The organism is Phenylobacterium sp. (assembly GCF_044358365.1).
In the GTDB taxonomy this organism is placed as follows: Bacteria; Pseudomonadota; Alphaproteobacteria; order Caulobacterales; family Caulobacteraceae; genus Phenylobacterium.
Window position 1 is genome coordinate 1 of sequence record NZ_JBIKNZ010000010.1, and the last position, 56645, is coordinate 56645.

Genomic DNA, 56645 nt, shown 5'->3' on the forward strand with positions numbered 1-56645 from the left:
TCGCCAGGCGGCTGAAGACCTTACGCGGCCTCACACCCTACGAAGCCATCTGTACAGCTTGGGCCAACGAACCCCACCGCTTCCGGCTCGATCCGGTCCACTTGACCTCGGGACTGAACACCTAGCCGCCGCCGGTCAGCTGGCGGCGTCTTTTCGCGTTCAGCTGTGTAGTGCGGCGCGGATGGCGTCGGAAAGGACATCGCCGAGCAGCGGCTTCTCAAGGATGGGTAGACCGGCCAGGCGCGCCGCCGTCCGCAAGTGGAAGTCGGGATGGCTGGTCATAAGCAAGGCTGGAAGCCTCACCTCGCGCAGGCGCAGCCGCCGCAACGCCTCAAACCCCGACATGCCGGGCAACCGCTCATCCACCACCAGGCAGGTTCCGACCTCGGGCAAGTCGCATAGCAAAAGTGCTTCGCCCGATCCGAGACCTTCGACGTCAAAGCCCTCGAGCTCCAGCGTGAATGTCAACGCCTCGCGGACGGCGGCATCATCATCGACGATGATGACCAGCGATCTTGCGGAAGGCGTCGGACGAGGCATGCCGCATAGTGCGTCGGCCAAGCGGTGGCCACCTTGAGCGAGCGCAAACCCGCTGGAGCCGCACCCGCGCGCATTTCATCTCCGCTCATCCTCGCTCGCCGGGATGAGCGGCAGGTCAAGGTGTAGTCACCCCTCAAGTGCGACAATCGCCGCCAAGGCGGTTAACGGGGCAGAAAGCTCAGTCATGGTTCGCTTTTCGACGAACGTTTTGAGCGTGCGGTCTGCCCCTTCTTCGATCCGGTCATCTTGGTGACCAACAGGAAAGCCGATGCCTCACAGAGAGCCACCCGGTCAAAGAGTGCTTCGATGGCGACACGAGGGCTTGTTGACGCGTGTGGCTCAGGGCGCGCTGATCGGCTTGCTTGTCTGGCTTGAGACACGACATCCGGCTGCGATCATCTGGCTGGCCGGGGCTACGTTCACGGCGCTGTGGGATGGGCACGTCTCAAAGGCGCTCATCAACAAGCCGGAGAGCCGGAGACTGGCCGCTATGGCGCCGCTGACGCGCCTGATGTCCAGCGCAACATTTGGCGCAGTCATCTTTGTTTGCCTGCTGGACAGGAGTATTGTCGGCGTTGCCGCTGCGATCTTCGTTGGATGTGCGATTACCCTGAACAACGCGATCATGACGCGCGGATCCAGGCCGGACGCGGCGCTCCTCGTTGGCCCACCGTCCTTGATGCTCGTGGCTTTGCCATTCGTTGCAGCATGGCTCGGGTATCCCGTAACCGTGCTCAGCGGCCTGCTTCTGGCGATCGGAGGGCTCGCGTTCGTGACCTTCATCGCCCTTCTCGCTCAGACCCTTCATCTGGAGAGCCAGCGCCTTCGCGATGCATCACGGGAGCTGGCTGTAGAGCGTGATCGCGCAGAGCAACTGGGTCAGGAAGCCGCGTCGGAACGGAGCCGGTGGCGCACGTTATTCCACCAGAGCCCGTTGCCCCAGGTCAGCCTCGATGCATCCATGCTTTACAATCGCTTGCAGGATCCCCGGCTTGCCGAAGGCTCGATGGGTGACAAAATGCTACAGGTATTCAAGGACTCGCCAAGCGTTATAAATGACATAGCCCTTACGGAGGCCAACGATGCCGCCCGCAGACTGATCTTTGAACGTCATCCCGATGGATCATTCTCCCGAGGTCGGTTTGATGATGGCTTCATGCGACAACTCTGCAATGGCTTGGAAGGCCTCGGGAAGGATGGGGCCATGCCGCCGTTCTCAACCCGGATCACCATGCCGAATGGCCGGATTTCTGAGCTGGATGTTCACTACCGGCTCTTGCCCGAAGCTGACCCGCCGTGGTCCGTCATCCTGGTCTCATTTGTCGACCAAACCGCCTTCAAGGCAGCGGTGAACGCGGCGAATGCCGCGTCCCTGGCCAAGAGCGAGTTCCTCGCCGTGATGAGCCACGAGATCAGAACGCCTTTGAACGGTGTGTTGGGCATGGCCCATGTGATGGATCGTGGCGCCCTGTCTCCGGTTCAGAGGGATCACCTCGCCGTCATTCGGCAATCCGGCGAAGCCCTGTTGGCCATTCTCAATGACGTGCTGGATCTCTCGAAGATTGAGGCTGGCAAGCTGGTGCTTGAGTCAAAACCCTTCGACCTTGAGGAGGTGGCTCTTGGCGCCCATGCCGCATTCACAGGCGTCGCCCATAGCAAGGGCCTGTCCTTCAATCTCACGGTCCAGCCCGCTGCCCGCGGCGCCTATCTCGGCGATTCAGCACGCATGCGGCAAATTCTCTACAACCTGATCTCCAACGCGGTGAAGTTCACAGCCGAGGGTGAAGTCCGGGTCTCGATTGACCGGCGCGGCGAAAACATCTTCATCCGCGTGTCGGACAGCGGCGTCGGGATCGCTTCTGACCAGATCGCGGGCATTTTTGATCGCTTTGTGCAGGCCGACTCCTCGACTACCCGAAAGCACGGCGGCTCCGGCCTGGGGCTGGCCATCACCCGCGATCTTTGCACGGCCATGGGTGGGGCGATCAACGCGACCAGCGAGCTCGGGGCAGGAACGGTCTTCGAGGTTGTCCTGCCCCTGCAAGGGGTGGCGACCGTTTCTGTGGATTCTGCATCCCAGCCGGCGGATGACGGGTTCCCGGAACCCATTCGTGCCTTCAATATTCTGGCCGCAGAAGACAACCCCATCAATCAACTGGTCCTGAAGACCCTGCTGGCTCAATTCGATCTATCCGTAACAATCGTCGAAAACGGCGTGGAGGCCGTCGCCAGTTGGCGGACAGGCGATTGGGGCTTGATCCTCATGGATGTGCAGATGCCCGTCCTGGATGGACCGTCAGCGGCGCGTCAGATTCGGGACCTTGAGGTCCAGACGGGGCGAGCGCCCGTACCCATCGTGGCCCTGACCGCCAATGCTATGGTGCATCAGATCGAAACCTACTACGCCGCCGGAATGAATGACGTCATCGCCAAGCCTATCGACGTTCGGGACCTCCTGAGGGTGATTCAGGCCGTCGCCAACGCCGAGAGTTACGTTGCAGCGACGGAGTCGTTGAAGGAGTCTCGTGCGGCTTGAACGTCCGCTACGAGGGATGGCCCGGAGCCTTGGGCGATCCGTGGCCAGTATCCGTGGGCCGCGGCAATGAACTAAGCGCTGGTGCTGGCGGCAATATCGACACCTTGCAGTGATGAGAATGGGGAGCTTTCAATGAAGATCGACAACACAATCGCAGCCGTCGTCACGGGCGGAGCCTCGGGACTTGGCCGTGCGAGCGCTGAAGCGCTCGCCGCCGCCGGGGTCAAGGTCGCCATCTTTGATGTGAATGAGGCCGGCGGCCAGGAGGTGGCCAAGGCCATCGGCGGCGTCTTCTGCAAGGTCGACATCACCTCCGAGGATAGTGTCGTCGAAGGGTACGCCAGGGCGCGCGCGGCGCATGGACAGGAACGCATCGTGGTGCACTGCGCCGTCGTATCGGGCGGAGGCAAGACCATCTCCTTCGACAAGGAAACCGGCAGCTACAAGCGCAACCCGACCGAGATGATCGCCCGCGCCGCCGACGGGATTTTCACGGCCAGCTACCGGATTGCGTCACACGGAGCGCTCGGCATGGCCAATTCCAACCCGCTCAACGACGATGGGGAACGCGGTTGCATCATCCTGACATCCTCGGCAGCCTCGCAGGACGGCCAGATCGGTCAGGTCGCCTATGGCGGCGGCAAGGGAGCCGTCAATTCCATGGTCCTGCCGATGGCGCGCGACCTGATGGATCTGGGCATCCGGGTGAATGCCATCCTCCCTGGAATCTTCGCCACACCGCCGATGCTGGCTGTGAAGGACAGGGCGCCGTCGATCTTCGCGGGTCTTGCGGCCTCCGTGCCGTTTCCCAAGCGACTGGGCAATCCGCCTGAGTTTGGAAGCCTGGTCCTGGAACTTGCGCGCAACGGGTACTTCAATGGGCAGTGCATTCGCCTCGATGGCGCAATCCGGATGCCCCCGCGGTAGACCGGCCGTCCCACTGATCGCGCCATCCAGAGCGTCCGCTTTCGGACAAGGAGCCAAATGCCACTTTCGACCGAGGCAGACCTCAGAGGCTGTCCCTTTTCGGATGGAAGCATCTGAACCGGATAAACAGGCTCGTTTTCATACATTTAGGGCGAGACAGGCGTTTGAACCGGTATCCACAGTCAAACTGTCGCGCCCTGGCCTGCCGTCACGGCCATCTACAACACCACCACCAATCTGGCGCGATGATGCTGTCGGGCGCGTCCACCCCATCATTCGACCTCCAGGAACATCTGATCCGCAGATCAAGGCTTCGGACGTTCCGGACGGCGGCTCACGATGCCTGCCGCGGCGATGGTGGCGGCCTGATCAGGGATAGGAGGAGCGGCTTGCGGACGGGCGGAGCTCAGGTCGCAAGTCCCTTGTGTTTTCAGCCGCAATGATCAACGAACAACCATGGCCAAGCGTACATCCATTTCGCGAGCCAAGGCTGCCGCGGCCCCGCTGTCGGCTGCGAAGGCCACGGCGGGCGGGCGGCCGCTCGACAACGGGCCTGCGCGAACTGGTCATCTGATCGTCGGCATCGGCGCATCGGCCGGCGGTCTTGACGCTTTCAGGTCGTTCTTTTCCGAGATGCCTGCGGATAGCGGTATGGCGTTCGTCCTGGTCCAGCACCTGGACCCCGACTACAACAGCGTCCTGGCCGAGATCCTCGGACACCACACCGCGATGCCTGTGGTGAAGGCTGTCGACGGAACCGTCGCGACTCCAAACACCGTCGCAGTCATCCCTCAGAACGCGATCCTGAAGATCCAGAACGGCGTCCTGCGCGTAGCGCGACCCAAGACGCCGAACGCCCGGCAGTCCTCGATCGACACTTTCCTCGTATCGTTGGCCAACGACCAGGGTGAGAACGCGGTAGGGATCATTCTTTCCGGGTTCGGCAGCGATGGCACGATCGGGATCAAAGCCATCAAGGAGGGCGGCGGGCTGACGTTCAGTGAGGCCGCCTTCGACCATCACGCCAAGCTTGGCATGCCGGAGAGCGCTACTGCGGGCGGCTTTGTGGACAATGTGCTCCCACCCCATGAGATGCCGGCGCGTTTGCTGGAATATCGCGACTTCCGGGCCAACGCCGGAATCGATAACCAGATCGGCGAGTCTGGACGAGGCCGGCCCAAATACCTGATGACGATCTGCGCTGTGCTCAACAGCTGCGTAGGGCGCGACTTCAGTCAATACAAGTCCAGCACCCTGATGCGCCGGGTCCACCGACGGATGCAGGCGCTTCACGTCAAGGAACCGCGCCAGTATATCGAGCTGCTGCGCACATTGCCCGATGAGCCCGAGCTCCTGTTCCGCGAGATCCTGATCGGCGTCACCAGGTTTTTCCGCGACCCAGCCATCTTCGAGGCTCTGGCTGAGACGGCGCTGCCAGATTTGATCGCAGGGGGTGATCAGGACCACCCCCTGCGCATATGGGTGGCAGGCTGCGCTACGGGCGAGGAAGCCTATTCGCTCGCCATCCTCCTCAAGGAGGCGTTGTCGAACGCCGAATCGCCGAGAAAGGTCACGATCTTCGCCACCGATATCGATGATCGCGCGATTACAGTTGCCCGCACCGGTCTCTACAGTGAATCCATTGAGGCCTACATCACAGCGGAACGGCTCGAGAAATACTTCGTCAAGGAAGGGCAGCGCTACAGGGTCGCGAAGCACATCCGGGAGATGTGCATTTTCTCGACACACGATCTCGTAAAGGATCCACCGTTCTCGAAACTCGACATGGTGTCTTGTCGGAATCTTCTTATCTACTTTGAGCCGGCGCTGCAGCAGCGTATAATTTCAATCTTTCATTACGGAATCAAACCTGATGGTCTCCTGTGGCTCGGTCCGTCTGAGACCCTTGTGGCGAGCACGCGGATCTTCAAGGCGGTCGACAAGCGTAGCCGCTTCTTCAGGCGGGTTGATGTCATGTCTGAGGTTCCACGACCCCCGTCGAGTACCCGAATGACGAAGGCGTCCTCGGCCAAGCCGAGCCCCGAGGCGGAGGGCATCGAGGCCCAGGCTGCGCGGATGATGGCGCAGTATGCACCAGCCTACATCGTCTTCGACGATCAGCATGAGATCCAGCGCTTTTCGGGCAAGGTCGCGAAATTCATGGAGCCCGTCAGCGGCGGCGCGAGCCTGAATCTCTTTCGAATGCTGCATGCCCAACTGCGCTCGCCGGTCCGTACACTGGTCCGACGGGCGAGCGAAACCCAGCGGCCGGTTCAGGAGCATGTGACCTTCCAGGTCGCCGGCCAGCCCCATACGATAAACCTGATCGCACAGCCTCTGACGGAGCCGGTCGGGGGGCAGCGATGCCTGCTGCTCGCCTTCCAGGAACTCACACCGATCATTGCAGCCGATGTCACCCATCAGCCTGACGCCAGTTCGCCGGCCTCCGACACAGACCATGGCGAGCTTGTCGCTGCGCGGGAGAAACTGCAGACCATCACCGAAGAGCTGGAAACCGCGAACGAGGAATTACAGAGCTCCAACGAAGAATTTCAGTCGGTCAACGAAGAGCTTCATTCGACCGTTGAAGAACTTGAAACGTCAAAGGAAGAACTTCAGTCGATAAACGAAGAGCTTCAAACAGTTAATGCGGAGCTCAACAACCGTGCAGACAGCCTCGTCCGGTCCAACAGCGATCTAGCCAATCTGTTTGAAAATACGTCGATCGCCATCCTCTTTCTCGACAATGCGTCGTGCATCCGACGGTTTACGCCCGCAATCACAGAAATCTTCAATGTAAGGGAGGGCGACGAAGGTCGGCCTATCGGCGATTTCGCATCCCGCCTCGCCGGCGCGGCCTTGACCAAAGACATCGCCACGGTGCTTCGCGATCTCGGATCCGTGGAGCGTGAGGCCGAGTCGGAAGATCGCGCGGCAACCTATCTGGTGCGCGTTAGACCTTACCGTGATCTCAACAACGTCATCGACGGCGTGGTCATCACGCTCATCGACATCACCGAGCGCAAGCGGCTTGAAGGCGATAGAGCACTCCTGGCAGCCATCGTCACCTCGTCTCAGGATGCGGTCATCAGTCACGACCTCAACGGGAAGATCACCAGCTGGAACGCCGGCGCGGAGAAAATCTTTGGCTACACCACCGACGAAATCATCGGACAACCGATGTCCACGTTGCTGGACGGCATTCAGGTCAATGAATGGCCTGACCATCTTGCGCGGCTGCAGCGCGGGGAACTGATCTCAAATATCGATATCAGCCGGGTGACCAAGGACGACCGGGTGATCTACGTGTCGCTGACGATCTCCCCAATGCGCGACACGTCGGGCAAGATCGTTGGAGCCTCAGCCGTCGCGCGCGACATCAGTGAGCGGAAGGCCGCCGAGGTCGCCATCGCGGACAGTGAGGCGCGATACCGCCTGCTTGCGGAAGAGGCGGAAGCATCCACTGTCGCCAAGGGTGAATTTCTGGCCAACATGAGCCACGAGATCCGCACGCCGCTTACGGGTGTCCTGGGATTTGCGGGGCTTCTGGAGGCGTTGCCGGATCTACCTGACACGGCGCGGTCCTATGCCCGACGGATCACCACCAGCGGCGAGACGCTACTCGCGGTGGTCAACGATATCCTGGACTTTTCCAAGCTCGAGGCCGGTCGCGTCGATCTGGACCCACATGCCTTCGACCCGGTGGCGCTTGTGGCCGAGACGGTCGAACTTGTCTCTGTTCAGGCTCTGCAGAAAGGCTTGGCACTGACGACCGAAATCGATGGGCCGTTGCCGGCGGCGGTGCTGGCGGACAGTGCGCGCGCGCGCCAGATACTCCTGAATCTGCTCTCCAACGCCATCAAGTTCACCGAGGCTGGGCAGGTCCGCATCACGCTCAGCCATAAGCCCGAGGCTGGCGGCACACTTCGCTTCGCGGTTAGCGATAGCGGCATTGGCATACCCGCCGACCAGTTTGACCGGCTGTTCCAGCGGTTCTCCCAGATCGATGGTTCCAGTACCCGCCAATATGGCGGCACCGGCCTGGGCCTGGCGATCTGCAAGAAGCTGACCGAGATGATGGGTGGCCAGATCGGGGCCGAGAGCCGCGCGGGCGAAGGCTCGACCTTCTGGTTCACGATCGCCGCTCCACCGGCCGAGCTGACGCAGCCTGAACCGGCCCCGTCCGACCCCTTGGTCACGGCCTCCAGGACGCGCCTGCTGGTGGTCGACGACGTGGCGGTGAACCGCGAACTCGTGCGCTCCATGCTCTTGCCCTACGGTTACGAGATCACCGAGGCGACCGGCGGCGCCGAGGCGGTGAAAATGGCCATGGCTGCACGCTTCGATCTGATCCTGATGGATCTGCAGATGCCGGGCATGGACGGCCTGGCCGCCACGCGGGCAATCCGCGCCACTTGCGAGCCGAACCGCCTGACCCCGATCGTCGCCCTGAGCGCCAACGTCCTGCCACGACATCTGTCAGAATGCGCCGAGGCCGGTATGAATGACCACATCGGCAAACCAATCATTTCCATCGAGTTGCTGACCAAGATTGCGCAATGGGCGGTTGGGTCTCGAGGAGATCAAGCGGCGCCGTCCGGTTTCAGCGGGTGAGCCGATAGCCGCTGTCGACCCATGGCGGACCTGCCCTATCTCTCGCTGTGACTACGGAACGGAAACCTCCCGACCAATGGATGGGTAGGTGGCCGCCGGGCTTACGCGCGCCACGGCGTCGAGCTGATTTCAATCGACGCTGACAGCAAGCCAGACGTTCCCGGCTCAAGCCTCACCACATTGTACATAGATCGGGTCAACAGACGACAAGCGCTCATTTCCCTGTCCTCACCGGGGCTATAGCGACCCGCCGTCCCGCCTATCCGGTGAAGCGCGCCATCAGGCCTACGGCCCAGCCGGCCCCGACCACCAAGCCGATCCCGACCACCAGCAGGGCGGTCACCCAGCCCGTCGCCACCGCTGCCCCGGCGGCCACGAACAGGCCGTCGCGCTGGATCAGACCGACCGACATGAGCGCCAGCGCCACGGACGGGACCGTATTGGTCATGGGCAGGACGATTGTGAGGGTGGCCAGGATCATGAAGGCGGCGGCCGCCCGTTCGGCGAGGCCCTGGGTGAACAGTGTCAGCCGGGGCCGCGACAGCCGTTCGAACCAGCCCATCCGCTTGACGGCGAAGTCGGCCATCCGGTCCAGCATGGCCCTGGACACCCGGCGCTTCAGCACCGCCTCCGGCAACCAGGGCTCCTCGCGGCCCACCAGCATCTGGCCAGCGAGCAGCAGGATGGGGATCCCCACGATCTGCGGCACGCCATAGAGGGCCGGCACCAGGCAGGGGATGGCCAGGATCAGGATCATCAGCCCGAACGCCCGCTCATCCAGCCGGTCACGGATCTCGCGCAGGGTCAGCCCCTCCGGTCCGGACGCCCTGGCCAGTCCAACGACCAGTCCGATGAAGCCCTGGCGCGGATCGTCGGTATAGTGATTGGTGGTGTCGGTCATGGTCCAGCCCCTAGAGCGCGACAGCTTGAAGTGGATACCGGTTCAAGCGCCCGTCGCACTCTAAATGTATGAAAACGAGCCTGTTTATCCGGTTCAGATGATTCCATCTAAAGCGGACAGGCTCTAGCCAAATCCGCTGGCGGAGGCGAGCGCCCGGTTCACGGCCGCTCAATTCGGCGATCGGCATTCGCCGGGCCAAGCGGTGAGAAAAGGTTGGCCAACCTGGCCGGATCGTTCCCACCTACAAGCCCGCCAGCAACGCGATCCGGACCAGCTCTGACAGGCTGTGTGCGCCGGTCTTGCTCATCACATTGGCCCGGTAGACCTCTACGGTCCGAGGGCTGATGCCGAGTTCGAAGGCGATGACCTTGTTCTGCTTGCCCGCGATCACGCCCTGCAACACCTCGCGCTCGCGCCCGGACAAGGCGCCAAGCATCGTTTCGAAGCGCTCGCGCTCTTCCGGGTACGGCGCCGTAGCGACCTGCTGATCCAGCGCGGCGCGGACGGCCGCGATCAAGGCGACATCGTCGAAGGGCTTTTCAAGGAAGTCGGTCACGCCAGCCCGCATCGCCTCGACCGCCATGGGCACATCGCCGTGCCCGGTGATCACGATGACGGGCAGCTTTACGCCGGTGTCCTTGAGGTGGCGCACCAGGTCCAGGCCGCTCATCCCGGGCATGCGGACATCCGTCACGACACAACCGTTCCGCAGGCTGTCGACGACCTCAAGAAACTCCCGCGCGGAGCCATAGGTGCGCGCCGGCAGGTCAGCCATCTCGAGCAGGAACGCAACCGACGTGCGCACAGCCTCGTCATCGTCGATCACATGGACCTGAGCGTCAGTCATGGCCAGGCTCGCTGTCTGCTTCTGCCACCGGCAGGGTGAAACGGAATGAGGTGCCGCCGCCAGGATTAGCCTCTGCCCAGATCCGCCCGCCATGGGCCTCCACAATGGTTCTGGAGATCGACAGGCCGACGCCCATGCCCTGGTCCTTGGTGGTCATGAAGGGCTGAAAAAGCTTGGCGGTGAACTCGGGGGAGATACCCTGGCCGGTATCACTCACGAAGACTTCAACAAGATCGCCGGCGCCGGGGGCGGCGCCGACCACCAGATCGCGCCGCTCCGAGCCCTCCATCGCCTCGATGGCGTTGCGGATCAGGTTCAATGTCACCTGCTGTATCTGGACCTTGTCGGCCATCACCCGCTCGGTCCGTGGATCTATTTCGAACGTCAGGTGGACGCCCTTCTCCCGCGCCCCGATCATGGCGAGAGCGCCGGCTTCTTCCAGCAGCTGGGGCAAGCTCTCGGACTGGCGGTCCGCTTCGCCCTTGGACAGGAAGTCCCGCAGCCGTCGAATGATCTGGCCCGCCCGCAGGGCCTGGTCTCCGGCCTGCGAGATCATTTCGCGCAGTCGCCCGCGATCCACGGGTTCGCGGTCCAGCAGCATCAGGCATCCCTTCATGAAATTGGCTGCGGCTGTCAGCGGCTGGTTCAACTCATGAGCAAGGGCCGAAGCCATCTCGCCAAGGGCGGTGATGCGACCCACATGCACCAGTTCGCCCTGCAGGTCCTGCAGGCGCCGTTCCGCCACCTGCCGCTCGGTGAGGTCCCGTATGAAGCCGGTGAAGTATCGCTGGTCGGAGGATCGCATCTCGCCAACCGAGAGCTCCATGGGAAATGTCGAGCCGTCCTTGCGTTCGCCCACCACCACGCGGCCAATGCCGATAATCCGTCGCTCGCTGGTCGTCAGATAGCGCAGGAGGTAGCCGTCATGGGCCTTCCGATAGGGATCGGGCATCAAGCTGCTGACATTGCGCCCGACCGCCTCCTGCTGCGTCCAGCCAAACTGGCGCTCGGCCGCGGTGCTGAAAGACTGGATGGTTCCATGTTCATCTATGACGATCATGGCGTCGGGCACGGTCGCCAGAATGGATCGCAAATGCGCCTCCCGAGCCTCCAGATCGGCCACCATCCGGCGCGCCGCGTCGGCATTGCGGAGCATCCGGTCGCCCACCAGGCCCGCAGCGACGCTCAGGCCTGCAAAGACAATGATCCGCACCCAGTGGTCAGGGGTCATCACCTTTGGGAAACCCTGCAGACCGAGAGTCAGGCCCATCGAGAGAACGGCAGCCAGGATCGCCGGCGCGAGTCCGCCTGCCGCCCCGCTTGCGATCAGGGCCGGGACGAACAGCAGGAAGGCAAGATCGCTTTGGGGTTCTGCGCCCAGCACCATCCGGGCCGCCGCACAAATCCCCGTCGACAGGATCGCGACAACGAACCCCGGCATCCCGCGATCATGGATGGTCCGATTCAGCAACACCCGGGCCCCTGAATTCATGACATGACGGTTAGGGCCAATGCAGCCTCAAGGCAACGCCGGCGCGCCGCGCACGTCTGACGCCTAGGTAGACGCCCGGAGGCGACCTCGCAGCGCCCAGGGTGCAGTCTGGCGTCTGAAATGGACCGGAGACAGACAATGCGGGTGTTTACGAGCATGGTGTTGGCCACGCTGCTGGCCGGCTGCGCAGGTTCGGGCGTGGCGCCCGAAAGCTCAGGATTCAGTCCGGCTGCCGATCGAGGGCTCTCCATCGCCAAACAGCGCTGTTCCGGCTGTCACATGGTGGGCCTTGATGAGACTTCAGCCACCGAGGGGCCCCGCTTCCGCGATCTGCAGATGCGCTACAATGGCGTTTCCCTGGCCCGGAAGTTCGGCGAGATTTCACAGCACGGGGCCGGAGAGATGCCGCCTGTCAGCCTTGGGGCGTCAGAGGCCGAGGATATCGTCGCCTACTTCGAAACCCTGGATCGTCGCTACTGAGGCTTGCCTCAACGTGGAAGACTCATCCGATTCCACAACTAAGCGCGGGAAATCAATATTTTATGGGTGATCTATAACACTGGCCAGGCGCGACTCGAAGCCGTCTCACAGCCAGAAAGCAGGGCCGGCATGTCGCCATGCCACCCTGCTTTTGGCCGGGTTTAGTTCAGTGACTCAGGAGCACGAAGCACGGGGGCCTGTGGATCAGTTCGCGCGTCACCCCGCCAAACGCCCATTCCGCCGTACGGTTGTGCCCGTAGGCCCCGGCGACGATCAGGTCCGCGCCAGCGGCGGCGGCCGCACGTTGCAGTTCGACCGTTACGCCATCCTTCGCCACCGTTGAGACGCTGGCGCTGGCCTTGATCCCGTGGCGCCGCAAAGCCACGGCGACGTCCTCGGTCTGGCGGGTCACGATCTCGGCGTCGACGTCCTCACAGACACCCTGAACGATCACCTCGGCGGCGGCTTTCAGGAAGGGCATCGCGTCGGCCACCGCACGCCGGGCCTCGCGGGTGTCCTTCCACGCGATGACCACCGATTTGCCGTGGAGATGGGCCGCGCCTTCGGGAACCATCAGCACCGGACGTCCGGAAGTCATCACCACGTCTGCGGGGTCTGCGGTACGCGACGGACCGCCGGGACCCTTGGGGCTCATGACGATCAGGTCAGACGCGCGGGACGCCAGCGCGAGGGCCCTCGCGGGATTATCCTCTACCGACCGCCACTCGATGTCCGCGCCGGCGGCGTCGCGCCGGAAGGCGGCCTCGGCCTTTGTGAGGTCGCTGCTTATCTGGTCCTGGATGAGGGTCACCCACTCAGCCGCCGCATACCCGAAGAAGGGGTCGACCGTCAGCCCGGGCTCGAACGCCTCGGCTCCGAGCCCGATCAGCCGGGCGTTCAGATCGCGGGCCAGCCGCGCCGCGACCTCTACCCGACGGGTCGATGTGGTTCCCGGTTCGGCATGAACCAGGAGGCTTCTGTAGCTGTCTGCCCGATCCGCAGTCTTGGCGGTCGGGCGTTCCTGCGTCTCGGACATTGACGCCTCCATCTCGGTCAAAGCGGCCGTGGAAACGCCTGCGACCGCGCAGGCTGAAAGATGTCAGGCGGCAAGGTCTTCCAGCGCCGCCCATCGGGTCACGCGAAAGCGCCGCAATTCGGGAAACTCGACGATGGCGTCTCCCTGGAGCTGGGTCAGGGTGCGCGACACGGTCTCGATCGTCAAACCCAGATAGTCGGCCATGTCCTGGCGACCCATCGGGAGCCGCACGGTATCCTCGGTATGATCCTGGGCGAGACTCATGAGAAATCCGGCCACCTTTTCGCGGGCGCTTCTGCGGCCCAGCAGCAACACATGCTCCTGCATCCGCTGGAGTTCGCGTCGGGTGGCCTCAAGGATCGCCCGATCCAGCTCACGATCACCCGCCAGGGCCCTGACCGCCGCGCGCCGCACCACCTGAACCTGGCAGTCGCATAGCGCTTCGGCGGTAAACTGGTGATCGGGGCCCGGCTCCAGGCCAAACATCTCGCCGGCGACGTAGAAGTCTCCGACCTGGCGGCGACCGTCAGCGTTCAGGCGCATCGTGCGGACCACGCCACTGACCACCTGATAGAGGAACTCAACTTCGTCCTCTTGCGCGTAGATCTCCGCATCCTTGGCGTAGGCAAGGCGCACGCCAAGTCGATCCAGAACATCGGACAAGGCCCTCGAGGGGGCGGCGGTCCGTGGGTCTTCCAAGGGATATGCCAAGGTCATCGCAAGCTCCTGTTCCGATGAGCAAAAGCTACGACGCTGTGCGGAACGGTGATATTTCGGAGCGTCCCCTAGGTAGAACTACGGAGGCGCAACCCGGGCATCGTTATGCTTCGCATGCGCCAGGGCTAAGGCTTCCGTGCCAAGGTCCAGTGACCGATAAGCTGGAGGCTCCCATGCACGACACCGTCAATTGCTGAGCGCAAGCCAACTGCTGCCGTTCCTCGTGGCTGTGGCGGTTATCGAGCTGACGCCTGGCCCGAACATGGGATATCTGGCCGTTGTCGCGGGGCAGTCCGGTTGGCGCGCGGGCCTGACGGTGGTGGCCGGCGTCACGCTGGGTCTGGCCATCTATCTGGCGGCCTCGGTTGTCGGCTTGGCCGAGGCCGCCCTGCGATGGCCGTGGGTCTATGAGACGCTGCGGTGGGCAGGTGTGGCCTACATGCTGTGGCTTGCCGCGGATACCTGGCGCAGCGCCGCGGACATCGAGGGGCCTCCTCCTGAGGCCAGGAGCCTGTTTCTGCGCGGCCTGATCAACAACCTGCTGAACCCGAAAGCCGCGGTGTTCTATGTTGCGGTGCTACCGGGCTTTGTACGACCAGAGGCGGGACGACCGGGGCTGCAGATGCTCTTCCTGGGCGGCATCCATCTCGCGGTCAGTGTGATCATCCACCTCCTCATCGTCTTGACGGCGTCACGTGCCAGCAGCGCCGTGGCGACCGACGCTGCGGTCAGCCGTTCTATTCGACGGCAAAGGCTCTTCGCGGTCGCGCTGGCCGCGATTGCCGTCTGGCTCGCGGTGTCTTCCGCCCGCTAGGCTTCAAACGCCATATAAACGAACCGGGCCAGGAACAGCGCGGCCAGGGCCAACAGCAGCCAGTCGGTCTTCGTCGCCTGGCGCGAGGCCAGCTTGAGCAGAGCATAGGCGATCACACCGAAGGCCAGACCGTTGGCGATGGAAAAAGTCAGTGGAATGGTGATCAGCGTCAGGAAGGCCGGGATGGCGATGACCGGATCGTCCCATGTGATCTCGGCCAGCGGCGCCATCATCATCGCCCCCACCAGGATCAACGCCGGCGCCGTGGCCGCGGCCGGGACCGCCTGAGCCCAGGGCGCCACGAACAGGGTGGCCAGGAACAGCAGGCCTACGACCACGGCGGTCAGGCCGGTGCGGCCACCGGCCGAAACGCCGGATGCGCTCTCGATATAGCTGACCACAGTGCTCGTACCGGCGAGGGAGCCGACGATGGTCGCGCCCGCGTCCGCGAACAGGATGCGGTTCAGGCGCGGAATGGTTCCATCCGGTCGCATGAGTCCCGCCTTCTTGCTCACAGCCACCAGGGTGCCGACGTTGTCGAACAGGTCGACGAACAGGAAGATGAACAGGATCTCCAGCAGCGCCAGCCCGAAACCGTGACCGCCGACCCCAAGGGCAGCGGGGATGTCCAGCTGCAAGGCCGTCCCGGTCATCTCTTCGAGGCTGTAGGGTTGTGGCGTCCAGGTTGCCAGACCCAACGCCCAACCCAGCAGGGCCGTAGCAACGATCCCGATGAAGATGGCGCCGCGCACCTTCAGCACCGTCAGGACCGAAAGGATCACCAGGCCCAGCAGCGCCAACTGGGTGGTTGGCGCATGCATATCGCCCAGACCCACCAGGGTGGCGTCATTGTTCACAACCAGTCCCGCGCTGCGCAGGCCGATGAAGGCGATGAACAGGCCGATCCCGGCGGCGATCGCGGCGAACAAGGCGCGAGGGATAGCGCTGACGATCAGCTGCCGTACACCGGCCACTGTGAGCACAAGGAATAGAACGCCCGATACAAAGACCAGTCCCAGCGCGGTCTGCCAGGGGATGCCCATCGCGCCCACGACGGTGAAAGCGAAATAGGCGTTCAGGCCCATGCCGGGCGCCAGGGCGATCGGATAGTTGGCCAGGAAGCCCATCAACAGGCAGCCGACTCCGGCCGCCAGACAGGTAGCCGCCGCGACGCCCGCCAACGGCATGCCTGTGGTCGACAGGATCGCCGGATTGACCAGGACGATATAGGCCATGGTCAAGAACGTGGTGAAGCCGGCCAGCAATTCAGTGCGGACCGATGTACCGTGCTCGGTCAGTTTGAAGGTGCGTTGCAGCAGGCTCATTGTGCGACCTTCGGGAGTTGGTCTGCGTATTGGTCCCACCCGGCTACCAACGCCTTCACGACCGGCTGCCCGACCCGATAGGCGGCCTCAACTCCGGCTTCCAGCCCACCTGGCGCGAAATCGAACACGGGATCGGCGCCCGGGGCTGCGGCGGTATAGTTGCTGGCGGTTCTCAGGACCAGAACCCGTCGCCGATCCACACGCCCTGAGGGGCCCAGGAGGTCGAGCGCGTCCATCACCTGATGATCCTCACAATCCGACATCGCGAACTGGCCCTGGCCGTCGGTCCAGATCCGGACCCAGTCGCGAGCCCAGGCAGTGCGCCTGTCTCCGTGCCAGAATCTCGCGGTCCCGATCACGTCGCCGATGTAGACCTTGGGCGGCTGTCTTGCCGCCGCCGCGACATAGTTGGTGCGTGCGGCCTGAAGCTGCGGGTTGTCGGCCAGCGGTGTTGTGTGCGTCAGGCTGTAGGCCCAGTCCACCAACCCGGGATCCAGCTTCCAGGCCATTGCGCTTGCGCCGGCGGCCGATCCCTTCAAGCCGGGCTTGCGGGTTCCCAGCGAATAGATGCCCCAGGGCCAGTCGGCCGGCGCTTCGCGATCGTCCATGTCGTGGGCGGCGTCGGCGTCCACGACCCACCGCGCCCATGCCGCGCTGCCGATGGAGCCGGATGCAGGGTCAACCCCGGCGATGCCGGCGATCAGCCAGTACGCCTTCGACGTGTCAAAGCGCGGGTCGAGCGCCAGTGCGGTCACGCTTTGACGTGATCGGGCGTTCATGCCGGCCAGCACCAGCACCACGCCGTCCGGGGATACCCGCACGGGATGCTCGATGCCTGGGACCTTGACCTTCTCTGTGAAGGGATAGCGCTCCGCCCAATGCTGGAACTCGCCGGCGACATCGCCGGTCTCTTCACCAACCTCGAACATCGTCAGCACGACCACCTTGACGGTCACCGGCTTTGCCAAGGCGGGAAACGGCGCAAGCAAGGCCGCAATCAGCAGGAATGGTCGAAACACGCGAGGCCCTCTAGCAAGGGCTCGTTATAGGCTGCCAAGCCGTATCCCGGGCAAGTCCTGAGACGTCATTTCGGCTATTAGCCAGATGGCCTGCAAGAAAGGTATGCGCGACCACGCGGTCATCGCCCAGGATCGACAGGATGAACAGGGTTTCAGCCAGGCTTGCTGCGCCTGCAGTGCGCCGGGCCAGTAGCGGCGTGGCCGCCAGATCAAGCACCAGAAAATCCGCCTCCTTGCCTGGCTCAAGGTTGCCCACCCGATCCTCGATATGCAGCGCCCGCGCGCCGGCCAGGGTGGCCAGATAGAAGGCATGCAGCGGGTCCAGGGCGTCGCCGGAAAGCTGACCCACCTTGTAGGCCTCCCCCATCATCGAAAGCATGGAGAAACTGGCTCCGGCTCCAATGTCTGAGGCCAGCGCCGTGTTGAGCCCGCAGGCGCAGGCTCGCTTCAGTCGGAACAGACCGCTGCCCAGCATCAGGTTGGAGGAGGGACAGAAAGCCACGGACGCGCCGGCCTTCGCCAGCCGTCTCAGCACGTTTTCGTCGCTGTGCACACAGTGGGCGAACACCGAGCGCGACCCCACAAGGCCGTATCGCGCATAGACGTCCAGGTAGTCGCTCGCGTCGGGGAAGAGCTGCGCTACCCGGGCGATCTCCTCCGTGTTCTCCGACATATGGGTGTGGACCAGGATGTCGGGATGGGCCGCAGCGATGTCGCCGGCCATGGCAAGCTGGCCCGGACTGGACGTGACGGCGAAGCGCGGCGTCACGGCGTAGCCCAGCCGTCCGCGCCCGTGCCAGGCGCGGATCAGCGCTTCTGAGTCCTCGCGACCACGCTCGATCGTGTCTGTCAGGCCCTCTGGCGCGTTGCGATCCATCAGCACCTTGCCGCCGATCAGGCGCATGTTACGGGCCAGAGCAGCCTCGAACAGCGCCTCAACGGATGTCTTGTGGACCGAGCCGAACACCAGGGCGCTGGTGGTTCCGTTCGCCAGCAACTGATCCAGGAAGAAGGCGGCCGCCGTATCGGCATGAGCGCGCTCAGCGAAGGCCTGCTCCGTCGGGAACGTATGGTTCTCCAACCAGTCGAGGAGTCGGGCGCCCCAGGCGGCCATCACATCGGTCTGGGGGAAATGAATGTGAGCGTCGATGAAGCCTGGCGTGATCAGATGGCCGGGGAAATGGGTAACTGGCACATCAACGGGCAGAGTGACGCGAAGGTCATCATACGCGCCGAACGCGGCCACATGACCGTCTTCCACCACCAGCAAGCCATCCGGATGATGGACAACGGCTTCCGGCGACCCGGACGGGTCGTCGAGGGTGTGGAACAGGGCGGCGCGGTAGGCGTGGCGGCTCATAGGGTTCCCGGAGTCCGGTCAGGGTTAACTGTATGGCAGTCATAGCCCGAGCCAGGTCCGCAGTCCCGCGACGCCTTTTCCTCACCTCTGCGCGGCGCGCTGCGGGAGGATCGATAGATCGGGAACGGCGGCGCCCAGGTCGTCGAGCGTAGCGCCTGCGGCTCGGGTCGCGGTGCGCAATATCACGCGTTCGAGGCCGGCGATCACCGCCACGGCGTCGGACTGGCCAAGTGGAATTGCCCGCATCGCCAGGCCGGTGAGATGGGCGGCAAAAGCGTGAAGCCAGGCCGCCAGGGCAGGCTCCAGCGGAATTCCAGCGGCGCCGGCGGTCGCCCCCACAGCCACCGGATAGGGCGCGCTCAGTATCGGCGGCGGATTCCAGGCAGCCACCGCGACAAGAAACGCCTCGCCCTGCGCCAGACTCTCCCGACGCCTGTGAGGCGAAGTGATCTGCTGTTCGGCAAGGGCGGCGATGCGCTCCAGAGCCACGTGATCCTCGGCGGTGACTGCAATCCAGGCGGCGCGCGCCAACACGGCGTCGGTCCAGCCCGATCCATGTTCAATCAGGTTGGAGATCCAGGCTGTGAGATCCCGAGTATCGGTGACGGTCCTCTCGCGAATGGCTGCCTCCAGGCCATGGGCATAGCCAACGGTTCCCGCTGCAAAGGCGGGGGTCAGCCAGGTCAGGAGCCGAAGAAGGCGGGATTCGGACGGGATCATGACAACCCCTTTGCCTCGCCGTCACACGTCGGCGCGCTTCGGTTCAGTGGGGAGGGGGTGAGTGGAGTCACTCAATCAGGTTGTACCCTGCCTGCGACGTGTCCAGCGGCGAGAGCGAGCCAATGACAGGTCCCCTTGGGGCGCCCATTATTCAGGCGCCGCCTTGATTGAAGCGCCCGGATCCCGGGGGACAGGGTGTCCGGACAGTTTCGATGACAAACCGGGCGCCGGAGAACGGTTTTGCCGAAAACCTGCGCGTTGAGGTCTTCCTCGAACATGTTTCGGCCAATCCGATTGCTTGCGCGGCAATCGAAGTCAGGTTGGAGAGGCCCTCTCAGGGCGTTCTCCTTTCTCAACTTCGCGCCGGGCGGGATCCCCGCCCGGTGTATTTTTGAGGCTCAGGGTCGCATCAGGGCGTCTATCTCATCGGCGTGCAAGCCAGCTGCCTCAAGCACCTCTCGGGTATGCTGGCCCAGTTTTGGCGCAGCCCGTCCCACGGGCGGCGCGCCCTCGGGGAAGCGGGCAGGGGCCGCTGGCGCGCGGAACGAACCGCCCCAGCCGTCCTCGACCGTCACGAAGCAGCCCGCCGTTTCCGCCATCTCGGAGGCGGCCAGTTCGGCAAGCGTGGCCATGGGCGCCCAGGCCAGATCCTGCTCGTCGAGACGCGCGCCGGCTTCGGCCAATGTCAGCTTCGCGAACCCTTCGTCGCACATGGCGCGGACCTCGCGTGTGGTCTCCATGTCAACGATGGGCGGTTCAAACCGGGGTTCCGCCAGGACCTCCGGGCGATCAATCACCAGCATCATCTTCATGAAGCAATCCAGCGTCCGTGGCACGATGCAGAGCCACCGGTCGTCAGCGGTCCGGAAGAAGCCGGAGATGCCGCTCGGCCGGTCGTTTCGCGCCTGGGTGGTCACCACCTCGCCATATCGAAGCTGCAGGCCCAGGTCCCAGCCAATGGCATAGGCGCCTGCGCGGATGAGGCTGGTTTCGACCAGCCGCCCGCGCCCGGTGCTGGTCCGCTCGTGCAGGGCCGCGAGTACCGCCGATACGGTCGCCAGCGCCGTGACGTGGTCGCCGAAGCCCGGGCGCGAGGAGAACGGCTCCTGATCCGGCGGGATCATCGCACGCGCCATGCCGCTGCGCGTCCAGAAGGCGGTAATGTCAAAGGCGGCGACGTCCGCTTCCGGGCCCGTCAGGCCATAACCGGTGACGGCTGCGTAGATCAAGCGGGGCATCGCGGCCTTGACGCTTTCGTAGTCCAGACCGAGCCGTTTCAGTGATCCCGGGCGGGTGTTTGTGATGAAGATGTCTGCCTGACTCATCAGCAGCTTCAGGGCGTCGCGGCCCTGCGGCGTGCCGATATCGAGGACAACACCCTTCTTGCCCCGGTTCTCGTTGCTGAAGATGGGATTGCCGGGACTCTCGGCCGAGTCGGGCTGGAAAGCCCGGGTGGCGTCTCCCGTGGGGCTCTCTACCTTGACGACATCGGCGCCCCAGTCGGCCATGACAGCTGCGCTACCGGGGGCGGCGACCCACGTCGCCATCTCCACCACCTTTAGTCCCTGCAGCAGCATGTCTGTCTCCTTCGGCTTGCGGAGCCCAGACTATGTCAAAGCCTCGAAGGTTGCGCGCCTGAGAATCTCGGGACCGCCGGAGTTGAAACGACCCCTTCAGGCCTCTTCCGCGACGACGCAGACCAGTTCGACGATCTTTCGGCGGACCGAAGCTTCGGTGATGCGCGGGAAGGCGGCCATCAGTTCGATTCCGTCGGTGGACAGCAGGAAGTCCTGGGCGGCGCCGCGTTGAGCCGCGGCCGACTCGCGATCACTCAGGCCGTCATAGAAGAAGGACACGGGCGTGCGCAGTGCAGTCGCGATTTCCCAGAGCTTTGAGGCGCTGACGCGGTTGGCTCCACGCTCATACTTCTGAACCTGCTGGAAAGTGATCCCGAGCGATTCGGCGAGCCGCTCCTGGCTGACCCCCATCTCCTTGCGGCGCAGGCGGATGCGCAGGCCCACGTGCGAGTCCACTGGATGCGGTCCATCACCTCGCCCGCCATCACCTCGACCGCCATCACCTCGCCCACCATCGACGACGCCGGCCGCGGCCACGTTCGGGCCGTCCTGTCCCAATTCGATTGTCATGTTCCCCGACCCTCAACAAAGACGACGCGCGATTTCCCGTTCATGCAGCTTTTACGAAAGCATCCCCTGAAGAGTACGGCCTTGGGTTGTGACATTTGTGTCGCAATGTGAAATGCCGAGCTACTCATTTTGGGGTGATGCAATCCATCTCCGTCGCACCGCAGGATGCGAGATCCAGCTCGCGATCCCATTCCAGAAGAACGCCGAACTCCGCCAGGCCGGAAAACAGCTTTTGCAGATGGCCTTGATTGGCCAGCGCGAACTCGGCCAGGCGCAACAGATAGTCGGCAGACATCCGGATCACCAGTCTCACCGGCGGGTGTTCGGGCTCAAATGGCAGGCTGTTGGGACGGGCCAGATCCGTCAAAAGCCCGATGCCACGCAGTCGGAAGTAGAGGGTTCTCACCAGATTGTAGTTGCCCTCTGCGCTCATGCGATAAAACGCCGAGTTCAGGGGCGCCTGCGGCAGGATCACACCCTTTGGCGTAGGTTGCAGAATGCCAGAATTTATCAGCGCCATGATCCGGCGCCGCGCCGTTTCGTAAGGGACCCGCAGCGAACTGGGGATGGCATTTATGCTCACTGGACGCCGCAGATCGTCTGGCGGCGTCTGATCAAGCGAGGCGTATGCGCGTTGCAACTCAGGCTCACGTGAAACGGGCATAACGTTGGCCTGGCTGATGGCCAACAACGGAAGGCCATCGATCACGTCTTTTCCGAAGCCTCCAAGCTTCACCAGATCCAGCGCGAAGCCGTTTGCGAGGCTTGCTGCAACCCGAACGGTGCTGTTTGCCAGCGCTTGCGCCATGTTTGCCGGGATTCCGAGCGTCTGTTTGGCGTACAGTAGACCATGGAATGCCGCAGTTCGCATTACATTGTTGGTTGATCGGCAATCACCCAAAATTCTACGGGGTTTGCCCCCCGGCTTTCGCGTTCTACAAAGCCAGCGCATGGCCGAAGCCTTCAATGACCTGACCCTCCCGGACGAGAAAGCTCGCCGCTATGAAGTCGTCGCAAAGGAAATCGCGGCGGTGCTGGCGGGCGAGCCCAATGTGGTTGCGCGCATGGCGACGGTCACGTCGATGCTCGCAAACAGCTTCGATCACTACTTCTGGACGGGATTCTATGTTGTCGATCCCTTAAGGGGCGACGAGCTGGTTGTGGGGCCCTACCAGGGTACGCTCGGCTGCATGCGGATCGCCTTCGGACGCGGCGTCTGCGGAACGGCGGCGGCAACAAGGACGATCCAGCTGGTGGAAGACGTGCACGCTTTCCCCGGTCACATCGCCTGCGACGGACGTTCGGCCAGCGAGATTGTGGCGCCGGTGTTTGGGCCAGACGGGGCGTTGATGGCCGTTTTTGACGTGGATTCCGACAGACCTGCCGCGTTCGACGCTGTGGATCGGGACTGGCTGGAGCGCATCCTTGCGGCCACGTTCTCCCACCCCGTCTGACAGGCAGGGCGCTCCGCGTTGTCTTACGTTGCGGCGCCTTCGGTAGGCTGGTTTTTGTCGCGCCCGGAAGGCGCACTGCGAACGGAGCATTCCCATGGCCGAGGCCTATATTGTCGCCGCAACCCGCACCGCCGGAGGCCGCAAAGGGGGCCGCATGCGCGGTTGGCACCCCGCGGATCTGGCCGGAAGCGTGCTGGACGAGCTGATCGTCCGCACCGGGATCGACCCGGCCGTTGTCGAGGACGTGATCATGGGCTGCGTCACCCAGGCTGGCGAGCAGAGCACCAACATCGCGCGCAACGCGGTGCTGGCGTCCAAGCTACCCGAAAGCGTACCCGGCACCTCTGTTGATCGTCAGTGCGGATCCTCTCAGCAGGCGCTGCAGTTCGCGGCCCAGGCGGTGATGAGCGGCACCATGGATGTCGTGATCGCCTCGGGCGTCGAGAGCATGACCCGCGCCCCGATGGGCATGTCGGTGATGCTTCCTGCCAAGGCGGGCATGGGCGTGCCCAAGAGTCCGCGCATGGAAGACCGCTATCCCAACATCCAGTTCAGCCAGTTCGCCGGCGCCGAAATGGTCGCGGCCAAATACGGCCTGACCAAGGATCAGCTCGACGAGTACGGTTATCACAGCCACCAGCGTGCCATCGCCGCCACCCAGGCCGGTGCGTTCCGTGATGAGATCCTGGCGCTCGACGGCATGGACGCCGAAGGCAATGCCGTCCGCCACGACAGTGATGAAGGCATCCGCTACGACGTAAGCCTGGACGGTATGCGCGGCGTGAAGCTACTGCAGGAGGGCGGCCGGATCACGGCGGCCACGTCTAGCCAGATCTGTGACGGCGCTTCGGGCGTGATGGTGGTCTCGGAGCGCGCGCTCAAGGAACACAACCTGACCCCCATGGCCCGCGTGCATCACCTGTCGTTGCTGGGCCATGACCCGGTGATCATGCTGGAAGCCCCGATCCCGGCGACCGAGCGGGCGCTGAAGCGGGCCGGAATGTCGATCGACGACATTGACCTTTTCGAAGTCAACGAAGCCTTTGCTTCTGTGCCGGTGGCTTTCATCCAGAAGCTGGGCGCCGATCATGCCAAGGTCAACGTCAACGGCGGCGCCATTGCGTTGGGCCACCCGCTCGGCGCTTCGGGAACCAAGCTGATGACGACGCTGCTCTACGCCCTGCAGGCGCGCGGCAAGAAGTACGGCCTGCAGACCATGTGCGAAGGCGGTGGCCTGGCCAACGTCACCATCGTCGAGAGGCTCTAGCCCTTTGGTCGGACGCGTCATCGCCATTACTGGCGCGTTCGGCGTTCTCGGGTCCGCCGTGGCGAGGGCTGCGGCGGCGCAGGGTGCAAGGCTGGCGCTGATCGATTTTGCGAAGGCGCCGCCGCCGGATTTGCCGGATGGCCCGGATGTTCTGGTGCTCGGCGGCGTTGACCTCACCGACACGATCGCTGCGGGTGCGGCGGTCGACGCGGTCGCCGACCGTTTTGGCGGTCTCGATGCGCTGCTCAATATTGCAGGCGGATTCAGGTGGGAAACGCTGGAGGCCAGCGGGTTCGACAGCTGGTACAAAATGTTCCTGATGAATGTCCAGACGGCGGCCAACATCAGTCGTTCAGCGACGTCCCACCTGCGCCGTAGTTCCGCTGGTCGGGTCGTCAACGTCGGCGCCAACGCGGCGCTCAAGGCCTCGCTTGGCATGGGGCCATATGCGGCCTCGAAGGCCGGCGTCCACAGCCTCACGCAAAGCCTGGCTGAAGAGCTGAAGGCCGATGGTGTCACGGTCAATGCGGTGTTGCCGTCGATCCTGGACACGCCAGCCAACCGGGTCGATATGCCCCAGGCCGATTTCGGCAGTTGGGTCGCGCCGGACGAACTGGCGGCTGTAATCCTGTTTCTCGCCAGCGAGGCCGCCAGCGGGGTGACCGGTGCGCTGATCCCGGTAACCGGGCGGGTTTAAGGACTGCGCCGGATCGGCCGGGTCTGCCCTTCGCATTTCACGGCTGTAACTGATCACCCATAGCTCGATCCTGCGAAGTAGGAGAGACTATCGGCAGGGAGGGGACCCCAATGCTGGGTTCTATGATGCTGGCGGCGGCAACGGCAGCCGCGCCTCAGGCGGCGCCCGTAGCGTCCGCACCGTCGACTCCGCTTGCGGCGGATGCGGCGCGTGGGGTCATCGCCTATCCCCCGAGCTTTTTCGCGGAATCCCAGCCAGCCAACGCCTACGACATGGTTTTGCGGGTTCCCGGCTTCGCCTTCGACAAGGGCGCTGCTGTGCGTGGCCTCGCCGGCGCCGGCGGCAATGTCCTGATCGACGGTCAGACGCCGGTTTCCAAGACCGATTCGCTGGACGAAATCCTAAAACGCATTCCTGCAGGCGGCGTCGAGCGCATCGAGCTGATCCGCGGCGGGGCGCCGGGAATCGACATGGAAGGCCGCACCATACTGGCCAATGTGGTGCGTCGTCAGGCTGCCGGGTTTCGGGGCGCCGTCTCACCGGCTCTGTTCTTCGTCTACAATGGAAGGGTACTGCCGAGCCTACGGTTCGAGGGGCAATGGAGCTGGCCGGGCGGGCGCTCGGCGGAGTTCAGCCAGGTGTTTGGCAGCGGGCACATGCCTAACCCGGACCTCGGCGTCGGGCCGCGAACCCGATACAACGCCGACAACACCGTGCGCCTGAAATCCCAGGTCGAGGCCTTCGGCTTTGGCGTTCGGATGTACACCAACGGCGCTTACGAGACGCCTCTGTTGGGTGGCAAGGTGCGGCTAACGGGCACTTTGCAGGTCAACCCTGGCTGGACAGAGATCTACGACCACTATCGCAGCGCCGCGGGGCTCGAGTACCAGTTCAACGACATCCAGCGAAAGCAACTGGAACTCGGGGGGCGCTTTACCCGCGTCCTGAACGAGCACGTTTCTCTTGAAAGCGTGGCCTTCCAGTCGTTCGGCAAGCTTGTGACGGATGTTCGCTTTGAGGGGCCGGGGCTGACCCGGGACTTCCTGTCGGACCGGAAGACCTCGGAGAGCGTCGGGCGGGTGCAGTTCCGGGTGAAAGGCTTTGCGGACCTGACCTTTGAAACCGGGGCGGAGGGTGCCTTCAACAAGCTGGATAGCGCGACGGACCTGACCGTTAACGATCGCGCCGTTCTGGTGCCTGCCGCCAACGTGCAGGTCGAGGAGTTGCGCGGCGAGGTGTTTCTGCGCGGGACCTGGCGGCCGTCGGCGGCGTTCTCCATGGATATGGGGCTGCGTCAGGAGGCGTCACGCGTCACGTCGGCGGGTGATGTCAGCCTGAAGAAGTCGCAAAACTTCCTGAAGCCCAGGGCAGCGATTACCTGGGTTCCTTACAAGAACGGCCAGGTCCGCCTGAGGGTGGAACGGGAAGTCGGCCAGCTCAACTTCGACGACTTCGTGGCGTCGTCGAATGTGGCCGCGACCGGTACGGTCGTGGCGGGTAATCCCGACCTGACGCCCCAGCAGGCCTGGGTCTATGAGGCGGCCTTGGAGCAGCGTTTCTGGGGGGCCGGATCGGCTGCCCTGACGGTGCGCCATTTTGCAATCAACGACACCGTCGATCGCGGCCCCGCACGCGACGCGTCCGGCGCGATAATCCGAAATCCGGTCACGGGACTGCCTGCCGCCGATCGCCCGGACAATATCGGCAAGGGGACCAAGACCGAAATTCAGGCCAGCGTGACCCTGCCGCTGGATCGCCTGGGCGTCCCTGCCGCCCAGTTGAAAACCCAGGCCACCTGGCGTGACACCAAGGTCACCGATCCGCTGGATGGCCGCTCGCGGGAGATCTCGGCGGCGCACCCTCTTGATTGGGAAGTCCACTACAGCCAGGACCTGCCCCGGCTAAATGCGACCTGGGGTGTCGACGTGATCGGCGGGTACCGCGAACGCTTTTACAGGCTGGCGGAGATCGAGACCCAGAAGTTCTCGCCCTGGGTGGTTCTGTTCACCGAGTTCAAGCCGCGCAAGGATCTGTCCGTTCGCATCGAAGCCAATGGCGTCACTTTCCGGAATTCCCAGCGCATCCGCGAGGTATTCATCGGGCCCCGCAATCTGGGCCGGCTGGACTACACCGACGTGCGCGATCTGGAATGGCGCGGCAGCGTGAACGTCCGGGTGCGCAAGACGCTGGGCGGTTAAGTCAATCCACTCACCGGTTGTTCGCCCAAGGCCTCGGCGGACATCACATCGTGGCCAGGAGGCCGCTCCAATGAAGCCGCAGTCTCCGGCATCCCGTTCCGCGACTTTCTGCGACATCGCCCTCCGAACAGGCTGGCCTATTCGCTCCGCCCTGGGGCGAACCTATTGCGCCGGCGTGAACCGCACCAACGTTTCGGCGTCCCGGTTCACCGCCTCGCGGCTGTAGCGCAGCGGCACGTAGCCGCCCGCTGCCCAGAGCGGGAACAAATCCCGATAATGCGGGCTCAAAGGGTCTCCGGATTGGCCCGGCGTGTTGATGGCCACGGAGTTGTCCCAGGCGCCGACATCCATCACGAACCGCACCGAGGCGCCGGCCGTCTGGCTGAAATCGCTCATGGAATAGGTGGCGGCGCGAGGCGATGAGGCGGACCCCGGGATCTGCAAGGGGCCGAGGCTCATCTGGGCAGCGAGTTCCGGTCCCGCCAGGGCGGCGCTGGCGGGTGTGAACCGCGCCACATGCAATCGCCCCCAGGCCCAGGTGGACATGTCCGGTCCCAGCCGGACCTTCAATTCTGCGACAGCGGCGGCCAGGCTCGACAACAGGATCGGGTCGCGGATGGCGGGCGGCGCAGCCTCGAGCCAGGTCAGGATCGGGTCAGGCGAACTGTTACCGATCATCTCCCGCACGGCCTCTGGCGCCGCGACGGCGACGGTTGCCCGTCCCAGATGCTTGTTGGCCCAGACTTCATAGATGGCGGCGGCGGCGCTATCGACCGCGAGGTTGCTATCCCAGGTCTTCAGGGTATCCAGCGCGCGGGCGACCTCGGGATCGGCCGAGGCCAATGTCCGGACAAGCGCGATCCCACGGCGAGACTGGGCGCTGACAGCATCGGTCTGCAGGGCCATGGAGTCTGCGAGGGTGCCCTTGGGCGTGGCGGCCAGCACTTCCTTGATCCGCACCGATCGGGTCGCGTCCGCCCATTCATAGCTCAGCTTGCGCTGCTCGCGCGGATAGTCGGCGGGCAGGTTCATCTCGTTGGCGGTGGCGAAGAAACCGGCCGCCGGATTGCGGCTGACCGGCAGGCCGCCATCCTCCAGAAAGCCCTTCCACTCATAGCGTCCGTCGCCCGGCACCGGGAAAAGTCCGTCCCAGTTGGGTCGCACCGGCGTGCGGCCCGCCGCCGACCAGCCCACCTCGCCGGAGGTGTCGGCATAGACGAGGTTCAGCGGCGGCGCGCCCCACTTGTTGCGGGCGGTCTGGAAGTCCTCCCAGCCCTTGGCGCGCCACATGCGGGCCGAGCCGAAATAGCCCGCCAACCCCGGTTCACCCCAGATGGTGCGTATCGCGAAGGCTCGGCCCCTGGCGGAGTCCTCCGACACCACTGGACCATGCCGGGTGAAGCGTAGCTCGACTTCGCGAGGCGCCTCGCCCTTGACCTCGATGGTCTCGCGGACCGTGGTCATCGGCGCCCAGCCGCCCTTGTAGCGGTAGGTGGCTCCTCTGGTTTCGTAGACGTAGAGGTCTTCCTGATCGATGTAGAAGATGGTGATGCCGAAGGCGGTGGTCCCGTTGTGGCCAAAGGAGATGCCCGGCAGCGCCGGCTCTCCAGCGCCGATGATAGACAGACCGGGCGCTTCCAGATGGGCGATGTAGCGCAGCGCTGGCACGCCTACGGGCCGGTGCGGATCATTGGCCAGGATCGGCCGACCTGTGGCCGTGCGCGCGCCCGAGATCGTCCAGTTGTTGGAGCCTTCCGCCGCCCGGCGATCGATCACCTCGGCGAGCTTGATGTCCGTGTCGACCTCGGCGGTCCTGGCGTCGGCCAGAGCCTTGAAGTTCACCGGCTCGGTCGCCAGCATATAGTCCTTCAGCACATCTGCCGGTACGTCGCAGGGGTCTAGGCCCTTGGGCACGCTCAGCTTGTGGGCGGGTTCCAGCTTGCGGCGCAGCGCGTCAGCTTCAACGCCGCCTGCACAAACCACGCGGGCGCGGGCCACCTCGGACGTCACGTTGGACACCAGCGCGTGGCTGCGGATGCGCAGCACATCCTCGGGCTTCCAGTCTTCGGGCTGGCTCTTCGTCAGGCCGAATTCGACGGGCAGGGGGCGCTTGCCAGTCCGGACCTCGGCGACATAGGCATTGATCCCGGCAGCGAAGGCCTCCACGGATTCACGCCCGCCCGGTCCATAGGCCGCCCATTCCACCGCCATGTCACCGCGATAGAGGAACAGTCGCGCCGCGCGATCCTGAGCCACATAGGCCGGACCCAGGCTGGCCGAAAGTCGACCCAGCCCGCGCTTTCGCCACAGGTCGATCTGCCAGAGGCGGTCTCGCGCCGCATTGTAGCCCTGGAGGAAAAAGGCGTCGCGAGCGCTCTGGGCATAGATATGCGGGATGCCCCACCGGTCGATGATCATTTCAGCGGGTTGGGCGAGCCCGGCCAGCGTGCGGTCTTCCTGCCGGACGGCGGTTGAAACCTCCGCGTGCGCGGCGCCAGCCAGCATCGTCAGCGCCGCCAGAAACCCTGTCCCCCGAACCATCGTCGCACTCCCCGTTTGGACCGAGTTTGAAACCATTGGACCCGCGCTGTCACGCAACGCTTGCGCTTACGTGCAGGTTATCCGTTAGGGTCGCTATTCATCGGGAGGATTTCACATGATCAGCTACGCAACCATCGGCACCAACGACCTGCAACGCGCGACCAAGTTCTATGACGCCCTGCTGGCGCCGCTGGGCGGCCGGCGCACCTTCGCCAACGGCGATCGCATGCAGTTCTACGGCAGCAAGGAAACGCCCGGGATGCTGGCGGTTAGCAAGCCCTATGACGAACAGCCGGCGACCGCCGGCAATGGCACGATGTTCGGCCTGCCCGCCGGCACAAAGGAACAGGTCGACGCCGCGCACGCCGCCGCCGTCGCCGCAGGCGGAACCTGCGACGGCCCTCCCGGACAGCGCATACCCACCTTCTACGGCGCCTATGTCCGGGACCCGGACGGCAACAAGGTCTGCATTTTCAACATGGGCTGACGGCGAAGGGCCGGAAATGATTGAAACGGCGCGCGTTCGTCTGCGGCCCTGGCGAGAGAGCGACCGCGCGCCGCTGGCCGCCATGCACTCCGACGAGGAGGTCATGGCGGACTATGGCGGTCCTCTGACCCGCGTCGAGAGTGATGCGAAGTTCTACCGCTATGCGGCTGCGTTTGAAACGCATGGCTTTTCGCGATTTGCGTTGGAGCGCCTGGATGGCGTCTTTCTGGGCTATGTCGGCGTGATGCCGATCTGGCTGACGCATCCGGTCGCGCCGGGCGTCGAAGTCGGCTGGCGCCTGGCGCGTTCCGCCTGGGGTGCGGGGTATGCCTCGGAAGGCGCCCGGGCCGCGCTGCGCGACGGCTTTCGGCGTCACGGCTGGGATGAGGTGCTCAGCTACACGGCGTCCGACAACATCCGCTCGCAGGCCGTGATGGCCCGCCTCGGGCTGGCGCGCGACCAGGGTCGTGACTTTATCGCCAACGACGACACAGCTGCCGCCTGGACCGGTTTGGTCTGGGTCGCGCGTCCGGATATGGATTGGTCCTGATGGCTCTTCAGCTGCTGAAACCGTCGCTGGAGACCCTGCCGGGGTTCGTCGACGCCCTGGAGCGCGGATGGTCGCGGGACAACATCGGTCTCGAGAAGACGATCAGTTCTGACCTGGCCTGGATCGCGCGCGACGCGGCAGGGTTCGTGGCCTCGCTGGACGATATAGAGGCCCGAGGCGCGCCGATCACGCTACCGGACGGCAGTCAGGCGCAGCGCCTGCCAGGGTACAATCGCTGGCTCTGGGATGGGGCGTTCTGCGGGTCGATCGGGTTTCGTTGGCAGCCGGGGACCAGTGAGCTGCCGGCGCATGTGTTTGGCCATATGGGCTATGCCGTCGTCCCCTGGAAGCGCGGCTGCGGTTACGCCAGTCAGGCGTTGCGTCTGCTGCTGTCCGACGCCCGCGCTGAAGGCCTGACCTGGGTCGAGCTGACAACGGATCCCGACAACATCGCCTCGCAGAAGGTGATCACCAACAATGGCGGCCATCTGGTCGAAGCGTTCGACATGCCACCGGCCTATGGTGAGGGCGTCAAGCTGCGCTATCGAATCCCGCTTTAGGCGTGGATGGCCGGCATCCGGTGCGCCCAGGGCCGCGCGACTTCCAACTGGTACGCCAGCTGGAATAACAGACCCTCACCGCCGACGCGGGCGGCGAACTGGGTACCCACCGGCAGGCCGCCGGGCGTCCAGTTGAGCGGCACGCTCATGGCAGGTGCGCCGGCGACATTGTGCTGAGTGGTATAGCCGACGTACTCGATGAGCCGCGCCTTGAGGGTTTCGAACGGCAGGTCCGGCCCGACATGACCCAGCAGGGGCGGCGCCCAGGCCAGTACGGGCGACAGGACAACATCGAACCGGTTGTCGATGAACCAGCGATCATAGGCACTGGCGGCCGCCTGAAGCTTCCGGATCGCTTGCGGCAGGGCGTCCTTGGGCGCCTTGGCGGCCATCTCGGCCATGCTCAGGCTGAAGCCTTCCAGCGCGTCTGGTCCGGGTGGGTGGCCCATGACCTTGGTGAGCGTTTCCGCCAGATCGGCCGCGCCGGCCGCCCACAGGAGCAGGAAGTCATCGATAAAATCCTGGCCGACGGGCCAGGCGGTCGGAATCACCTGGTGACCCAGGCTCTCCATCAGTTGCACCGAACTCTCGGTGGCAGAGCGAACTTCAGCCGAAGACGCGACGCCGGCGACGCCGTTCATGACCACGCCGACGCGAAGACGGCGTTTCAGCGGCGCGGTCACAAGGCCGACAGCGGGGAGCTGGGCGTTCGGACCTGGGTCTTCGGTCAATGCGAACATCGCGGCGGAATCTCGGACGCTGCGGCTGACCACATGTGAAACGTTGATGTTCGTGACCTGCGTGTCGCCGCGGGTTCCCAGCATGCGCCCGCGCGATGGCTTGAGACCAAACAGACCGCAGCAGGACGCCGGGATGCGAATCGAACCGCCGCCGTCGCTGGCGTGGGCGAAAGGGACCACACCTGAGGCCACGGCCACCGCAGCGCCGCCGGACGAGCCGCCCGAAGACCGGTCGGGGTCCCAGGGATTGCGCGTCGGCCCGAAGCCGGTCGGTTCCGTGGTCGGGAGAAACCCGAACTCCGGTGTTGATGACTTGCCGATCACATTGACGCCGGCCTTGTCGTAGGCGTTGATCAGCGCGTCCTGGCGCGTCGCTGGCGGCATCCGCAGCATGGTGCGCGAGCCCGAGCGCGTCGGCAGCCCCTTGTAGTCGTCCAGGTCCTTGATCAGGAACGGTACGCTGGCAAACGGTCCGGTCATCGCCGCGATCTCGCCGCGTTCAAGGGCGCGGTCGAAGTCCGAGGCCACGAGGAAGTTCAGTTTCGGCTGCAGGCGCTCCGCCCGAGCCACGGCTGCCTTTGCCGCCTCCAGCGCCGACATCCTGCCGGATCGAATCATCGCCGCCGTCTCCGTGGCGTCCGGCCAGGCCGACTTCAGGGCCGGGGTTTTGGCAAAGGCCTGGGCGGCCACGCCGGCAAGGCCAAGTCCGCCCAGGGCGCGACGTGTGATCTGGCTCATGTTTCTTCCTTGCAGGGCGTCGTTGCTTCCGGCCGAGGCACAGCTTGGCTACGTGAGCAACGACGCGCAATGACCAACGGCGCCATGGTCGTGCGGCGGCATGAACGGTAACGTTCGCCGGACAGAGTCGACAGGAGACAACGGCGTGGCAGATCCGGTCAGTCAGAAAACACCGGCCACGCCCGGGATGTCGCACCTGCGCGCCCGGCTTCGCGAGCTCTACTTCGGCGCCACGCCCGGCGCGATCCGCTTCCGCTACTGGGTCATAGCCGTTGATCTGCTGCTTATCGCCTTCTTCATCGCCTCACCTTTCCTGAAGGAGTACCCCGGCTATCTGGTCGTCGACTATGCAATCGCCCTCGTCATGGCGGTTGAGGTCAGCGCGCGCGCTCTGGCCCACGACAGACTGAAGGACTGGATCCGCAAACCGGCGACCTGGATCGATCTCTTCGTCCTGGCGACGCTATTGTTCCCGTTCTGGCTGTTCAACCTGGCGTTCTTGCGCGTGCTTCGCATCTGGTCGCTGTTCCACAGTGAGCTCTTCTGGACGACGATTGGACGCCGCTACGACGGAACGCGCTGGGAAGAGGTGTCCAAGGCGCTGTCGACCATGGTCACCTTCGTCTTCGTGGCCACGGGCTTTGTCTACACGAGCTTTGCCCGGACCCACCCCGGCATCGAGGGCTATGTCGATGCGCTCTATTTCACCGTTACGGCGCTGACCACTACCGGGTTCGGCGACATCACCCTGCCTGGCGTTTGGGGAAAGCTGTTGTCGATCATGATCATGATCAGCGGCATCACCCTTTTTGTGCGACTGGCCCAGACCCTGATCCGGCCCTACAAGGTCTACTTCCCCTGTCCCAGTTGCGGTCTGTCGCGGCATGATGCCGACGCGGTGCACTGCAAGGCCTGCGGCCTGGTGCTGAACATTCCCAACGAGGAATAGCCGCACAGCGATTTCCCACGGCCTTGAAAGGCTTTAAGGGTCCGGACGCGACATCGTGCGCCGAAGGGCAGGAGACCATGGCTTCCACGATCAAGGACGTGTCGGCTATCGCCGGGGTCTCGATGAAGACCGTCTCTCGCGTGCTCAACAAGGAGCGCTATGTCTCCGAGTCGACCCGGCTGCGCGTCGAGAAGGCGGTCGCGGAACTGAATTTCCGGCCCAGCGTTGCGGCGCGTATCCTGGCGGGCAAGCGCAGCTATCAGATCGCCCTGATCTACGACAATCACAGCCCTCACTACATTCACCAGATCCAGAACGGCGTCTGGGCGCGATGCATCGAGGAGGGAGTACGCCTGCTGGCCCAGCCCTCCGATGTGGCTTCGCCCAATCTGGCGCGCGAGATCGGCGGCCTGATCGACCAGACCCAGGTGGACGGTGTGATCCTTTCCTCGCCGGTGACGGACGCGCCGGGCGCGCTGGAGGAGCTTGAACAGCGCGGTATCCCCTATGTACGGATATCGCCTGGCACGGACTACGACCGCAGTTCGTCGGTTTCGATGGATGACGTGCAGGCGGCCGACGACATGACCCGGCACCTGATCGCGCTCGGTCATCGGCGTATCGGGTTCATCATCGGCCACACCAACCATACGGCCAGTGATCAGCGCCTCTTTGGATACCGTCGTGCCCTGGATCGCGCGGGGTTATCATTCGAGCCGAAGTACGTGCGGCCCGGCGCTTTTGATTTCGCATCAGGGGAGGCGGCGGGGGATGTGCTTCTGGATCTGGCCCAGCCGCCCACAGCGATATTTGCCAGCAATGACGACATGGCCGCGGGCGTGCTCACGGTGGCCCACCGCCGGGGACTTTCGGTGCCGGGCGACCTGTCCGTCGTGGGCTTTGACGATACCGCGCTGGCCAGCCAGCTCTGGCCGCCCCTGACCACGGTGCGGCAGCCGACGCGGGAGCTGGCCTATGCCGCCGCCGGGCTGCTGTTTGACGCCACCGACGAGGTCGTGCACCGCCGTCTCCCTCATGAGCTTGTGATCCGTGCGTCCACGGCAGGGCCCAGGGTAAGCTGACAAACTCCGGTTTCTCGCCCGGTCGTCTTGCCAACGTCACAAGGCGGGGCTTATCTGTATGACAGCGCTATCATACGATGAACCGTCGACTGTCGAACTCAGATAAGTGACTGAAAATGCCCCAGGGACCGCATCGAGCATGACGACCAGCATTCTACCTCAGCCTGCCGCCAGCCGACCGCTGTACGAGGGCGGTCCGATGGTTTCATCGGTCGCCTGGGGCATGTGGCGTTTTGCCGGCGACGACGTTGAATTAGCCTCAGCGCGCGTACAGGCCGCCCTCGACGCCGGTGTCACCCTGTTCGACACCGCCGACATCTACGGTCCAGACAACAACGAGCCCTTTGGCGCCGCCGAATTGTTGCTAGGCCGCGTGCTGGCCGCCAACCCGGCGATGGCCCAACACATGGTGATCGCCACCAAGGGCGGGATCAGCATGGGTGTTCCCTACGATTCAAGCGCCGGCTATCTGGCGTCGGCCATCGACGCGTCACTCAAGCGCATGGGCCTGGATCATGTGGCGCTCTGGCAGATTCACCGGCCGGACATGTTGACCCACCCGGCCGAGGTGGCGCGGGCCCTGGAAGCCGCGCACAAGGCCGGAAAGATCGGTGCGATCGGCGTGTCCAACTTCACGCCTTCGCAGGTCGAGGCCCTGGCCGCCCACAGCGCATTGCCCATCGTGAGCTGCCAGCCGGAATTCTCTCCGCTAGCGACGGCGCCGCTGAGCAATGGGATTCTGGATCAGGCGATGGCGCGCAACATGGCCGTGCTGGCGTGGTCACCGCTTGGACAAGGGCGTCTGGGCGACCCGAAGGACGCCCGCAGTCAGGCCGCCGCCAGGGCGCTGGATGTGAAGGCGGAAACCTTCGGCGTCTCCCGGGCGGCTGCGGCCTATAGCTGGATCATGGCTCACCCGGCGCGGCCGATCCCTATCGTTGGCACCCAGACCCCGGCGCGGATTGCTGAAATCCCCGACGCCTACAAGCCCGCCTGGACCCGGGCCGACTGGTACGAGGTTCTGGTCGCCGCCACTGGAGAGCCCCTGCCATGACCCGCCCGCCCTGCGAGATCAGCTGGTTCTCGGCGCTCTGCGATGACGACTATGAGTTTCTGGGCGTGCCAGACCCCATGCTGCGGTCCAGTTGGGAGCACTGCCGGGACATCGTGATGCAGGCCGAGGCTGGCGGGTTCGACAACATCCTGTTGCCGTCGGGCTATGAACTGGGCATTGACACCACCGCCTTCGCCGCCGGGATCGCGCCGTTGCTGAAGCGCATGCGCCTGCTGATGGCGGTGCGGATCGGCGAAATGTGGCCGCCGCAGCTGGCCCGTCAGATCGCCACCATTGACCGCATGTTGGGCGGTCGTCTGACCGTCAACATCATCTCCTCCGACATGCCCGGCGAGAAGCTGGCGTCAGCGCCGCGCTACGCCCGCACGGTCGAGGCCATGAGCATCCTGAAGACCATGCTGAATGGCCAGCCGCTGGATCACGATGGCGAATTCTGGAAGCTCAAGCTGGACCCGCCCCGGATCGGTACACTCTCGGGCAAGGCGCCGCTGTTGTACTTTGGCGGCCTGTCCGAGGACGCTCGCGAGGCCGCCGCCAAGGGTTGCGACGTCTTCCTGATGTGGCCGGACAAGAAGGAAACCATTGCGGCCATCATCGCCGATATGACCGCGCGCGCCGCCAAATACGGGCGGACGCTGAGGTACGGCTACCGCGCCCACATGATCGTGCGCGACACAGAGACCGAGGCCCGCGCCGCCGCCGACCGGCTGCTCTCGAAACTGGACGCAGCGACCGGCGACGCCATCCGCGCCAAGTCGCTGGATTCGACGTCGGTCGGCGTGCAGGCGCAGGCCGCCCTGCGCGAGGCCGCAGCAGCCGATGACGGTTACGCCGAAGCCAATCTCTGGACCGGCGTGGGCCGGGCCCGCTCAGGCTGTGGCGCGGCGATCGTCGGCGATCCAGACCAGGTACTGGCCAAACTCAACGACTACCGCGACATGGGTATCGAGGCATTCATCCTGTCCGGCTATCCACACGCGGCGGAGGCGGACCTGTTTGCGCGCCATGTGTTGCCGAAGATCGACCACGGGCCGCTGGTCTGAGGGGGTGGGTCGCCTAGGCGACTGAAGCGGCGTATTAGCGTCGGTGTCGAAAGAGATCGAACCCGCAAGCCCATTGAGCCAGTTCCAGCCCCATCGCCTTTCCGTCGCCCCCATGATGGACTGGACGGATCGCCATTGCCGGGTCCTGCATCGCACCCTGACGGGGCGAAGCCTGCTCTACACGGAGATGGTGACGACCGGAGCGGTGCTGCATGGCGACCGGCGGCGATTGCTGGGCTTTGATCCTGCCGAGCACCCGGTAGCCCTTCAGCTCGGCGGTTCGGACCCAAAAGACCTCGTCGCGGCCGCGCGCATCGGCGAGGCGGAGGGGTACGATGAGATCAACCTGAATGTCGGCTGTCCTTCGGACCGGGTTCAGTCGGGGCGGTTCGGCGCGTGCCTGATGCGCGAGCCGGAGCTGGTGGCCGAGTGCATGGCGGCCATGGGTGCGGCGGTGTCGGTCCCGGTGACTGTAAAGTGCCGAATCGGGGTGGATGACCAGGACCCGGAGGAGAGCCTGTTCCGGCTGGTGGAGCTATCCTCGCAAGCCGGCGTGAAGCTGTTTGTGGTGCATGCGCGCAAGGCCTTGCTGAAGGGGCTGTCGCCAAAGGAGAATCGGGACGTGCCGCCGCTGAACTATCCGCTGGTCTGGCGGTTGAAGCGGGAGCGGCCGGATCTGACCATCGTTATCAATGGCGGGATCGGTTCGCTGGACGAGGCAGAGGCGCATCTGGCTCATGTGGACGGGGTGATGCTGGGCCGGGCAGCCTACCATACCCCAGCGATCCTGGCCGACGTAGACGCCCGCATTTTTGGTGGGTCGGCAGGACAGGGCCCGTTTGAGGCGGTGGAACTCTACAAGGACTATGTGGCCCGCGAACTGGCGCGCGGTACGCACCTGGCTGCCATGACACGCCACATGCTGGGACTGTTCCACGGCGCGCCCGGCGCCCGAACCTGGCGGAGGATCCTCACCGTCGAGGGGGTGAAGCCGGGGGCGGGCCTTGAGGTGATTGACCAGGCGTTGGCCGCGGTCTCAGGGCTGCAGGCGCAGCGTGTCGCGAGTGGCTTCGAAGCGGGTGAGGCGGCCCAGATAGCTCATGCCCAATAGGGACACGTCCAGCCCCTCGGCTACAACCAGAGCCTTGACGTCCTTAAGCCGGGCGCCGTCGATCGAGACCGAGGTTAGGGTGACCGCCGCGGCCCGCGTTGAGCCCGTAGCCGTGGTGACATTGTAGCCGTACTTCAGATCCGCCGGCTTGAAGCCCAGCTTTTCCGCATCGGCAGGCGTCAGCGCCACAGCGGTTGCGCCGGTGTCCACAAGAAACCGAACGGGCTGGCCGTTCACGTCAGCGTTGGCCCAGAAATGGCCGTCGGCGGCCTTGGCGACCGCGCCGGTCCCGGACTTCGGGGCGGAAGGGGCAAAGCCCTGAACCTCGAAGCGGGCGATTCGCAGCGGCGCTGGGTCCATCGCCGCGACAGCGCTGGCTCCTGCCATCGCCGCCAGAGTGGACGCTACGATCAGTTTAACGAGAGAAGACACCCGACATCACCCGGAGAAGCGACCATTTCGGCCAGGCTTGCGGGCGGGAGGCTAGGACATCGAGGTTGGGAAGCCGTGAACCGGCAGGGTTTCCGAGGTGTAAACTCAGAACATCGCCAGCTTCTCGGGGCGGATCAGGCGGCGTCGGTCGGGTAGAGAGGCCATGATCGCGTCGCGCTCGGCGTCATCAAGGCGGCCCCAGGCAGCAACCTCGTTAAGCTTGCGATAGCAGCCCATGCAAAGACCGCTCTCGCCGTCGACGACACAGACCTTGATGCAGGGGGTCTTTATGGGGGCAGGGGCGGCGCTCATCCGGGAATAGCGTAGGTGACATTGGCCTGGGCCGCCAGCCGGTCCGGGCTCTCGGTCCAGATCCGGATGTCGCAGACGGCCAACCTGCGGCCCAGCCGCAACAGTTCCGCTTCGGCATGCATGTCGCCGGGCGGGGCGCCGCGCAGGAAGCTCATGTTGAGCTGCGAGGTCACCGCCATGAGCTGATCGCCGATGTGCGCCAGCACCAGCGCGTAGGCCGCCGAGTCGGCCAGCGACATCAGTGTCGGGCCAGAGATCACGCCGCCGGGGCGCAGCAAGCCCTCGCGGTAGGCGCCGGTCATGGCGATGCGACCCGGCATGACCGAAGTCACCAGAATTGTCTGCGCCTGTCCCGCGCCGGGAAAGGCTCGGCGGAAGAGGGCGTTGAGCTCATCGACGTCGAGCTTCGGTGTGAAGATGGCCATGCTGCTTTCTGAGCCCGGAACCACTGGTGTGACAAGAGCGATGTCACACATGTAACGTGCACGTACCATTATTCATCATTAATCCAGAAATACAGATTATTTCTGGTTGTTCATTTGAATATGGAGATGAAACAAGTTCTTTTTCTCCCTGTTTCGAAGGAGAGTCTGAATGAAGTTCGCTGTTTTTGCGCTGATCGCCACCACGCTTGCCGCCGGCTCGGCCTCAGCCACTGAGAGCATGACCGACCTGCAGTATATCAAGGCCAACCGTTGCAAGGGCCTGGCCACCACGCTCAGCACAGCCGTCGACCCCGCGGCCATAGAGGCGTTCATCAAGGCTGATCGCGGGGCGCGGATGCCCTACGTCCAGGAACGCGCGTCAAACGAATTTCAACGCGCCAGGCGAGAGGCCAGGAGCGAAGACCGCAAGGCCCGCCTGACCGCTGAACTCACCGGTCCCTGTCGGGCCTTGATGACGCGCGGGGCTGAAACGTCGAAGCAATAGACTCCACGCCGAACTAGCCAGCATTCAGCCAACGCGCCGGTCCGCCGGCGCGTTTTTTCTTTTCGCGGCAGGGGTAGCGGTGCGGCGGCATTCAACCCTAAGCTTCGCGTCAACGATCTGAGGGGCGCGGAATGCTCGGAATTGTCATGGCAGTGACGCTTCAGGCGGTTGACGCGGCCGAGCCTGCAGTAGAACCAGTAAGCCCTCGCTCTACGTTGTGGCTCAGATCGCCCGGCCCCCAGGATTTCCGACGGGCGCATCCGAAGTCCGCTGAGAAGGAGTTTCTTTCGGGGCGCGCAACACTGGCGTGTGACGTTGGTTTGGACGGCGGCCTTGGTGGTTGTGCTGTGGACGAGGCGGACCCGCGTCAAGCTGGCTTTGAACAAGCCGCGCTCAGCTTGAGCCCCTACTTCACGATGCGCTCTGACTTGCCGACAGGGTCAGATCGTGCAGACCGCAAAGTACGAATTCCGCTCTACTTTCGATTGCCCGATGATCTCCGCGCAAATCCGATCGGTGTCGACCATGCGGTCGTCAAGGCCGGCCATGCCTCGTTGAGTTGCCGGTACAGGGCTTTGCGGCTCGACAACTGCTTTGTGGAGTCCAGCACATCGGGGTCGGCATCCACCGCAGCGATGCAGTTGGCAGGGGCGACTACCTTGCCGGCAACCCCGCGCAAGATGGGGAGAATGTCTATTGTCTTCGAGTTCAAGGACCCGAACGCGACCGTGCCAGGCCCTGGCCTGGCGAGCATCATCACCGTGCCGGACTGGATTCGGAAGCCAACTTTCGCGGACTTAGTTCGAGTTTACCCTGCTGGGGCGCTGCGGCGAGAAATTGATGGCATGGCGATGACAAGCTGCAAGGTTGCTGTCGGTGGCACGCTCACTGACTGCCAGGTGCTTGAGGAGGCTCCAGCCGGTGTGGGCTTTGGCAAGGCCGCGCTCGAACTCATGCCAAAATTCCTGATGCGCCCCATGACAAGAGATGGACAGCCGGTCGAAGGCGGGACCGTCCGGATTCCGATACGCTTCTCAACGCCGCGTTAAGCTCCGTTCCGCTTACGTAAGGGTCATCTTTTCACCCGCCCGACATACGGGTATAGGCATTCGCCATACACATACGCTGTAAGCCAGCCTGCGGAGGACGCTCATGAACCTCGATTTCACGCCTGAAGAAAACGCCTTCCGCGACGAGGTCCGGGCCTTCATCAAGGACAACTATCCCGCCCGGTTGCGCGCCGCCCAGGACGAGGGCCGGGCGCTCACCAAGGAAGAGTATCTTCTCTGGCACAAGGTGCTGGCCAAGAAGGGCTGGCTGGCGCCTTCATGGCCCGTGGAACACGGCGGTACCGGCTGGACGCCCACGCAGAAATACATCTGGTCCGAGGAGACCGCTCGCGCTGACTGCCTTGGCATCCTGCCCTTCGGCGTGTCGATGCTGGCTCCGGTTCTCTATACCTTCGGCACCGAGGAGCAGAAGAAGCGTTTCCTGCCCGACATCTACAACGGCAACATCTGGTGGTGTCAGGGCTACTCCGAGCCGGGCGCCGGATCGGACCTCGCCAGCCTGAAGTGCAAGGCCGAGCGGATGACCGCCGATGACGGTAAGGAATACTACATCGTCAATGGCCAGAAGACGTGGACGACCCTGGGCCAGCATGCGGACTGGGGCTTCTTCCTGGTGCGGACGGACCCGGACTCCAAGCCGCAGTCGGGAATCTCGTTCCTGCTGATCGATATGAAGGCGCCGGGCATCTCGGTGCGCCCGATCATCACCCTGGAAGGCGGTCATGAGGTCAACGACGTCTTCCTCGACAATGTGAAGGTGCCGGTCGAGAACCGCATTTTCCACGAAAACCAGGGTTGGACCTGCGCCAAGGCGCTTCTGGCCCATGAGCGCAGCGGCATCGCCGGCGTGGCGCGCTCCAAGCGCAACCTCGAAAAGCTGCGCACCATCGCTGGCACCGAGCGTTCGGACGTGGGTGGCTCGCTGATCGACGAGGCCTTCTTCAAGCGCAAGGTAGCCGAGCTGGAAATTGACCTGACGGCTCTGGAGTTCACCGAGCTCCGCACCCTGGCCGGTGAGAGCAGCGGCAAGGGCCCCGGCCCGGAAAGCTCGATCCTGAAGATCAAGGGCACCGAGATCCAGCAGCGCCTGCAGGAGCTGGCGCTGGAGGCGGTGGGCCACTATGGCGCGCCGTTCCTCCGCGACCTGCAGGGCAACAATCTGGGTATCGGACCGGACTATTCTGATGGTCTGGCCGGCGAGATGTTCAACGGTCGCAAGACCTCGATCTACGGCGGTTCGAACGAAATTCAGCGCAACATCATCGCCAAAGCCGTTCTGGGCCTCTAAGCCACCTTCCACAAGAAACGACCTGACGGAGTAACGCACCCGTGGATTTCAGCTTCACCGAAGAACAATCGATGCTGCGCGACACGGTCGCCAGCTATCTGACCGACCACTATGATTTCGACAAGCGCCGCGCGGCGGTGTCGAAGGAGCCGGGCTGGCGGCCAGAAGTCTGGAAGGCGTTTGCTGAGGAACTGGGTATTCTGGGCGCGCCGTTTTCTGAGGATCTTGGCGGTCTGGGCGGTGGTCCTATCGACAATATGATCGTCATGGAAGAGTTCGGTAAAGCACTGGTCGTCGAGCCCTACCTCGGCACGGTAGTGATCGGCGGCGGCTTCCTGAAGCATTCGGGCCACGTTGGCGCAGCCGATCTGATCGGCGGCATCATTGAGGGCAGGAACCTGTTCGCCTTCGCCCAGGCCGAACCGCAGAGCCGCTACAACCTTGCCTCGGTGGCGACGACGGCGAAAAAGGACGGCGCGGGCTGGATCCTGAACGGCCACAAGGCCGTCGTCATGGGCGCGCCCTTCGCCACCCACCTGTTCGTCACGGCCCGCACATCCGGCGCCGAGCGCGATGCGGGCGGGATCTCGGTCTTCCTTGTCGACAAGGCCGCCAAGGGTGTGACAACCCGCGACTATCCCACTGTTGATGGCAACCGCGCCTCGGAAGTCTATTTCGAGAACGTCTCGGTGGGCGCCGACGCCCTGATCGGAACCGTCGACGACGGCTTGCCGCTGGTGGAAAAGGTTGTCGATGAGACGATCACCGCCATGTGCGCCGAGGCATGCGGCGTGCTCAGCAAGCTGCACACCGGCACCGTGGAATACACCAAGCAACGCAAGCAGTTCGGGGCGCCGATCTCCTCGTTCCAGGTGCTGCAGCACCGGATGGTGGACATGTTCATCAATGTCGAACAGGCGATCTCGATGACCTACATGGCCAACATCAAGGTCACCGACGAAGCTGAGCGGGCCAAGGCGATCTCGGCCGCCAAGGTGCAGATCGGCAAGGCCTGCCGCTTTGTCGGCCAGAACGCCATCCAGCTGCATGGCGGCATGGGCATGACCGACGAAATGGCCATCGGCCACTACTTCAAGCGCGCCACCATGATCGAAAGTGCGTTCGGATCGGTGGACCACCACCTGGCCCGCTACGAGCGCCTGAGCCTGGGCAAGGCGGCCTAAGCCAGGCCCTTCCTACCCCTCCCGCAACAGTGCGGGAGCGGGTAGAGCAAGACCAGCAGTTGCCCCGCAGCCCGGCGCAACGTAACCCCGGCCCATGGCCCTTCGCGATTTCGCGCTTCTGATCCTGATGTGCCTGGTGTGGGCCTTCAACAATATACTGTCGAAGTATGTGGTGAGCGGGCTTGAAGTGCCGCCGCTTTTCTATGCGGCGGCGCGGTTCGCGATCCTGACTCTGGTGCTGATCCCGTTCCTGCGTCCGGCGCCGAGGCCGATCTGGCGGCTGGTGGTGACGGCGCTGCTGATGGGCGGCGGCAATTTTGCGCTGATGTTCGTGGGCCTGAAAATGTCGACACCGTCGGCGGTTTCGGTGGTGTTCCAACTGGGCCTTCCGATGACGGTGTTGCTGTCGGTGCTGATGCTGCACGAGCGCATCGGGCTCTGGCGCGGCTTCGGGATTGGCCTGACGTTCGCCGGCGTCGTGATCGTGATCTTTGATCCGCACGGCCTGGAGATCTCAACAGGCCTGCTGCTGGTTGCGGCGGCCACCTTCATGTCGTCGCTGGGCGCGGTGATGACCAAGCAGATCGAGGGCATGCGGCCCCTGACCTTTCAGGCTTGGGTGGGCTTCTCTTCCGTATGGCCGCTGGCGGCCCTGTCAGCCTGGCTGGAGCCGGGGCAGGTCGATATAGCCCTGCATGCCGGATGGCCGTTCCTGGGCGCCTTGCTGTTTTCGGCCCTGATCGTGTCGCTGTTCGCGCACACCAGCTACGTGATGCTCCTGCAGAAGTATGAGGCCAACCTGATCTCGGCGCTCACGCTCATGACGCCCCTGATCACCATCGGGATGGGCGTAGTGCTGCTGGGTGACCCCTTTGGACCCCGCATGATCATCGGCAGCGCGCTGGCGATCAGCGGCGTGCTTGTCATTGCGCTCCGGCGCAATCAGATCATGGCGATGCTGATGGCGGTCCGGAGCCGGCTGAAATGAACATCATCGAGGCGCCTTCGCCGAACTTCGACACGCGGACGGCGCCACCCAGCATGCTGGTGCTGCACTATACCGGCATGAAGACCGGGCCGGAGGCGCTGGAGCGGTTGTGCGATCCGGATGCGAAGGTCTCGGCACACTATCTGGTCGAGGAGGACGGTCGGGTGTTCCGGCTGGTGGCCGAAGAGCGCCGGGCCTGGCATGCCGGTGTGTCTTACTGGCGTGGCCGGCGCAACGTGAACGGCGAGTCTATCGGTATCGAGATCGTCAATCCAGGGCATGAGTGGGGCTATCGCCAATTTCCGGACGCCCAGATCGAGAGTGTGATCGCACTGGTGGCCGACATCCGCAGCCGCTGGGATATCGAGGATCGCGACATCGTAGGCCACTCCGATGTGGCGCCCGACCGCAAGGATGATCCTGGTGAGCTGTTTCCCTGGAAACGCCTGGCTCAGGCGGGGCATGGGCTCTGGGCCGAGTGGCCGCCGGCGCCCGGCGCGCCGATCGGCGAGGGGGAAGAGGGGGCGGCGGTGTTCGCCTTGCAGGCCGGTTTGACCAGACTGGGCTTTGACCTGCCGCCGTCGAGCCGATTTGATGCGCCCACGACGGTCGCGGTGCGCGCCTTCCAGCGGCATTGGCGGCCCGAAAAGGTGGATGGGATTGCGGATGGGGAGACCCGCGCGCGGCTCATTGCCCTGCTGAGGATTTCGACCTGATGCATCCGGCCCCGGCGTTTGCCGTCAAGGACGAACAGAGACTGCTGGCCTGGATCGGAGCCCATCCGTTCATGACGCTGGCTGCGGCGCCCCAGGGCCGTCCGCTGATCGCCCAGGCGCCCGTGGTTATCCGGAGCTTGTCCGGGGGTCTGGCGCTGGACTTCCACCTTTCGCGAGGCAACGCACTCGCCACGGCGTTGGCCGGCGGGTTTCGGGGGGTTTTGCTGGGCCTGGGACCGGACGCCTACATCAGTCCGGACTGGTATGAGAGCGTCGACCAGGTGCCGACCTGGAACTATGTCTCGGTCGAGGCCGAGGGGAGCGTCACGGCTCTGGATGAGAACAGCCTTACCACCCTACTCGACGATCTGTCGGCACAGGAGGAGGCGCGGCTTCTACCCAAGGCGCCGTGGACCCGGGCCAAGATGAGCTCCGGTGTTTTCGAGCGAATGCACACGGCCATTCTGGGATGTCGCCTCAGCATCGAACGGCTGGAGGGGACGTTCAAACTGAGCCAAAACAAAGGGGTTATGGATCGAGCCGGGGCCGCGGCTGGCCTTGGCGATCATCCTGTGGCCGGGTTGATGCGGGACGAGGACGCCTGAACGCCTGGGGCGTTGACCCGGGCGCCCGCAGCGACCATGGTCCGCGCGGATCAGACGGCCGGGCGGTCGCGGTCCCCGCAAGGGGGTCGAGGAAAGTCCGGGCTCCACGACGACATGGCGGTGGGTAACGCCCACCGGGGGTGACCCCAGGGATAGCGCCACAGAGAGCAGACCGCCCGCCTTCGCCCCTCGGGGCTACGGCGCGGTAAGGGTGAAAGGGTGCGGTAAGAGCGCACCGGGTCCCTGGTGACAGGGGCCGCATGGCAAGCCCCGCCAGGAGCAAGACCGAATAGGGATCCCGCGCCGGAGAAATCCGGTAGGGCCGTCGCCGGCCTGAGGGCTCCGGGTAGGTCGCGAGAACCGTCCCGCAAGGGCCGGTCCAGAGGAATGATCGCCGCGTCTCCGCAAGGGGGCGGCACAGAACCCGGCTTACAGGCCGTCTGATCCACTCTTCCCTCATCCGTGATGGACGACACTGCCACTGCGGCAACGTGTCTGTAGCCTGGCAACTATACTTGCCCACAATGGTTAACAGGTTCCGAGTATGTTCTGTGGATAACTGCTTTTCATTAACCATTGTGTCGCACGAGATCTTTGTTTTTGCCTCATTTCGTCAGCAAGTGTCATTGAAACCCATTTGATCCCATGTTAACCCAATTGTCATTCGCTAACCAAAGTGGCGCGCCGGTGCGCGTCCAGATCCGGTGGCGACGGCAGGGGATCGTTGGCCAAGATGTTTCTCTCGACGTTCGAGAAACAACTGGACCTGAAGCGGCGCATCGTTGTGCCGCAGGAATTTCGCGCCGCCGTCTCTGGTCCGTTTGACGGCGTCTTCTGCTTTCCTTCCATCGAGGCCGACTGCCTTGAGGGTGGCGGAAAGGCGCTGTTCGACCGCTACAACAGCGTGATCGAGGAGCTTCCGTTCGGTGATCCGGTGCGCACGGCGCTGGAAACATCGGTGCTGGGCGGCATGGTGCAGCTGTCGTTTGACACCGCTGGCCGCATCACCCTGCCAGACCTGATGTGCAAGGCCTTTGGTCTGACCGACTGGGTGAGCGTGGTCGGGCTCGGCGACCGGTTCCAGATCTGGGAGCGGGACGCGTTCAACGCGCATCGCGCCGCCCAGCGCGACATGGCTCGGGCCGGCCTTGCCGATCTTCGCGCCCAGCAGCGCGCGGCGCGACTGGGTGGCGGTGCATGACGGTATCCCACATCCCGGTTCTGCTGGACGAGGTCATCCGCAATCTTGATGTCGGCCCTGGCGATACGGTCGTGGATGGCACCTTCGGCGCCGGCGGCTATTCTCGGGCCATCCTGGCAACCGGCGCCAAGGTTGTTGCTTTCGACCGTGATCCCACCGTCCGCCATTTTGCCGAGGGGCTTTCTGCTGACCGCTTCCGGCTCGTGGAGGGCGTGTTCTCCCGGATGGACGAGGAACTGGGCGAGGGAAGCGTGGACGGCGTTGCGCTGGACCTGGGCGTGTCTTCCATGCAGATCGATCAGGCTGAGCGCGGGTTCTCGTTCATGCAGGACGGGCCGCTGGATATGCGGATGGGCGGCGACGGGCCAACTGCAGCGGACCTGGTGAACACTGCGGAGCAGGAAGAACTTGCCCGGATGATCTTCGTCTATGGCGAGGAGCGGGAAAGTCGACGCGTGGCGCGCGCGATCGTACGTCGCCGGGAGGAGCAGCCCTTTACTCGCACGCTCGAACTCGCCGACTTTGTCGAGCGGGCGCTGGGCGGTCGACGGGGCGCCAAGATCCATCCGGCAACCCGCACCTTTCAGGGTTTGCGGATTGCGGTGAACGAAGAGCTTGCCGAACTCGAGGCGGGCCTGGTGGCCGCCGAGCGAACCCTGAAAACGGGCGGCCGCCTCTGTGTGGTGACCTTTCACTCGCTCGAGGATCGCATCGTAAAGAGCTTTCTGTCGACGCGGTCCGGGCGTGTGCCCGGCGGCTCGCGCTACGCGCCGCCGGTGGTCCAGGATGCGGCGCCCAGCTTCAGTTTGATCTTCAATGGCGCCCAGGCGTCGTCCGACGCCGAGGCCCGCGCCAACCCCCGTGCCCGCTCGGCAAAACTCCGCGCCGCCGTCCGTACCGACGCGCCGGTCTGGAGGGCAGCGGCATGAATGTCTTCACCCGCCGGATCCGGGGTTTCCGTCTGATCGATCTGGTCGGCCTTGGTCTGCTGGTCGTCATTATTCTGGGCGTTTACCTGGCCAAGACGCTGGCGGGTCGCGAACGGGCCGAGATCGCCAGGGTTGAACGTCAGATCGTCGCGGAACAGGCGCGCATACGACTCCTCCAGGCTGAGGTGGCCCATCTGGAGCAGCCGGGGCGTATCGAGCGGTTGGCGGTGGGTTACCTGAAGATGGCGCCGGTTCCGGCGATCCGCGAGGCCCATCCCGATCAGCTGGTGGAGCTGGCCCGCGCCGGCGCCGCGCCCAGCGCCAAGGCGGTTTCCGATGTCGCGTCCATGGTCGATGGCGAGGGCGTGATCCCGGGCGTACCGCCGCCGCCGCCGCCGGAGGCCATACCGTCGCAGCTGGCCGAGGCGGCGCGATGAGCTTCATCTCCCAGACGTTCGGCCGCACCGGTCTGCCGCGCTGGTTGATCGAGCGCATCTGGGGTCTTGAGCATGCCTTCGAGCGGGCCCGAGCGTCAGGTCGCGTCGAGGATGACACCCGCCTGCGGATCTTCTTTGTACTGGCGCTGTTCTCGCTGTTCTTCATCACCCTGGCTGTGGGTGCGACGCGGGCGGTGATGTTCTCCGATGCGGCTCGAAACGCCGGTATCTCGCCCCCGCTGGGCTCGTCCAGGGCCGATCTGGTGGACCGCAACGGCAAGATGCTGGCGGCCAATCTGCTGCACTACGGGCTCTACATCGATCCGCGTGAGATCTGGGATCAGGCCGAAACACGCCGCGGGCTCATTGGCGTCCTGCCGGGCCTTGACGCCGAGCGGCTGGAGCGAGCCCTGCGCGGCAATCGCCGGGTGTTTCTGGTCGGCGCACTGAACCCCAGCGACCGCAACCGTATCCACGAACTGGGATTGCCCGGCGTCAGCTTCGAGCCCGAGCAACACCGTGTCTATCCTCTGGGCACAACCGCCGCTCACATCATCGGGTTCTCGGATTCGGGTGGCGAGGGTCTGGCCGGCGCCGAGGCCGCCTTCGACCAGGAGATCCGCTCCGCCGCCATGAACGGCGGAACCGTGCCGCTCTCCATCGATCTGCGTGTTCAAGGGGCGCTGGAGGACGAGATCTACAAGGCCGTGGCTGAGTTCACGCCCAAGAGCGCGGTCGGCATTGTCACGGACATCCAGACCGGCGAGATCCTGGGGATGAGCAGCTGGCCGGTGTTCGATCCGAACAAACCCGGCAAATCCAGTGACTACTCCCGCACCAACCGCGCGGCTGCCTCGGTGTTCGAGATGGGTTCCACCTTCAAGGCGTTCACGGTGGCCATCGGTCTGGACAGCGGCGTCGCCACACCGGAGACCACGTTTGACGCGCGGTTCCCCTACAAGCTGGGCTATCGAACCATCCATGACTACCACGCCGCCCGCGCCATCCTTAACCTGGTCGAGGTGTTCCAGCACTCGTCCAACATCGGCACGGCGAAACTGGCCGAGGCCGTGGGCCCCTCTCGGATGGGCGAGTATTTCAACGGCCTGGGTCTGACCACGCCGGCCAAGGTGGAGTTGATCGAAAGCGCCCGGCCGCTGACGCCGAAGGTCTGGAACGACGATGCGGTGGCGTCCACTTCCTTTGGCCACGGCATCAACGTCAGCCCGCTGGCGCTGTCGCGCGCTTATGGCGCGGTGCTGAATGGCGGCAGGCTGGTACCCATGACCATCCGCAAGGTGGAGCCGGGCGCAAAGATAGAGAGCTCCCGCGTGATGTCGGAGCGGACCTCGCTTCAGATGCTGTCGATCATGCGCGCCAACGTCACCGGCGGCAGCGGCAAGTCCGCCAACGTGCCGGGTCTGTCGGTAGGCGGCAAAACCGGCACGGGGGAGAAATATGATCCCGCGATCCGGGCCTACAATCAGAACCGTCAGGTCTCTTCGTTTGCGGCGGTGTTCCCGACCACCGGCGGGGTCGATACGAAACGCTTCTTCGTACTTGTCCTGCTGGATGAGCCGAACGGGACGGCCAAGAGTGCGGGCTACTCGACGGGTGGCTGGGTGGCGGCGCCGGCGACCGGGAGGATCATCGAGCGGATCGCCCCCTTACTAGGCGTCCAGCGCCGCAATGATGTCGGCCAGGCCATCCCCGTCGAGGCGTCGGTCGCCGCAAACGCAGGCGACGACCAATGATCCAGCGCCTGACATCGCTCATCAAACGTCACGTCGGCGTCGACCCCGAGATCACGGGCGTGACGGCTGACAGCCGCAAGGTGAAACCCGGCTACCTGTTCGCCGCGCTTCCCGGCTCGCGGGCGGATGGCGCCACCTTTGCTGCCAAAGCGGTTGAGGCGGGCGCCGCGGCGGTGCTGGCTGATCAGGATCTGAATCTGGCGGTCCCGACCATCGTCTGTCGTGACCCGCGACGGGGCTATGCGCTGGCTGCGGCCAACTTCTGGGGTCGCCAGCCGCAGACATGCGTCGCGGTGACCGGCACCAACGGAAAGACCTCGGTAGCCACCTTCTGCCGCCAGATGTTCGCCCACGCCGGGCACGTTTCCGCCAGCATGGGCACTCTTGGCGTTACGGTCTCTCGTCCCGGTGGCGTAACCGATCAGATCACCCCCCCTGGTCTGACCACCCCTGACGCCGGTGACGTGGCCGAGCTTCTGATGCGGATAACCCAGCTTGGCGTGACGCACTTTGTCATGGAGGCATCCTCTCACGGTATCGACCAGCGCCGGCTGGACGGCGTACGGCTATCGGCGGCTGGCTTTCTCAACCTGACCCAGGACCATCTCGACTACCACGGGACCATGGAAGGCTATCGCTCCGCCAAACTTCGGCTGTTCGAGCAACTGATGCCGCGCGGTGCGACGGCGGTGCTGAATGCGGATGCCGAGGCCTTTCCATTCTTTGCCGCGGCTTCGGTTGTATCGGGCCAGCGGGTGATGAGCGTCGGCGAAACCGGTCAGGCGCTTAAACTGATGGTGCGGACGCCGCTTCCTGATGGCCAGCGGCTGGCGATCCGCGCCGAGGGGCGGATGTACGATGTGCACCTGCCGCTGGTCGGCGCCTTTCAGGCCTCCAACGCTCTTGTGGCCGTTGGCCTGTGCCGTGCAGCGGGCCTCAGCTACGACGATGCCTTCGCCGCGCTGGAGAACATCAATGGCGCGCCCGGTCGACTCCAGCGGGTCGGCAGCGCGCGCGGCGGTGAGGCCTATGTGGACTACGCCCATACGCCGGACGGGCTGGAGACGGTGCTGCGCGCCCTGCGCCCGCACACCCGGGGCAAGCTGATCGTGGTGTTCGGGGCAGGTGGAGATCGGGACCGGACCAAGCGCCCGTTGATGGGGGCCATCGCGTCGACCCTGGCCGATGTGGCGATCGTCACCGACGACAATCCACGCTCCGAGGTTCCGGCAGCCATCCGCGCAGAGGTGCTGGCGGGCGGTGCTGGCATGTCCGAGGTCGGCGACCGACGCGAGGCGATCCGGGCCGCTGTCGCCCGGATGCAGGACGGTGACATCCTGGTGGTGGCCGGCAAGGGGCACGAGCAGGGCCAGACGGTGGGCGACGTCGTGCATCCCTTCGACGACGTGGCCGAGACGGCCCGCGCACTGGAGCTGGTCCATGGCTGACCCGCTGTGGACCTCGGCCGAAATTTCCAGGGCGACGGGTGGTGTTGAGCGCGGCGGGTTTTCGGCCACCGGCGTCTCGATTGACACTCGCAGTCTTGAGACCGGTGACCTGTTTGTGGCGCTGGCTGGCGCACGTGATGGCCATACGTTTCTGGAGGCCGCCCGGGCGCGGGGCGCGACCGGCGCCCTGGTGACACAGGATTGGGCCGGACCTTGCGTCGGGGTGTCCGATACACTCAAAGCGCTGGAGGCCCTGGGCGTTGCCGCCCGCGATCGGGCCGCCCAGGCGCGGCGGGGCGCCGTGACCGGCTCGGTGGGCAAGACCAGCGTCACCCAGGCGGTTATGGCGGGGTTGCGACTGGCCGGACGGGCGCACAGCTCGGTGAAGTCCTACAACAACCACATCGGCGTTCCGCTGACCCTGGCGCGGATGCCGCGCGACACGGAGCGCGCCGTCTTCGAGATCGGCATGAATCACGCCGACGAGATCCGCCCGCTCACCCGCATGGTCCGGCCGCATGCGGCCATGGTTACGACGGTAGGCCCCGTCCATACCGAGAATTTCGCCGATGGCGTCCTGGGCGTGGCCCGCGCCAAGGCGGAGATCTTCGAAGGCCTCGAGCCTGGCGGCGTGGCGATCCTCAACGCGGACAACGAATGGTTTGATTTCCTGAAGGCTGCCGCCGATCGGGCCGGCGCCGTGATTCGCACCTTCGGGACGGGTCCCGTCTGCGACGCGCAGCTGACGGGTTTTGAGGTCGAAGGATCGCGGGCCACCATTCAGGCGCGGTTTGGCGGCAAGTCGACGGCGTTCCCGATCCTGCAAACCGGCCGCCACTGGGGCCTGAACAGCATGGCGGTTCTGCTGATGCTGGAGGCTTTGGGAGTCGAGGCCGCGACCGGGCAGGCGGCCCTGGGGGCGTTTGAGCCCCTCGACGGGCGGGGAGCCGAGCGGACGGTGGCATGCGCCGGCGGCGCCTTTACCCTCATCGACGAGAGCTACAACGCCAATCCGATTTCGATGGCCTCCGCCATCGCCACCCTGGGCGCGCGCAAGGGGGCCGGGCGACGGATCGTGGCGCTGACCGACATGCTGGAACTGGGCCCGGAGGCCGCAGCGTTTCATGCCGGCCTGGCCCCGCACATCGAAGCTGCATCAATTGATCTCGTGTTCTGCGCCGGACCTCTGATGAAATCGCTCCGGGACGCCCTTCCGCCGACTCGATGGGGCGGTTACGCGGAGACGGCCTCGGACCTCGCGCTGCGGCTCGCCCAGGTCGTTCAGGCCGGCGACGTTGTGATGGTGAAGGGGTCGAACGGATCGAAGGCCGGGCTGGTGGCCCAGGCTCTGATCGCGATCGGCGACTCCCGGCCCGGGCTTGAGGAGGCGCGCTGATGTTTTACTGGCTGTACGAACAGTATGCAGCCTCTGGCTATGTGCCGATCCTCAACCTGCTGAAGTATCAAACCTTCCGCACCGGCCTCGCGATTTTTACGGCCCAGCTGGTAGTTGTGGCGCTTGGCTCGCGCTTCATCCGTTGGATGAAGGTCAAGCAGGGCAAGGGTCAGCCGATGCGCGCCGAGGGCATCCAGCGGCATGTGATCGAGAAGACCGGCACGCCCACCATGGGCGGAGTGATGATCCTGGCGGGTCTCTTCACCGGCACTCTGCTCTGGGCCGATCTCAGCAATGTCTACATCTGGTCGGTGCTGCTGGTCACCGGCGGCTACGGAATGGTCGGATTCCTTGACGACTACGCCAAGGTGACCAAGCAGACGACGGCCGGGATCTCCAGCCGGGCGCGGCTTGGTCTTGAGGCCTTGATCGCAGTCGCGGCGGTCGCCCTGATCATCCTGTTTGCCGCCAAGCCTCCGGAGAGCCCGGAACTGCTGACGTCGGTGACGTTCCCGGTGTTCAAGCAGCTGTTCCTGGACATGGGCTGGTTCTATCTGGCCTTCGGCGCGTTCGTGATTGTCGGCGCGGCCAATGCGGTGAACTTCACCGACGGGCTCGACGGCCTGGCCACTGTGCCGGTGATGATCGCGGCTGCCGCCTACGGATTGATCGCCTATCTGGTCGGCAACTACATCTTCGCAAACTACCTGCAACTCCACTTTGTGCCGGGTGTGGGCGAGCTAGCCGTGTTCTGCGGCGCCTTGATCGGCTCGGGTCTGGGCTTCCTCTGGTATAATGCGCCGCCCGCCAAGATCTACATGGGCGACACCGGCTCCCTGGCCCTGGGCGGCGCGGTCGGAACCATTGCGGTGGCCACCCGCCATGAGGTGGTGCTGGCGATCATCGGGGGCCTGTTTGTCGCCGAGTTGCTGTCTGTCGTGATCCAGGTGGCCTGGTTCAAGCGTACCGGACGCCGGATATTCCTGATGGCGCCGATCCATCACCACTTCGAGAAACTGGGCTGGTCGGAGTCGACGATCGTGGTCCGGTTCTGGATCGTCTCGATCATGCTGGCGCTGATCGGCCTCGCCACCCTGAAGCTCAGATAGGGAGCCGGGCCGCAACCCTATGATCCCCGTCACCGCCTTCGCCGGAAAGACCGTCGCCGTCTTCGGCCTGGCCCGCACGGGTCTGGCTGCCGCGCGCGCGTTGATAGCCGGCGGGACCAGGGTAGCGCTCTGGGATGACAAGCCGGCCTCACGCGACGCGGCGGTCGCCGAAGGTTTTGAACTGACCGACATCTCCCGGTCCGACTGGGCCGGCTACGACGCCCTGATGCTGTCGCCTGGCGTTCCCCTCACGCATCCGGAACCGCACTGGACGGTGGCGAAAGCCAATTCCTCGGGCGTGGAGATCCTGGGGGACATCGAGCTCTTCGCCCGCACGGTCAATGCCTCGCCCGAACACAGGCGACCCAGGATCATCGCCATCACCGGCACCAATGGAAAGTCCACCACCACGGCTCTCATCGGCCACATCTGCGCCGAGGCCGGGCGCGATGTGCGGGTGGGCGGCAATATCGGTCAGGGCGTACTGAGCCTCGACGACATGCATGGCGGGGCGGTCTATGTGCTGGAACTCTCGTCCTATCAGCTGGACCTGACCACCAGCCTTAGGGCGGACGTTTCGATCATCCTGAACATCTCGCCCGACCATTTGGAACGCCACGGGACCATGGCCAACTATGTGGCCGCAAAGCGCAGGATTCTGCTGAACCAGGGTAAGGGTGACACGGCGGTCATCGGCGTCGACGACGAATGGTGTAGTCAGATCTGTACGGAGATCACCGCCGCCAACCGCCGGACGACCGTCGCCATCTCGGCCAGCAAGACCATCGGGCGCGGGGTCTACGCCCTTGATGGCCTGCTCTATGACTCCACGGGCGAACGTACGGCGGAGGTCTGTGATCTGAAGCGGGCCCGCTCACTGCCGGGCCGCCACAACTGGCAAAACGCCGCCGCAGCCTACGCCGCCGTCCGCGGGATCGGGATCGACGCAGGCCAGGCCCGCCGCGCCCTGATGTCGTTTCCCGGACTGGCCCATCGCATGGAAACGGTCGCAATCCTGGGCAAGGTCCGGTTCGTCAACGACAGCAAGGCCACAAACGCCGACGCCGCGCGCCAGGCGCTTTCGAGCTATCCCAAGGTCTACTGGATCGCCGGCGGTCAGCCGAAATCCGGCGGCATCGAGGATCTGGCGGATCTATTTCCCCGCGTCGTTCGCGCCTATCTGATCGGCGAGGCGGGTGAGGCTTTCGCAGGTACGCTCAAGGGAAAGGCCGATGCGGTCAGGTGCGGCGATCTCGACACCGCCGTTCAGGCTGCATTCCGGGACGCCAGCGCCTCCGGGCGCGAGGCGATCGTGCTGCTGTCTCCGGCGTGCGCCTCCTTCGACCAGTTTGCCGACTTCGAAGCCCGCGGCGACGCGTTCCGGGCCGCCGTTCAGGCGCTCGCCGCCACGCATTCGACAGGAGACGCCGCATGACGACCGCCGGCAACGCGCACGCCTTTCCGCGATCCGATCGTTCTGCGCTGGGCGTCTGGTGGTGGACCGTCGACCGCTGGATGCTGGGGATAGTCGCTGTTCTGATCTGTATCGGTGTCGTAGTCTCGTTTGCCGCCAGCCCCGCAGCGGCGGCGCGGATGAACATCGGCGATCCGTTTCACTTCGCAGTCCGCCAATGTGTTTTCGCCTGCGTGGCGGCTGTGGTGCTGATCAGCTTTTCAATGCTCGACGTAAAAGGGGTGCGGCGCGCGGCGTTCTTCATCTGGGTGGCGGCGATCGCCATCATGATCGCGTTGCCGTTCATCGGCCACGAGGCCAAGGGCGCCAACCGCTGGATCGAGTTCGCCGGCTTCACTTTTCAGCCGTCCGAGTACATGAAGCCGGCGTTGATCATCCTGGTCGCCTGGATGTTTTCCGAGGGTCAAAAGGGCAACGGGGTCCCGGGCGTCTCCATCGCCTTCGCCCTGTTCGCCGTCTCGGTCGGCTTGCTGTTGATCCAGCCGGACGTCGGCCAGACAGTGCTGATCACCATCGCGTTCGGGGCGGTTTTCTGGATGGCAGGCGTTCCGATGTCGTGGGTGATCCTGCTGGCTGTCGCGGCGCTGGGTGGCCTGTCATCGACCTATTTCCTGTTCCCGCACGTAGCCAGCCGCGTAGATCGGTTCTTTTCGCCGGAGAAGGCGGACACCCACCAGGTGGACGCTGCCGGGGTGGCGCAGGCCGCAGGCGGCTTGTTTGGTCGTGGGCCGGGAGAGGGCGTCATGAAGCGCCACGTGCCGGATCTGCACACGGACTTCGCCGCTTCGGTGGGCGCCGAGGAGTTCGGGCTGGTGTTCCTGCTGGCGGTCATCGCTCTGTTCGGCTTCGTGGTGATCCGAGGCTTGCAGCGCGCCATGAAACTCAACGACCCGTTCCAGCAGGTGGCCGCCGCCGGGCTCTTCGTGCTGGTCGGTCAGCAGGCTGCCATCAACCTTGCGGTCAACCTCAACATGATCCCGACGAAAGGCATGACCCTGCCTTTCATCTCCTACGGGGGATCCTCGATGATTGCGATGGGACTGACGCTGGGGCTTGCCCTGGCCCTGATACGCCGCCGCCCTGGCGCCTACAGCCACAATGACGGCCTGTCCAAGGCCGGGACCTACAGCTAGGGGCAAGGCATCATGCGCAGGATCGCCGTCGTCGCTGCGGGAGGCACCGGAGGCCATCTGTTTCCAGCCCAGGCGCTGGCCGAGGCGCTGATCGCCCGGGGGTGGGGTATTGTGCTGGCGTCGGATGAGCGCGTGGCGGGCCTGGCCCAGGACTTCCCGGCAGAGCGACAGATCGGCCTTTCCGCGGCGACGTTCCGACCCGGCGACCCCGTTGGCATGGCCCGCGCCGGGTTTGCGGTCATGCGTGGCGCCCTGCAGGCCCGGGCTCTGTT

52 protein-coding genes, 1 other RNA gene and 1 pseudogene (1 of these 54 running past the window's edge) are annotated in these 56645 nt (G+C 64.6%); 36 read left to right on the forward strand and 18 right to left on the reverse strand.

From position 1 onward, the window contains the following. Window positions 1-125, forward strand: a pseudogene (locus ACIQ3B_RS04570) (IS481 family transposase); the annotation flags it as partial. A 34-nt stretch (window positions 126-159) separates the two neighbouring features. Here ACIQ3B_RS04570 and ACIQ3B_RS04575 read toward each other — a convergent pair. After that, entirely contained in the window at window positions 160-561 is a 402-nt protein-coding gene (locus tag ACIQ3B_RS04575; RefSeq protein WP_397400145.1) for a response regulator, read from the reverse strand. A gap of 313 nt (window positions 562-874) precedes the next feature. Here ACIQ3B_RS04575 and ACIQ3B_RS04580 point away from each other — a divergent pair, with 313 nt between their 5' ends. The 3 genes from ACIQ3B_RS04580 to ACIQ3B_RS04590 all read left to right on the forward strand — a co-directional run bounded on the left by ACIQ3B_RS04580 (window position 875) and on the right by ACIQ3B_RS04590 (window position 8617). Further along, on the forward strand, window positions 875-3076 hold the full coding sequence (locus ACIQ3B_RS04580) for an ATP-binding protein (protein WP_397400207.1): 2202 nt from the start codon (window positions 875-877) through the stop codon (window positions 3074-3076). A gap of 132 nt (window positions 3077-3208) precedes the next feature. Next, window positions 3209-4003 carry an SDR family NAD(P)-dependent oxidoreductase gene (locus ACIQ3B_RS04585; protein WP_397400146.1) on the forward strand — a complete coding sequence of 265 codons (795 nt, stop codon included), beginning with the start codon at window positions 3209-3211 and terminating at the stop codon, window positions 4001-4003. A 456-nt stretch (window positions 4004-4459) separates the two neighbouring features. Continuing rightward, window positions 4460-8617 carry a CheR family methyltransferase gene (locus tag ACIQ3B_RS04590; protein WP_397400147.1) on the forward strand — a complete coding sequence of 1386 codons (4158 nt, stop codon included), beginning with the start codon at window positions 4460-4462 and terminating at the stop codon, window positions 8615-8617. A 259-nt stretch (window positions 8618-8876) separates the two neighbouring features. Here the strand turns inward: ACIQ3B_RS04590 and ACIQ3B_RS04595 are convergent, their stop codons facing one another. From ACIQ3B_RS04595 to ACIQ3B_RS04605, 3 genes are all read right to left on the reverse strand, one after another. After that, window positions 8877-9518, reverse strand: coding sequence for an exopolysaccharide biosynthesis protein (locus tag ACIQ3B_RS04595; RefSeq protein WP_397400148.1), 642 nt, complete (start codon window positions 9516-9518; stop codon window positions 8877-8879). 241 nt (window positions 9519-9759) lie between these two features. Continuing rightward, window positions 9760-10365 carry a response regulator FixJ gene (gene fixJ, locus ACIQ3B_RS04600; protein WP_397400149.1) on the reverse strand — a complete coding sequence of 202 codons (606 nt, stop codon included), beginning with the start codon at window positions 10363-10365 and terminating at the stop codon, window positions 9760-9762. Next, window positions 10358-11839, reverse strand: coding sequence for a PAS domain S-box protein (locus ACIQ3B_RS04605; RefSeq protein ID WP_397400150.1), 1482 nt, complete (start codon window positions 11837-11839; stop codon window positions 10358-10360). Before ACIQ3B_RS04605 ends, fixJ begins: the two co-directional genes overlap by 8 nt. A gap of 156 nt (window positions 11840-11995) precedes the next feature. Between ACIQ3B_RS04605 and ACIQ3B_RS04610 the strand changes: the two genes are divergently transcribed. Beyond that, window positions 11996-12337 carry a c-type cytochrome gene (locus tag ACIQ3B_RS04610; protein WP_397400151.1) on the forward strand — a complete coding sequence of 114 codons (342 nt, stop codon included), beginning with the start codon at window positions 11996-11998 and terminating at the stop codon, window positions 12335-12337. Between the two features lie 166 nt (window positions 12338-12503). Here ACIQ3B_RS04610 and ACIQ3B_RS04615 read toward each other — a convergent pair whose 3' ends face one another. Further along, window positions 12504-13373, reverse strand: coding sequence for a universal stress protein (locus ACIQ3B_RS04615; protein WP_397400152.1), 870 nt, complete (start codon window positions 13371-13373; stop codon window positions 12504-12506). Between the two features lie 63 nt (window positions 13374-13436). Next, window positions 13437-14090: a helix-turn-helix domain-containing protein gene (locus ACIQ3B_RS04620; RefSeq protein WP_397400153.1), complete on the reverse strand. Its 654-nt coding sequence runs from the start codon at window positions 14088-14090 to the stop codon at window positions 13437-13439. A 190-nt stretch (window positions 14091-14280) separates the two neighbouring features. On the opposite strand from ACIQ3B_RS04620, the gene ACIQ3B_RS04625 reads away from it, so the two are divergent. After that, window positions 14281-14904: a LysE family translocator gene (locus ACIQ3B_RS04625; protein WP_397400154.1), complete on the forward strand. Its 624-nt coding sequence runs from the start codon at window positions 14281-14283 to the stop codon at window positions 14902-14904. Here the strand turns inward: ACIQ3B_RS04625 and ACIQ3B_RS04630 are convergent. From ACIQ3B_RS04630 to ACIQ3B_RS04660, 7 genes are all read right to left on the reverse strand, one after another. Further along, window positions 14901-16223: an NCS2 family permease gene (locus ACIQ3B_RS04630; RefSeq protein ID WP_397400208.1), complete on the reverse strand. Its 1323-nt coding sequence runs from the start codon at window positions 16221-16223 to the stop codon at window positions 14901-14903. The two genes, ACIQ3B_RS04625 and ACIQ3B_RS04630, sit on opposite strands and share 4 nt — an antisense overlap. A gap of 2 nt (window positions 16224-16225) precedes the next feature. Then, the gene (locus tag ACIQ3B_RS04635; protein ID WP_397400155.1) at window positions 16226-17248 is read right to left on the reverse strand and encodes a purine nucleoside permease; all 1023 of its coding nucleotides are present in this window, start codon (window positions 17246-17248) and stop codon (window positions 16226-16228) included. Between the two features lie 10 nt (window positions 17249-17258). Next, a complete protein-coding gene (guaD, locus tag ACIQ3B_RS04640) occupies window positions 17259-18608 on the reverse strand; it encodes a guanine deaminase (protein ID WP_397400156.1) in 1350 nt (449 codons plus the stop codon). Between the two features lie 81 nt (window positions 18609-18689). Continuing rightward, window positions 18690-19328, reverse strand: a complete 639-nt coding sequence (locus ACIQ3B_RS04645; RefSeq protein ID WP_397400157.1) for an urease accessory protein UreF — start codon at window positions 19326-19328, stop codon at window positions 18690-18692. Window positions 19329-19726: 398 nt separating this feature from the next. Then, window positions 19727-20905 carry a CaiB/BaiF CoA transferase family protein gene (locus ACIQ3B_RS04650; RefSeq protein ID WP_397400158.1) on the reverse strand — a complete coding sequence of 393 codons (1179 nt, stop codon included), beginning with the start codon at window positions 20903-20905 and terminating at the stop codon, window positions 19727-19729. 96 nt (window positions 20906-21001) lie between these two features. After that, complete coding sequence (locus ACIQ3B_RS04655; protein ID WP_397400209.1) at window positions 21002-21316, reverse strand: helix-turn-helix domain-containing protein; 315 nt, start codon at window positions 21314-21316, stop codon at window positions 21002-21004. Between the two features lie 283 nt (window positions 21317-21599). Then, window positions 21600-22283, reverse strand: a complete 684-nt coding sequence (locus ACIQ3B_RS04660) for a hypothetical protein (protein WP_397400159.1) — start codon at window positions 22281-22283, stop codon at window positions 21600-21602. Between the two features lie 142 nt (window positions 22284-22425). On the opposite strand from ACIQ3B_RS04660, the gene ACIQ3B_RS04665 reads away from it, so the two are divergent. From ACIQ3B_RS04665 to ACIQ3B_RS04680, 4 genes are all read left to right on the forward strand, one after another. Beyond that, window positions 22426-22929 carry a GAF domain-containing protein gene (locus tag ACIQ3B_RS04665; protein ID WP_397400160.1) on the forward strand — a complete coding sequence of 168 codons (504 nt, stop codon included), beginning with the start codon at window positions 22426-22428 and terminating at the stop codon, window positions 22927-22929. A gap of 94 nt (window positions 22930-23023) precedes the next feature. Next, complete coding sequence (locus ACIQ3B_RS04670; RefSeq protein WP_397400161.1) at window positions 23024-24196, forward strand: acetyl-CoA C-acetyltransferase; 1173 nt, start codon at window positions 23024-23026, stop codon at window positions 24194-24196. Between the two features lie 4 nt (window positions 24197-24200). Further along, complete coding sequence (locus ACIQ3B_RS04675; protein ID WP_397400162.1) at window positions 24201-24893, forward strand: SDR family NAD(P)-dependent oxidoreductase; 693 nt, start codon at window positions 24201-24203, stop codon at window positions 24891-24893. Window positions 24894-25003: 110 nt separating this feature from the next. Beyond that, a complete protein-coding gene (locus tag ACIQ3B_RS04680; RefSeq protein ID WP_397400163.1) occupies window positions 25004-27091 on the forward strand; it encodes a TonB-dependent receptor plug domain-containing protein in 2088 nt (695 codons plus the stop codon). Window positions 27092-27253: 162 nt separating this feature from the next. Here ACIQ3B_RS04680 and ACIQ3B_RS04685 read toward each other — a convergent pair whose 3' ends face one another. Next, window positions 27254-29632 (reverse strand): penicillin acylase family protein, encoded by a 2379-nt coding sequence (locus ACIQ3B_RS04685; protein ID WP_397400164.1) that lies wholly within the window; start codon window positions 29630-29632, stop codon window positions 27254-27256. Window positions 29633-29747: 115 nt separating this feature from the next. Here ACIQ3B_RS04685 and ACIQ3B_RS04690 point away from each other — a divergent pair, with 115 nt between their 5' ends. Genes ACIQ3B_RS04690 through ACIQ3B_RS04700 form a run of 3 tightly spaced genes read left to right on the forward strand, consistent with a single transcriptional unit; the run spans window position 29748 to window position 31229 of the window. Further along, a complete protein-coding gene (locus ACIQ3B_RS04690) occupies window positions 29748-30119 on the forward strand; it encodes a VOC family protein (protein ID WP_397400165.1) in 372 nt (123 codons plus the stop codon). A 16-nt stretch (window positions 30120-30135) separates the two neighbouring features. After that, the gene (locus ACIQ3B_RS04695; protein ID WP_397400166.1) at window positions 30136-30669 is read left to right on the forward strand and encodes a GNAT family N-acetyltransferase; all 534 of its coding nucleotides are present in this window, start codon (window positions 30136-30138) and stop codon (window positions 30667-30669) included. Continuing rightward, the gene (locus ACIQ3B_RS04700) at window positions 30669-31229 is read left to right on the forward strand and encodes a GNAT family N-acetyltransferase (RefSeq protein ID WP_397400167.1); all 561 of its coding nucleotides are present in this window, start codon (window positions 30669-30671) and stop codon (window positions 31227-31229) included. The genes ACIQ3B_RS04695 and ACIQ3B_RS04700 overlap by 1 nt, the downstream gene beginning before the upstream one ends. On the opposite strand, the gene ACIQ3B_RS04705 is transcribed toward ACIQ3B_RS04700, so the two are convergent. Beyond that, window positions 31226-32707 carry an amidase gene (locus ACIQ3B_RS04705; protein WP_397400168.1) on the reverse strand — a complete coding sequence of 494 codons (1482 nt, stop codon included), beginning with the start codon at window positions 32705-32707 and terminating at the stop codon, window positions 31226-31228. The genes ACIQ3B_RS04700 and ACIQ3B_RS04705 overlap by 4 nt on opposite strands. 145 nt (window positions 32708-32852) lie before the next feature. On the opposite strand from ACIQ3B_RS04705, the gene ACIQ3B_RS04710 reads away from it, so the two are divergent. The 5 genes from ACIQ3B_RS04710 (at window position 32853) to dusA (ending at window position 37967) form a co-directional block, all read left to right on the forward strand. Continuing rightward, window positions 32853-33656 carry a potassium channel family protein gene (locus ACIQ3B_RS04710; protein WP_397400169.1) on the forward strand — a complete coding sequence of 268 codons (804 nt, stop codon included), beginning with the start codon at window positions 32853-32855 and terminating at the stop codon, window positions 33654-33656. A 77-nt stretch (window positions 33657-33733) separates the two neighbouring features. Beyond that, the gene (locus ACIQ3B_RS04715) at window positions 33734-34738 is read left to right on the forward strand and encodes a LacI family DNA-binding transcriptional regulator (RefSeq protein ID WP_397400170.1); all 1005 of its coding nucleotides are present in this window, start codon (window positions 33734-33736) and stop codon (window positions 34736-34738) included. A 139-nt stretch (window positions 34739-34877) separates the two neighbouring features. After that, window positions 34878-35792 (forward strand): aldo/keto reductase family oxidoreductase, encoded by a 915-nt coding sequence (locus ACIQ3B_RS04720; protein ID WP_397400171.1) that lies wholly within the window; start codon window positions 34878-34880, stop codon window positions 35790-35792. Next, entirely contained in the window at window positions 35789-36856 is a 1068-nt protein-coding gene (locus ACIQ3B_RS04725) for an LLM class flavin-dependent oxidoreductase (protein WP_397400172.1), read from the forward strand. The genes ACIQ3B_RS04720 and ACIQ3B_RS04725 overlap by 4 nt, the downstream gene beginning before the upstream one ends. Before the next feature lie 73 nt (window positions 36857-36929). Further along, entirely contained in the window at window positions 36930-37967 is a 1038-nt protein-coding gene (gene dusA / locus ACIQ3B_RS04730) for a tRNA dihydrouridine(20/20a) synthase DusA (protein WP_397400210.1), read from the forward strand. On the opposite strand, the gene ACIQ3B_RS04735 is transcribed toward dusA, so the two are convergent. From ACIQ3B_RS04735 to ACIQ3B_RS04745, 3 genes are all read right to left on the reverse strand, one after another. Continuing rightward, window positions 37893-38399: a TIGR02281 family clan AA aspartic protease gene (locus ACIQ3B_RS04735; protein WP_397400173.1), complete on the reverse strand. Its 507-nt coding sequence runs from the start codon at window positions 38397-38399 to the stop codon at window positions 37893-37895. The genes dusA and ACIQ3B_RS04735 overlap by 75 nt on opposite strands. A 105-nt stretch (window positions 38400-38504) precedes the next feature. Then, a complete protein-coding gene (locus ACIQ3B_RS04740) occupies window positions 38505-38711 on the reverse strand; it encodes a DUF1289 domain-containing protein (RefSeq protein ID WP_397400174.1) in 207 nt (68 codons plus the stop codon). Beyond that, complete coding sequence (locus ACIQ3B_RS04745; protein ID WP_397400175.1) at window positions 38708-39136, reverse strand: PaaI family thioesterase; 429 nt, start codon at window positions 39134-39136, stop codon at window positions 38708-38710. Before ACIQ3B_RS04745 ends, ACIQ3B_RS04740 begins: the two co-directional genes overlap by 4 nt. A gap of 169 nt (window positions 39137-39305) precedes the next feature. Here ACIQ3B_RS04745 and ACIQ3B_RS04750 point away from each other — a divergent pair, with 169 nt between their 5' ends. The 18 genes from ACIQ3B_RS04750 to murG form a co-directional block, all read left to right on the forward strand. Beyond that, a complete protein-coding gene (locus ACIQ3B_RS04750) occupies window positions 39306-39641 on the forward strand; it encodes a hypothetical protein (RefSeq protein WP_397400176.1) in 336 nt (111 codons plus the stop codon). Between the two features lie 131 nt (window positions 39642-39772). Then, entirely contained in the window at window positions 39773-40690 is a 918-nt protein-coding gene (locus ACIQ3B_RS04755; protein WP_397400177.1) for a TonB family protein, read from the forward strand. A 103-nt stretch (window positions 40691-40793) separates the two neighbouring features. Further along, on the forward strand, window positions 40794-41999 hold the full coding sequence (locus ACIQ3B_RS04760; protein ID WP_397400178.1) for an acyl-CoA dehydrogenase family protein: 1206 nt from the start codon (window positions 40794-40796) through the stop codon (window positions 41997-41999). A 41-nt stretch (window positions 42000-42040) separates the two neighbouring features. Further along, complete coding sequence (locus tag ACIQ3B_RS04765) at window positions 42041-43183, forward strand: acyl-CoA dehydrogenase family protein (RefSeq protein ID WP_397400179.1); 1143 nt, start codon at window positions 42041-42043, stop codon at window positions 43181-43183. 94 nt (window positions 43184-43277) lie between these two features. Further along, window positions 43278-44171 carry a DMT family transporter gene (locus tag ACIQ3B_RS04770; protein ID WP_397400180.1) on the forward strand — a complete coding sequence of 298 codons (894 nt, stop codon included), beginning with the start codon at window positions 43278-43280 and terminating at the stop codon, window positions 44169-44171. Next, complete coding sequence (locus tag ACIQ3B_RS04775; RefSeq protein ID WP_397400181.1) at window positions 44168-44887, forward strand: N-acetylmuramoyl-L-alanine amidase; 720 nt, start codon at window positions 44168-44170, stop codon at window positions 44885-44887. Before ACIQ3B_RS04770 ends, ACIQ3B_RS04775 begins: the two co-directional genes overlap by 4 nt. Beyond that, window positions 44887-45492 carry an FMN-binding negative transcriptional regulator gene (locus tag ACIQ3B_RS04780; RefSeq protein ID WP_397400182.1) on the forward strand — a complete coding sequence of 202 codons (606 nt, stop codon included), beginning with the start codon at window positions 44887-44889 and terminating at the stop codon, window positions 45490-45492. Before ACIQ3B_RS04775 ends, ACIQ3B_RS04780 begins: the two co-directional genes overlap by 1 nt. A 50-nt stretch (window positions 45493-45542) precedes the next feature. Beyond that, window positions 45543-45940, forward strand: an RNA gene (gene rnpB / locus ACIQ3B_RS04785) — RNase P RNA component class A. Window positions 45941-46225: 285 nt separating this feature from the next. Further along, a complete protein-coding gene (locus tag ACIQ3B_RS04790; RefSeq protein ID WP_397400183.1) occupies window positions 46226-46693 on the forward strand; it encodes a division/cell wall cluster transcriptional repressor MraZ in 468 nt (155 codons plus the stop codon). After that, window positions 46690-47622 carry a 16S rRNA (cytosine(1402)-N(4))-methyltransferase RsmH gene (gene rsmH / locus ACIQ3B_RS04795; RefSeq protein ID WP_397400184.1) on the forward strand — a complete coding sequence of 311 codons (933 nt, stop codon included), beginning with the start codon at window positions 46690-46692 and terminating at the stop codon, window positions 47620-47622. The genes ACIQ3B_RS04790 and rsmH overlap by 4 nt, the downstream gene beginning before the upstream one ends. Beyond that, the gene (locus ACIQ3B_RS04800) at window positions 47619-48059 is read left to right on the forward strand and encodes a cell division protein (protein WP_397400185.1); all 441 of its coding nucleotides are present in this window, start codon (window positions 47619-47621) and stop codon (window positions 48057-48059) included. Before rsmH ends, ACIQ3B_RS04800 begins: the two co-directional genes overlap by 4 nt. Beyond that, the gene (locus ACIQ3B_RS04805; RefSeq protein WP_397400186.1) at window positions 48056-49813 is read left to right on the forward strand and encodes a peptidoglycan D,D-transpeptidase FtsI family protein; all 1758 of its coding nucleotides are present in this window, start codon (window positions 48056-48058) and stop codon (window positions 49811-49813) included. Before ACIQ3B_RS04800 ends, ACIQ3B_RS04805 begins: the two co-directional genes overlap by 4 nt. Then, window positions 49810-51261, forward strand: a complete 1452-nt coding sequence (locus ACIQ3B_RS04810; RefSeq protein ID WP_397400187.1) for a UDP-N-acetylmuramoyl-L-alanyl-D-glutamate--2,6-diaminopimelate ligase — start codon at window positions 49810-49812, stop codon at window positions 51259-51261. The genes ACIQ3B_RS04805 and ACIQ3B_RS04810 overlap by 4 nt, the downstream gene beginning before the upstream one ends. Continuing rightward, window positions 51254-52657 carry a UDP-N-acetylmuramoyl-tripeptide--D-alanyl-D-alanine ligase gene (murF, locus tag ACIQ3B_RS04815; RefSeq protein WP_397400188.1) on the forward strand — a complete coding sequence of 468 codons (1404 nt, stop codon included), beginning with the start codon at window positions 51254-51256 and terminating at the stop codon, window positions 52655-52657. Before ACIQ3B_RS04810 ends, murF begins: the two co-directional genes overlap by 8 nt. Next, complete coding sequence (gene mraY, locus ACIQ3B_RS04820; RefSeq protein ID WP_397400189.1) at window positions 52657-53766, forward strand: phospho-N-acetylmuramoyl-pentapeptide-transferase; 1110 nt, start codon at window positions 52657-52659, stop codon at window positions 53764-53766. Before murF ends, mraY begins: the two co-directional genes overlap by 1 nt. Window positions 53767-53785: 19 nt before the next feature. Then, window positions 53786-55201, forward strand: coding sequence for a UDP-N-acetylmuramoyl-L-alanine--D-glutamate ligase (murD, locus tag ACIQ3B_RS04825; protein WP_397400190.1), 1416 nt, complete (start codon window positions 53786-53788; stop codon window positions 55199-55201). Then, window positions 55198-56373 carry a putative lipid II flippase FtsW gene (gene ftsW / locus ACIQ3B_RS04830; protein WP_397400191.1) on the forward strand — a complete coding sequence of 392 codons (1176 nt, stop codon included), beginning with the start codon at window positions 55198-55200 and terminating at the stop codon, window positions 56371-56373. Before murD ends, ftsW begins: the two co-directional genes overlap by 4 nt. Before the next feature lie 12 nt (window positions 56374-56385). Next, window positions 56386-56645 carry the beginning of an undecaprenyldiphospho-muramoylpentapeptide beta-N-acetylglucosaminyltransferase gene (murG, locus tag ACIQ3B_RS04835; protein ID WP_397400192.1) on the forward strand. It continues 835 nt past the right edge of the window, so the window shows 260 of its 1095 coding nt (coding positions 1-260); its start codon is at window positions 56386-56388; its stop codon lies off the right edge, out of view.

Coding starts and splice junctions, on each gene's coding strand:
- ACIQ3B_RS04585 (WP_397400146.1), top strand. CDS start 3,209: ATGAAGATCGACAACACAATCGCAGCCGTCGTCACGGGCGGAGCCTCG.
- ACIQ3B_RS04590 (WP_397400147.1), top strand. CDS start 4,460: ATGGCCAAGCGTACATCCATTTCGCGAGCCAAGGCTGCCGCGGCCCCG.
- ACIQ3B_RS04595 (WP_397400148.1), bottom strand. CDS start 9,518: ATGACCGACACCACCAATCACTATACCGACGATCCGCGCCAGGGCTTC.
- fixJ (WP_397400149.1), bottom strand. CDS start 10,365: ATGACTGACGCTCAGGTCCATGTGATCGACGATGACGAGGCTGTGCGC.
- ACIQ3B_RS04610 (WP_397400151.1), top strand. CDS start 11,996: ATGCGGGTGTTTACGAGCATGGTGTTGGCCACGCTGCTGGCCGGCTGC.
- ACIQ3B_RS04615 (WP_397400152.1), bottom strand. CDS start 13,373: ATGTCCGAGACGCAGGAACGCCCGACCGCCAAGACTGCGGATCGGGCA.
- ACIQ3B_RS04620 (WP_397400153.1), bottom strand. CDS start 14,090: ATGACCTTGGCATATCCCTTGGAAGACCCACGGACCGCCGCCCCCTCG.
- guaD (WP_397400156.1), bottom strand. CDS start 18,608: ATGAGCCGCCACGCCTACCGCGCCGCCCTGTTCCACACCCTCGACGAC.
- ACIQ3B_RS04645 (WP_397400157.1), bottom strand. CDS start 19,328: ATGATCCCGTCCGAATCCCGCCTTCTTCGGCTCCTGACCTGGCTGACC.
- ACIQ3B_RS04650 (WP_397400158.1), bottom strand. CDS start 20,905: ATGCTGCTGCAGGGACTAAAGGTGGTGGAGATGGCGACGTGGGTCGCC.
- ACIQ3B_RS04655 (WP_397400209.1), bottom strand. CDS start 21,316: ATGGGGGTCAGCCAGGAGCGGCTCGCCGAATCGCTCGGGATCACTTTC.
- ACIQ3B_RS04660 (WP_397400159.1), bottom strand. CDS start 22,283: ATGGCGCAAGCGCTGGCAAACAGCACCGTTCGGGTTGCAGCAAGCCTC.
- ACIQ3B_RS04665 (WP_397400160.1), top strand. CDS start 22,426: ATGGCCGAAGCCTTCAATGACCTGACCCTCCCGGACGAGAAAGCTCGC.
- ACIQ3B_RS04670 (WP_397400161.1), top strand. CDS start 23,024: ATGGCCGAGGCCTATATTGTCGCCGCAACCCGCACCGCCGGAGGCCGC.
- ACIQ3B_RS04680 (WP_397400163.1), top strand. CDS start 25,004: ATGCTGGGTTCTATGATGCTGGCGGCGGCAACGGCAGCCGCGCCTCAG.
- ACIQ3B_RS04685 (WP_397400164.1), bottom strand. CDS start 29,632: ATGGTTCGGGGGACAGGGTTTCTGGCGGCGCTGACGATGCTGGCTGGC.
- ACIQ3B_RS04690 (WP_397400165.1), top strand. CDS start 29,748: ATGATCAGCTACGCAACCATCGGCACCAACGACCTGCAACGCGCGACC.
- ACIQ3B_RS04695 (WP_397400166.1), top strand. CDS start 30,136: ATGATTGAAACGGCGCGCGTTCGTCTGCGGCCCTGGCGAGAGAGCGAC.
- ACIQ3B_RS04700 (WP_397400167.1), top strand. CDS start 30,669: ATGGCTCTTCAGCTGCTGAAACCGTCGCTGGAGACCCTGCCGGGGTTC.
- ACIQ3B_RS04705 (WP_397400168.1), bottom strand. CDS start 32,707: ATGAGCCAGATCACACGTCGCGCCCTGGGCGGACTTGGCCTTGCCGGC.
- ACIQ3B_RS04715 (WP_397400170.1), top strand. CDS start 33,734: ATGGCTTCCACGATCAAGGACGTGTCGGCTATCGCCGGGGTCTCGATG.
- ACIQ3B_RS04720 (WP_397400171.1), top strand. CDS start 34,878: ATGACGACCAGCATTCTACCTCAGCCTGCCGCCAGCCGACCGCTGTAC.
- ACIQ3B_RS04725 (WP_397400172.1), top strand. CDS start 35,789: ATGACCCGCCCGCCCTGCGAGATCAGCTGGTTCTCGGCGCTCTGCGAT.
- ACIQ3B_RS04740 (WP_397400174.1), bottom strand. CDS start 38,711: ATGAGCGCCGCCCCTGCCCCCATAAAGACCCCCTGCATCAAGGTCTGT.
- ACIQ3B_RS04745 (WP_397400175.1), bottom strand. CDS start 39,136: ATGGCCATCTTCACACCGAAGCTCGACGTCGATGAGCTCAACGCCCTC.
- ACIQ3B_RS04750 (WP_397400176.1), top strand. CDS start 39,306: ATGAAGTTCGCTGTTTTTGCGCTGATCGCCACCACGCTTGCCGCCGGC.
- ACIQ3B_RS04755 (WP_397400177.1), top strand. CDS start 39,773: ATGCTCGGAATTGTCATGGCAGTGACGCTTCAGGCGGTTGACGCGGCC.
- ACIQ3B_RS04760 (WP_397400178.1), top strand. CDS start 40,794: ATGAACCTCGATTTCACGCCTGAAGAAAACGCCTTCCGCGACGAGGTC.
- ACIQ3B_RS04770 (WP_397400180.1), top strand. CDS start 43,278: ATGGCCCTTCGCGATTTCGCGCTTCTGATCCTGATGTGCCTGGTGTGG.
- ACIQ3B_RS04775 (WP_397400181.1), top strand. CDS start 44,168: ATGAACATCATCGAGGCGCCTTCGCCGAACTTCGACACGCGGACGGCG.
- ACIQ3B_RS04780 (WP_397400182.1), top strand. CDS start 44,887: ATGCATCCGGCCCCGGCGTTTGCCGTCAAGGACGAACAGAGACTGCTG.
- ACIQ3B_RS04790 (WP_397400183.1), top strand. CDS start 46,226: ATGTTTCTCTCGACGTTCGAGAAACAACTGGACCTGAAGCGGCGCATC.
- rsmH (WP_397400184.1), top strand. CDS start 46,690: ATGACGGTATCCCACATCCCGGTTCTGCTGGACGAGGTCATCCGCAAT.
- ACIQ3B_RS04800 (WP_397400185.1), top strand. CDS start 47,619: ATGAATGTCTTCACCCGCCGGATCCGGGGTTTCCGTCTGATCGATCTG.
- ACIQ3B_RS04805 (WP_397400186.1), top strand. CDS start 48,056: ATGAGCTTCATCTCCCAGACGTTCGGCCGCACCGGTCTGCCGCGCTGG.
- ACIQ3B_RS04810 (WP_397400187.1), top strand. CDS start 49,810: ATGATCCAGCGCCTGACATCGCTCATCAAACGTCACGTCGGCGTCGAC.
- murF (WP_397400188.1), top strand. CDS start 51,254: ATGGCTGACCCGCTGTGGACCTCGGCCGAAATTTCCAGGGCGACGGGT.
- mraY (WP_397400189.1), top strand. CDS start 52,657: ATGTTTTACTGGCTGTACGAACAGTATGCAGCCTCTGGCTATGTGCCG.
- murD (WP_397400190.1), top strand. CDS start 53,786: ATGATCCCCGTCACCGCCTTCGCCGGAAAGACCGTCGCCGTCTTCGGC.
- ftsW (WP_397400191.1), top strand. CDS start 55,198: ATGACGACCGCCGGCAACGCGCACGCCTTTCCGCGATCCGATCGTTCT.